This window comes from Thiohalophilus sp. (assembly GCF_034521165.1).
Taxonomy (GTDB): Bacteria; Pseudomonadota; Gammaproteobacteria; order UBA6429; family Thiohalophilaceae; genus Thiohalophilus.
This window is the reverse complement of the sequence record NZ_JAXHMV010000011.1, coordinates 110745-168119: the sequence shown is the minus strand read 5'-3', so window position 1 is coordinate 168119 and position 57375 is coordinate 110745. Positions and strand designations below refer to the sequence as shown.

Below are 57375 nucleotides of genomic sequence, written 5' to 3'. Positions count from 1 at the left end.
TACGAAAATCGGCCTTGCGACCGTTGTTGTCGGTCAGGGTGCCGTGATCCATCACCTGCAGCAGCAGGTTGAAGACGTCCGGATGGGCCTTTTCGATCTCATCCAGCAGCAGCACGGCATGGGGATGCTTGTTGATCTCCTCGGTCAGCAGTCCGCCCTGATCGTAACCGACATACCCCGGCGGCGCGCCGATCAGCCGGGAGACGGTGTGCCGTTCCATGTATTCGGACATGTCGAAGCGAATCAGCTCGATGCCGAGAATCCGGGACAACTGTTTGGTCACCTCGGTCTTGCCCACACCGGTGGGACCGGCGAACAGGAACGAACCGATCGGCCGGGTGTCATTGCCCAGCCCGGCGCGCGAGAGTTTGATTGCCGCCGACAGGCCATCGACCGCCTCGTCCTGCCCATAGATGACCAGCTTGAGATCCCGCTCCAGGTTGCGCAGGGTTTCCATGTCGCTGGAGGAGACCGTTTTGGGCGGAATGCGGGCGATCTTGGCGACAATGGCCTCGATTTCCTTCACCCCGATGGTTTTCTTGCGTTTGGACGGCGGCTGCATACGCTGGTTGGCGCCGGCCTCGTCGATCACATCGATGGCCTTGTCGGGCAGATGCCGATCATTGATGTACCGGTCCGACAGCTCCGCCGCCAGACGCAGGGCCTGATGGGTATAGCGCACGTTGTGGTGTTCCTCGAAGCGGGATTTGAGCCCCTCGAGAATCTGGATGCACTCGTCCACGGTCGGTTCAGGCACGTCAATCTTCTGGAAGCGGCGGGATAGCGCCCGATCTTTTTCGAAAATGCCGCGGTATTCCTGATAGGTGGTCGAGCCGATGCATTTGAGCTCGCCGGAGGCCAGCACCGGCTTGATCAGGTTGGAAGCGTCCATCGCCCCGCCGGAGGCGGCACCCGCCCCGATGATGGTGTGGATTTCATCGACGAACAGCACGGCCCCTTCCTGCTTGTGCAACTGGGCCAGCACGGCCTTGAGCCGTTTTTCGAAATCGCCCCGGTATTTGGTCCCGGCCAGCAGGGTGCCCAGATCGAGCGAATAGATCACGCTGTCGGCCAGAATTTCCGGTACTTCGCCATCGACGATCTTCTTGGCCAGCCCCTCGGCCAGCGCGGTCTTGCCCACCCCGGCCTCGCCGACAAACAGCGGGTTGTTCTTGCGCCGGCGGCACAGAACCTGAATGGTGCGTTCCAGTTCGTGCTTGCGGCCGATCAGCGGATCGATCCGGCCCTGGCGTGCCATCTCGTTGAGATTGCTGGTGAACTGCTTGAGCGGGTTGGCCGCACCCTCTTCGCCCTCTTCATCGGCCAGGTTCTCGGCATCCACCTGCTCCTCATCCTGCACCTTGCTGATGCCGTGGGAGAGAAAATTAACCACTTCAAGGCGGCTGACATCCTGTTTTTTCAGGAAGTAGACCGCCTGGGATTCCTGTTCACTGAAAATCGCGACCAGCACATTGGCGCCGCTGACCTCCTGTTTGCCGGAGGACTGGACATGAAACACGGCCCGTTGCAGCACGCGCTGAAAACCGAGAGTGGGCTGGGTCTCGCGATCGTCGTGGGGCGGCAACAGTGGTGTAGTTTCACTGAGGAACTTGTCCAGATCCTGGCGCAGGGCCTCCAGGTTGGCGCCACAGGCCTTGAGCACTTCAATGGCCGAAGGGTTGTCGAGCAGGGCCAGCAGCAGATGCTCGACCGTCATAAATTCATGATGCTGCTCGCGCGCCTGTCTGAAGGCCTCGTTCAGGGTTTTTTCCAGGTCTTTGTTCAACATGACGACCTCCTCGCCTACTGCTCATCGGCATCCGGCTCCAGGGTACAGAGTAACGGATGTTCGTTCTGCCTTGAATAATCGTTGACCTGTGCCACCTTGGTTTCGGCAACATCGCGCGGATAGATGCCGCAGATGCCTTTGCCCCTGGTATGAACATTCAACATGATATGGGTCGCCTTTTCACGATCCATGCCAAAAAAAGCCTGTAATACATGAACGACGAACTCCATGGGAGTGTAGTCGTCATTTATCAGCACAACTTTATACATGGGCGGGCGCTTGAGTTTCGGCTTCGCCTCCTCAAGGGCCAGCCCGTCATCCTGGTTTTCGCGGGTATGTTTCGGGTCACTCATAGGGCCGATTTTAGCTGATGCGGGCGGGAGATGCCCATCCCTGTTTTTGTACATCAGATCGGATGAAATTCATCCAATTTTGACTATAGTCTGGGGGGAAAGTTGCATCCGGCTTCGGACCGGGTGCGCTGCAATTCCATGGCAACACAAGGGGTAAGCCGCTTGCCCCGTCGATGGACAAGGAGGCTGAAAGATTATGTCGACAGGTACAGTAAAATGGTTCAGTAATGCCAAGGGATACGGGTTTATCGCCCCGGAAAACGGCGGAGATGACATTTTTACCCATTTCTCCGCCATCAGCATGGAGGGCTACAAGACCCTGAAAAAAGGCCAGCAAGTCGAATTCGAATACCAGCAGGGTCCCAAGGGGATGCACGCCACCACCGTCACCCCCCGCAATTCCGGCACCCACTAGCCGCCCGGGCGGTCAAGGCCGGCCGCAAGCGGCAATCCATTGGCCCATTCACCCACAAAAAAACCGCCCAAAGGGCGGTTTTTCTGTGCGCTAGTCCGCTTTGTCAGTCCATTTGCTCGATCATCGCGTCCCCGAAGCCCGAACAGCTGAGCAGGGTTGCCCCGTCCATCAGCCGTTCGAAGTCGTAGGTCACGGTCTTGTTGGCAATGGCGCGGGACATGGCCAGCACCACCCGATCCGCCGCCTCGGTCCAGCCCAGATGACGCAGCATCATCTCGGCCGAGAGGATCAATGAGCCGGGGTTGACCTTGTCCTGGCCGGCATACTTGGGCGCGGTGCCGTGCGTCGCCTCGAACAGGGCCACCGTATCGGACAGATTGGCACCCGGAGCAATGCCGATCCCGCCGACCTGGGCGGCCAGCGCATCGGAGACATAGTCGCCGTTGAGGTTGAGGGTGGCCACCACGTCATAATCTTCCGGGCGCAGCAGGATCTGCTGCAGGAAGGCATCGGCAATCACGTCCTTGACGACGATCTCGGTACCGGTTTGCGGGTTTTTGAAGCGGCACCAGGGACCGCCGTCGATTTCCTGCGCGCCGAATTCCCGCTGGGCCAGCTCATAGCCCCATTGCTTGAAAGCCCCTTCGGTGAATTTCATGATATTGCCCTTGTGCACCAGGGTCACCGAAGGCCGGTCATTGTCAATGGCGTACTGAATCGCCTTGCGTACCAGTCGTTCGGTCCCCTCGCGGGAGACCGGTTTGATACCGATGCCGGAGCTTTCCGGGAACCGGATCTTGTTGACTCCCATCTCCTGCTGCAGGAACTGAATGACTTTTTTAACTTCCGGGGTGCCTGCTTCCCATTCAATGCCAGCGTAGATGTCCTCGGAATTTTCCCGGAAGATCACCATGTCGGTTTTCTCGGGCTCTTTCAGCGGACTCGGCGTTCCGTCGTAATAGCGCACCGGGCGCAGACAGACGTACAGGTCCAGATCCTGGCGCAGGGCCACATTCAGAGAGCGAATGCCGCCACCGACCGGCGTGGTCAGCGGTCCCTTGATCGCCACGCTGAACTCGCGAATCGCGTCCAGGGTTTCATCCGGCAGCCAGACATCCGAACCGTAGAGCCGGGTGGATTTTTCCCCGGCGTAGATTTCCATCCAGTGCAGCTTGCGCTGGCCTCCGTAGGCTTTTTCCACCGCGGCATCGATGACTTTCTGCATGACCGGGGTGATGTCGATACCAATCCCGTCCCCTTCCAGGTACGGAATAACGGGATTATCGGGCACATACAGGGAATTGTCCGGATTAACCGCGATGGCCTGACCATCGGCGGGGACGGCGATCTTGTCGTAAGCCATACCTCTGTCCTGTAAATCGCAAATTAAAGGTCTATTATATCAGGATTAACGCGCCGGACAGAATACCCGACGCCAACCCGGCCGGATTCAGGCTCAGGGCAGGGAGCAAACGTTATGGCGAAGGGTAATGCGCCGTTTCTCGAAAGACGGAATTTCGGGCCGGCCAATATAATAGCCTTGCAGGTAATCGACGCCAATCAGCTCGAGAATGCGCATTCCGGCCTCGGTTTCCACGAATTCGGCCACGGTCAATTTACCCATGGCCTGGGCGACATCGTTCATGGATTTGACAATCGCCTTGTTCAGCTCGTTACTGTCGATGTCGCGGACAAAGGAACCGTCGATCTTGACATAATCCACCGGCAGGTCCTTGAGATACGCAAACGAGGAATAGCCTACCCCGAAATCATCCAGCGCTGTACGACAGCCGAGACTTCGAAGCTGTTCCAGAAACGTGGCGGTCAGCTCAAGATTGGCCATCGCGACCGTCTCGGTAATTTCGAAAGTTATTCGGGTCGGATCGATGCCTGTTTGCCCGATTTTATCGGTAATAAAATTGATCATCCCCTCATCATCAAACGACGTAGCTGACAGATTGATTGACAGGTTATAATGATCATCTGCATCGTTCGCCAGATAATCGATGGCGTGATTGACTACCCAGCGATCGATATCGGGCATCAGGCCGAATCGCTCGGCCGGCGGGATGAAACCACTTGGCATGATAAACCGACTCTCATCATCCAGCATACGCAATAGAATTTCACAGCGATTGATTTCATGTGTACCTGCCTGCATGATGGGCTGAACAACAAACATGAAGCGGTTATTGCGCAACGCATTCTTGATGCGACGTACCCAGCCCATGTCGTCGGAAATATTTTCCAGATTCTGCTTGTCGGCTTCGCTGTAAATGTGAACCTTGTTACGCCCCGAGCGCTTGGCGGCATTACAGGAGAGATCGGCGCGTGCCAGCAACTCATCCTTGCTGACGCCCTGCTCGACCATTGCCACGCCGATCGAGCACCCCACATCGGCAAGGACCCCTTCAAATGAAAAGTGATAATGTTCAAGCTTTTCTCGGAAAGCATCCGCGGCTTTCAATACATCATCCTGCCCCACATCATAGAGAATAACCGCGAACTCATCGCCGCCAATACGCGCAACCAGATCGGTTTCACGACTGCGTTTTTTCAGCATCCCGGCAACGTCAATTAACAACTTATCACCAGCCAGGTGACCCATGGTGTCGTTGACATATTTAAAGTTATCCATATCAATATACAGCAGAGCAACGTCGTCATGCATGCCGCGAGTCGCCCGTTGCACGACTCGCTCCAACTCCTGCAGAAAAGAATAGCGGTTGTGCAGTCCGGTCAGGGAATCATGTTCCGCCAGATGACGCAGATTACTGATCATGGTAATGCGCTCACTGACATCGTCGACCAGCGCGGTATACAGCAGTTTCCCGCCAACATTCATTTCGCTCACCTTGATTGAGACCGGAAAAGTCGTACCGTCTTTTTGCAACCCGACTGTCTCGATCTCTGAATCCGTAGGTCGAATATCGCCCTGAAAAAGGCGGTTTATATACGAACCATGGTGCCCCTGGGTTTCGCGGGGAAACAATTGATTAATATTTTGCCCAATAACTTCTTCGGCACTGTAGCCAAACAGATTCTCCGCTGCCTGATTGAAATTTTCGATCACGCCATTGACGTCCATTGTAATAACACCCTCGGCGGCATTGTCCAGAATCGATTCCAGCCTGGCCTGGCGTGAGTGCACCTGCTCCTGCATGTTATGAAACGCATCGACCAGCAGTCGGGTTTCCTCGATATTCGTGGGCATAATAGGATAAAAAGACTGACCGCTGGCTTCGGCGTTCATCGCATCGGCCACAATACGCACCGGGCGGCGAATCAAGCGCTCGAACATCAGGTAACCGGCCAGCGTCAGGCCAATAAAGATCATTCCCGACAGCCAGATTATCAGGTTGATTCGATCCGCCACATCATGCGTTTTATCGATAATTGTCGTGGAATGGTTTTTTATTTTCTCACTTATCTGGCTAATGAGTCGTGTTGTTGCGGTAAATTCCGGCTGTAACTCTTCATGCAGAAAAAGATGATCGATTCGCCATCTATCCGACATCAATGTCGGTTTGATCTCTGAAAAATATTTTGCATATTCAACATAAATATCACGCATTCTCTGCACGGCAAAGCTCGTCTCAAAGGGCAGTTTTTCCTGCTGATCAAGTTCGTGCAACTGTTCAAGAAATTCGCCAACAACACCCCAGAAAAGATTGCGATCATTGAGTGTCACCTCCATGGCCGAACGGGGTGTATCGAACATACCGCTACGTGACAGAACGAACATGCGAAAAATGCTGGTCTGTTGAATCCAGGCATAGCGCAGGTCAGTCAAAAGCCTGTTCAGCTTTTCATTATCCGATGTCTCGCCTGTCGAATCGACGCTCTGAATGGCAGTATTGATTGCCGTCACAAAATCATTGTTCAATGGTAACAATCGATCGTTGATTACTCGAGTAAAGGGAAAACGGAGCCGGGTATCGGCGGCTACCATGTTGTAGTAACCGATATAACGCTTGAGTCGTTGAACGTGCTTCTTTAACTCGACCGTCAGTGCGGCGAATGATTCCGGATCGTGCTTCGCCGCTTCCTGCCAGTTATTGTGGCGGGTTGATATCGTAAATAACGTATTGATTTGTCGGTCAAGCTGCTCAATGTATTGTTGAATTTGCTGCTCGACGCTTTCATCCCGGGTATAGGAGATCACCGTGCGCCGATAGACGCGTTGTTCGAGACCTTGCAGGCTGTTGCGAATCGTGTTGACCTGCCGTTCCAGCTGACGGACTTCCGCGACACTTTGAATCGCTTCCCGGGTTGTCTTGTCAACCTGGTTCTGACTATAGACAATCATCCCACCAAGTCCTACAAGGACCAGCAGGGCAAGAATGGCAAAACGCCGCTGTAGGGAAGACAGTAACATCAGGATAGACAATATTGTTTTTTATATATATTAAATATCTCTATCGGCGCCCGGCGGGCACGACTTTAATGTTCAATCAGCTTAAGTTGTTGATTTTTTGTCCGTAAATCTGAAAATGCTGATCGCACTCAACAAGCCGTATAACGTGGCAAGCCAGTTCAGCGGCGACAATGTTGAACAGACCCTCGCCCACTACCTTGCAAACCCCGGTGTTTATCCGGCCGGGCGCCTGGACAAGGACAGTGAAGGCCTGTTGCTGCTGACCGATGACGGACCACTGCAAAACCGGATCAGCGACCCGGCTTTCAAGCTCCCCAAGACGTATTGGGCTCAGGTTGAGGGAGTCCCCACCGAAGCGGCACTGGAACAATTACGCCAGGGTATTGAATTGAAAGACGGTTTGACCGCCCCGGCTGAAGTCACGCTGATGTCGGAGCCGCCCGGCTTGTGGCCCCGCCAGCCACCGGTCCGGTATCGGGCAGCGATTCCCACCGCCTGGTTCTCGCTGGTCCTGCGCGAGGGTCGCAACCGCCAGGTGCGACGCATGACTGCCGCTGTCGGCTACCCGACGCTGCGCCTGATCCGGTATGCTATCGGCCCCTGGACGCTGGACGGGCTGCCACCCGGACAGTGGCGGGAAATTGAGCAACCCTGGCCCACCCTGAAACAGTATTGCGAATCCCATGACATTTCAGCCCCACCTGACCGTCGCCGCGGTGATCGAACAAAACGGCCGCTTTCTCATGGTCGAGGAAGACGTCGAGGGCCGGATCGTCCTTAACCAGCCGGCCGGCCATGTGGAAGCCGGGGAAAGTTTCGTCGATGCCGTCATCCGCGAGACCCTCGAAGAGACCGCGCATCCGTTCGAGCCACAGGCCGTCACCGGCATCTATCGCTGGATGCACCCGGACAACGGTCTGACCTTCGTGCGCCACGCCTTCTGCGGCAGCGTCGGTGAAGCGGATACCCGCCTTGAACTGGACGACGGCATCCTGCGCGCCCTCTGGCTCAGCCCGGAGGAATTACTGGCACAAGCGGATAAACTGCGCAGCCCGCTGGTAATGCAAAGCATCGAGGATTACCTGCAGGGACAGCGTTTCGCTCTCGACCTGTATCGCGACATCGAGTAGCGGTCCATTGTTTAAACTCTCTGGGATATAACGCGGAGATCACAGAGGCGCAGAGAAAAATTGATCATCTCAGAATATTTACCTCGACGGTTACTGCTGTCACTGATCAATATCAAGCATTATCTTTCAGTGTATCCAGTGACTTCGGCGTTTCGGTGGTTTTATAAAACAACCAGCAAGTCATCAAAATTATGCCAGCAATGAACATCATCGTAGGTATGTCCGGCGGCGTGGATTCGTCGGTGGCGGCACTGTTGTTAAAACAGCAGGGCTATGCCGTGCACGGGGTGTTCATGAAAAACTGGGAAGGCGACGATGTCGATGATCACTGCGCCGCGGAAGACGATCTCAAGGACGCACAGCAGGTCTGCGAGGCACTGGACATCCCATTGCAGGGCGTCAATTTCGCCGACCAGTACTGGGATCGGGTATTCAGTTATTTTCTGCAGGAATACGGCGCCGGACGCACCCCTAACCCGGATATCCTCTGTAACCGGGAGATCAAGTTCCGCGCCTTCCTGGATTACGCCCTCGCCCGGGGAGCCGAAAAAATTGCCACCGGCCACTATGCCCGTATCCGGGAGCAGGATGGCCACTATCAACTCTTGCGTGGCAAGGATCACAACAAGGATCAGAGTTACTTTTTATATACCCTGAACCAGGAACAGTTGAGCCGAAGCCTGTTTCCCGTGGGCGAGCTGGACAAGCCACAAGTCCGCCGCCTTGCCGAACAGCAACAGCTTGTGACCTTTAACAAAAAAGACAGTACCGGCATCTGTTTTATCGGCGAGCGGGATTTTCGGGCGTTTCTCAAACACTACCTGCCCGCTCAACCCGGCGAGATTCAGACGCCCGACGGCGAGCGACTCGGCCGGCATGAAGGGTTGATGTATTACACCCTGGGACAACGCCAGGGTCTGGGCATCGGCGGGGTCAGAGGCCACGAAGGCGCCACCTGGTATGTGGCCGACAAGGATCTGCAGAGCAACATTCTGATCGTGGTCGACGGCCATGATCATCCCCTGCTCCATAGCCAGCAACTGACTGCCGGCGATCTCCACTGGATCAGCGCTGAATCCCCTGACGCGCCGTTTCGCTGCACGGCCCGAACCCGCTATCGCCAGGCCGATACAGCCTGTACCATCGACGCTTTACGCAATGGCATCTGCGAGGTCACTTTCGATGATCCGCAATGGGCCATTACCCCGGGACAATCGATCGTGTTCTATCAGGATGAGGTCTGCCTGGGGGGCGGTATTATTCAGGATTATCAACGGAGTCAGACATGAACCGGACAGAAGAACAGGTCCTGGCCCTGGCAGCCGTGTTTCAGGCCGCCCAGCTGGTGCACAACATCGCTTCCAGCGGTCGTTACGATGAAGACGATCTGCGTCTTTGCCTGCAGGGTATTCTGAATACCGATCCCGATTCTGTTCAGGACGTTTTTGGTCCGCCCGACACCCTGCGCACCGGCTTGCAGGCCCTGGTGAATCAGCTGGGGACGATGGCCAACCAGCGTCAGGTCGAAATTGCCCGCTACGTCATCGCGCTGTTGCACCTGCAGGGCAAGCTGAACAAAAACCCGGCCATGCTGGAGCAGATCGCCAACGGCATCGAACGGGTCCGTGGTCAGCTGGAACATTATGATCTGACCCATACCAACGTGCTGGCCAACCTGGCCGGTATCTACAGCGACACCATCAGCACCCTCACGCCCAAGATCATGGTCAACGGCGAACAGCAATACCTCTCCAACCCGGATACTGTCAGCCGTATCCGCGCCCTGCTGCTGGCCGGTATCCGCGCCGGCGTCCTCTGGCGCCAGCTCGGCGGCCGCCGCTGGCAGATCCTGTTCAAACGCAAACGCCTGATCGACACCGCCCAGCAGCTACTGCGACAATAGATAGATTGGTGACGGTAACGCAAAGGGCGCAAAGACGCAGAGAACGCAAAGATTTTAAATATTTTGTTCAGACACGATTGTAAATCTGATATATCAGCATGATATATCTCTAAACTCATCCACAGAACCAAAGGTTAGCAATGCGTCGTATCCAATCTGCCTGTAACGGCCTCAATCAATGAATTATTTCTTGGCGTCCTTTGCGTCTTTGCGTCCTTTGCGTTACTTCCAGAACCTCTGAAAAGAGTCGCGTTTGTTTCAGCAAGCCGGGCTTTGACGTATAATTGCGGGAATAATTCACCGGCAAAATCATCGCTTTCTCCGAAGGAGCCTGTTTCATGAGCAACAGTTTCAACGCCCGCGCCACGCTCTCCGTGAATGGCCAGGATCACGAAATCTACCGCCTGGATGCGGTCGAGGGCGCCGAGCGGCTGCCTTATTCCCTGAAGATTTTGCTGGAGAATCTGCTGCGCCACGAGGACGGCAAGGTGGTCAGCGCCGAGGATATCAAGGCGATGGCCAGCTGGGATCCGCAGGCCGAGCCGTGCCAGGAAATCGCCTATACCCCGGCGCGGGTGCTGATGCAGGACTTCACCGGGGTGCCGGCGGTGGTGGATCTGGCCGCGATGCGCGACGCCATGCAGAAGCTGGGCGGGGATCCGGAGCGAATTAACCCGCTGCAGCCGGCCGAGCTGGTCATCGACCATTCGGTCCAGATCGACGTGTTCGGCAACAAGGACGCGATCCGGCTCAACGCCGAGCTGGAGTACCGCCGCAACCAGGAGCGTTACAGTTTTCTCAAGTGGGGCCAGAAGGCCTTTTCCAACTTCAAGGTGGTGCCGCCGGACACCGGTATCGTGCACCAGGTGAATCTGGAATACCTGGCCCGGGTGGTGTTCTCGCGCGAGAACAACGGCGTGCTGCAGGCCTATCCCGATACCCTGGTCGGCACCGACTCGCACACCACCATGATCAACGGCCTGGGCGTACTGGGCTGGGGCGTCGGCGGGATCGAGGCCGAGGCGGCCATGCTCGGCCAGCCGGTCTCCATGCTGATTCCGCAGGTGGTCGGCTTCAAATTGACCGGCGCCCTGCCCGAAGGCGCCACCGCCACCGATCTGGTCCTGACCGTGGTCGAGATGCTGCGCCAGCACGGCGTGGTCGGCAAGTTTGTCGAATTCTTTGGCGAGGGGCTCGAACACCTGTCCCTGGCCGATCGTGCCACCATCGCCAACATGGCGCCGGAATACGGCGCCACCTGCGGTATCTTCCCCATCGATGGCGAAACGCTCAAATACCTGCGCCTGACCGGGCGCGATGCCCGGCAGATCGACCTGGTGGAAGCCTATGCCCGCGAACAGGGCCTGTTCCACGAGCCCGGCCAGCCCGACGCGGCCTACAGCAGCGTGGTGGAACTGGATATCTCCACCGTCGTGCCCAGTCTGGCCGGCCCCAAGCGGCCCCAGGATCGGGTCGCCCTGACCGACAGCAAGCGCGAATTCGAGACCGCACTCAAGGCGCTCACAGAAGAACGCAACATCAGCAGCAAGCCGGTTACCGCGCACCTCGATGGCGAGGAAGTCCCCATGCAGGATGGCAACGTGGTCATCGCCTCGATCACCTCCTGCACCAATACCTCCAATCCCTCGGTAATGATCGCCGCCGGCCTGGTGGCACGCAAGGCGCACGCACGCGGGCTCAAGGTCAAACCGTGGGTCAAGACCTCCCTGGCCCCCGGCTCACGGGTGGTGACCGAATACCTGCAGCAGGCCGAGCTGATGGACGATCTCGAATCGCTCGGCTTTCACGTCGTCGGCTACGGCTGCGCCACCTGTATCGGCAACTCGGGCCCGTTGCCCGAGCCGGTCTCCAAAGCCATTGCCGAAGGCGATCTGTCGGTCTGCTCGGTGCTCTCCGGCAACCGCAACTTCGAGGGCCGCGTGCATGCCGAGGTGCGCATGAACTACCTGGCCTCGCCGCCGCTGGTGGTGATCTATGCCCTCGCCGGGCGGATGGATATCGATGTGTATCACGAACCGCTGGGGCAGGACGCCGACGGCAACGATGTATTCCTGAAAGATGTCTGGCCGACACAACAAGAGATTCAGGATCTGATTCTCAAGAGCGTCAACAGCGAGGAATTCTCCAGCTCCTACAAGGAGGTCTATCGCGGGGAGCAGGAGTGGCGCGAACTCAGCTCGCCCGAAGGCCAGCTGTTCGACTGGCAGGCCGACTCCACCTACATCCAGAACCCGCCCTACTTCGAGGGCATGAGCCGCGAGCTGACCCCGATCGGCGCGATCGAGGGCGCCCGGGTGCTGGCCCTGCTGGGCGATTCGGTGACCACCGATCACATCTCGCCGGCCGGGGCCATCAAGGCCGACAGTCCGGCCGGCCAGTACCTGCAATCGAAAGGCGTGGCGCCCGGCGACTTCAACTCGCTGGGCTCGCGGCGCGGCAATCACGAGGTGATGATGCGCGGCACCTTCGCCAACATTCGCCTGCGCAACCTGCTGGCGCCGGACACCGAAGGCGGCGTAACACGCCATCTGCCCGATGGCGAGACCATGAGCATCTTCGACGCGGCGATGAAATACCATGACGAACAGGTGCCCCTGATCGTCATCGCCGGCAAGGAATACGGCTCCGGCTCCTCCCGCGACTGGGCCGCCAAGGGTCCGCGTCTGCTGGGCGTGCGCGCGGTGATCGCCGAAAGCTACGAGCGCATCCATCGCTCCAATCTGGTCGGGATGGGTATCCTGCCGTTACAGTTCAAAGAGGGTGACACCCCGCAATCGCTGGGGCTGACCGGTGAGGAAGAGTTCACCATTACCGGCCTGGGTGACGGTGCTGCGCGGCATGTCGAGGTGATTGCCCGCGATCCCGAACAGGGCAAAAGCGTGATGTTTACCGCCATCGTCCGTATCGATACCCCGCAGGAGATCGAATATTACCGCCACGGTGGCATCCTGCACTACGTCCTGCGCCAGCTGGCTGACTGAGCCGACCCGCCTACCCACATCATTAGCCCCCGACCCGGTTGAAACCGGGCCGGGGCGTCTACAGGTCAACATTAAAGCCCCGGCCAAACGCGCCGACAAGATCGAGACAGGGCTTGATATGTCGAACCAACCATCAATGTGGAGAGTGAGTGTCGTGAAACAGGTGCAATACGGACCCCGCATCGGTTCCCATCTGGGCAAACCGATTTACAAAACCATCGAACACAACGGCTATCGTTACGAATACGATCGCCTGGCCTGGTGTAACGAGGAAGGCTGCCCGCTGCACCAGCTGGCCGCCAACGAGGTGCTGTTCAAACCCGGGCTGATCTACCGCCTGGCGGGTTGAGAAAATTTATATTTACTCCTCCTTGCCCTGCAGGCACCCCCGGCTAAAACCCAATGATCCTGTGGGAGCCGAGCCCCTCGGCGATTCACCCATCAGGATCGCACCATCCCCAAACAATCGGCCAGGGGGCTGGCCTCCTACAGCGTATAGATAGATCCGTGCGGTCGTATGGTAACTCAGGCTGACAGCGGACAGCTCCCGCCAAATCGTGTAAAATCGGGTCTGTTTCCGAAGCCTGACAGGAGCCCGAATGGAGCTGACCAGCCTGACTGCCGTTTCCCCGATCGACGGTCGATATGCCGGCAAAACCCGTGACTTGCAGCCGATCTTCAGTGAATACGGCCTGATTCGCCATCGGGTACTGGTGGAGGTACGCTGGTTACAGCAACTGGCGGCCAGCGAGGCGATTGCCGAGGTGCCTGCCTTCTCCGACCATGCCCGCAAGGTTCTCGAGGGCATCATTGATGACTTTAGTGTCGAGGATGCGCAACGGGTCAAGAATATTGAGAAAACCACCAACCACGACGTCAAGGCAGTGGAGTATTTTCTCAAGGAAAAGATCGCCGGCAATGACGAGCTGGAAGCGGTCAGTGAATTCATCCATTTCGCCTGTACCTCCGAAGACATTAATAACCTCGCCTATGCCCTGATGCTGCGCGAGGCGCGCAATCAGGTCCTGCTGCCGCAACTGGATGAACTGATTGACACCTGTCGCGAACTGGCGCATCGCTTTGCCGCGATTCCCATGCTCTCGCACACGCACGGCCAACCGGCTTCACCGACGACAGTGGGCAAGGAACTGGCCAACTTCGTCGCCCGGCTCCAGCGCCAGCGCCAGCAAATCGCGGCCGTCCCCATGCTGGGCAAGATCAACGGCGCGGTGGGCAATTACAACGCGCACCTGGCCGCCTATCCGGAAGTGGACTGGCCGGCATTTGCCAAAGCATTTGTCACCTCGCTGGATCTCGACTGGAATCCCTACACCATTCAGATTGAACCGCACGACTATATCGCCGAGTTCTTCGATGCGACAGCCCGCTTCAATACCGTATTGCTGGATCTGGATCGCGATATCTGGGCCTATATTTCGCTGGGCTTTTTCAAACAAAAGACGGTGGCCGGTGAAGTGGGCTCCTCCACCATGCCGCATAAAGTGAACCCGATCGATTTCGAAAATTCCGAAGGCAACCTCGGCATTGCCAATGCCCTGTTCGATCACCTCGGCGCCAAGCTGCCGGTCTCCCGCCTGCAGCGCGATTTGACCGACTCCACCGTGCTGCGCAACCTGGGGGTCGGTATTGCCCATTCGTTAATTGCCTATCAATCGACCCTGCGTGGCCTGAGCAAGCTGGAAGTCAACGACGCTCGCCTGCAACAGGTGCTGGACGACAACTGGGAAGTGCTGGCCGAGGCGATTCAAACGGTCATGCGCCGTTACGGGATCGAAAAGCCCTATGAAAAACTCAAGGAGCTGACCCGCGGCCAGCGCATCACGGCCGAGGGCATGCGTGAGTTTATCCAGCGCCTGGAGATTCCCGAACACGCCAAACAGCCATTGCTCGAAATGACCCCGGCCAGCTACATCGGCAACGCGGTCAACCAGGCCAACGGCATCTGACCGCCATGGCCGCACGCGCTCCGCTCGGCCAACTCTCCGCTGCCGGTTTTTTACAGGATTACTGGCAACAACAACCGCGGCTCATCCGCCAGGCGCTGGATCCGGCGCCATTCAGCCTGTCTCCCGATGAACTGGCCGGCCTGGCCTGCGAGACCGATATCGAATCCCGCCTGATCCTGGAAAAAGACGGCCCGCATCCCTGGTACCTGGAAAACGGGCCGTTCGATGCCGAACGCTTTGCCAATCTGCCCGACTCGCACTGGACCCTGCTGGTTCAGGATGTCGACAAATACATTCCCCAGGTCAGTCAACTGCTGCACCATTTCCGGTTTGTTCCCGACTGGCGCATCGATGATGTGATGATCAGCTACGCGGCCGACCAGGGTTCGGTCGGCCCGCATGTCGATAATTACGATGTCTTTTTGCTGCAAACTCACGGCCGGCGTCGCTGGCGCATCAACACCCAGCCGGTCACGGATGACAATTTCATCGCGGATATTCCCCTGCATATCCTCAAACAGTTCGACACTGAACAGGAGTGGCTGCTCGAACCCGGTGACATGCTCTACCTGCCACCGGGCGTCGCCCACCATGGCATTGCCGAGGGCGAATGTATGACCGTCTCCGTCGGCTTTCGTGCTCCCGCCTATGCCCAGCTGATCGGCAGTTACGCGGATGATTATGTGGAAGCCCGGCAAAGTCAGCGGTTCTATACCGATCCCGGTCGTGACCTGCCCGATCATCCGGCTCACATTGACAGCCAATCGCTGGCCGGGCTGCGGGCGATCCTGCGCCTGGAAGCGATACCCGATGCAAAGCTGAATGAATGGCTGGGCTGTTTTTTGACCGAAGCCAAACAACATGATGCCGTACTGCCACTGGAGAGCCCGCTATCGCCCGACACGGTGAAGCAGACGCTCGCACAACAACCGGTACTGGTACGCAATCCCTGGGCGCGTTTGATTTACACACAGCAGGCGGGTCAACTGATCCTGTTTGCCGCCGGACACCTGTTGCGACTGGATCCGGGCCTGCTCGAACAGGTGCAATGGCTCTGCGATCACGATGTTTACGCGCTGGACAGCGTGCCGCAATGGCAGCAAAACACGACGTTTATCCAGCTGCTGACGGATCTGATCAATACCGGGGTGATACTCATCGATGAAGCCGACTGACTGGACGATCGAGACCGTCACGTTTGCCGAGGCCCGCACCGCCATCGAATCGATTCGCCGGCGGGTATTTATCGAGGAGCAACAGGTCCCGGAAGAACTTGAATGGGACGGGCTGGATGAGCCGGCCAGCCATCTGCTGGCCCGTGTCGACACGATGCCCGTGGCCACGGCCCGACTGCTGCCTGACGGCCATATCGGTCGCATGGCGGTGCTTCGCGCCTGGCGTCAGCACGGAATTGGCATGGCCCTGCTGCAACGTCTGCTGGAGCTTGCCCGTGAACGGGCCCTGCCACAGGTTTTTCTGAATGCCCAGCTTACGGCGATGGATTTTTATGCCAAAGCCGGTTTTCACGCCATTGGCAGCACCTTCATGGACGCCGGCATCCCGCACCGCAGAATGGTTCTGGAATTGGACCGGATCGACTAGAATTCAGACATGACAGACAGTGATGAGAACCCAACCCTGACCCGGGCCGATATCGGCGAGGAAACGGGGGAGCTGATCGTCAGCGACACCCGGGACAATTACCAGGCCCTGCTGAATATGATCGACAAGGGCCGGCGCTCCCTGGATATCTATACGTGGTATCTCGATGGCAAGCTTTACGATCGCCCGGAATTCAGCACGGCCGTACGCCGCCTGGCCAGCCGGCATCCCCAGTCGCGGGTGCGTATTCTGTTACGCGATATCGAACCCCTGGTCAAACACGGCCATCGGTTGATTGAACTGTCCCGCCATCTCAGCAGCTCGATGGAGATCCGGGTCATTCACAAGGATTACGCCGAATACAACGAAACTTTTTTTATTGTGGATCAGCGCGCCGTGCTGCAACGCAAACTCGCCGACCGTTATGAAGGTATCGTCAATTACAACGATCCCAAACTGGCCCGTTATCTGTTGCACCACTTTAACGAGGTATGGGAACAGAGCCAGGTACCAACCGACGCCCGACGGCTTTATTTGTAAATTTTTTTCACCGCAGAGACGCAGAGTACGCAAAGTGAATACGACTTCCTGTTTAATCAAGAAACTCAGCCTGATGCCAGTGCTATTGCTTGGTATGCTGGTTAGCCAACCGGCATTTTCCGACTCGATGGAACTGGAGGTGATCGATTTGCGCCACCGCCCGGCCGATGAGGTGGTGCCGCTGGTCAAACCGTTCGTGGTCGACGGCGGCAGTGTCACCGGCAAGGATTACCGCCTGATCATTCGTTCCACCGGGAAAAACATCGACGAGATCAAATCGCTGCTGTCGGAGCTGGATACGGCGTTGCGGCAACTGACCGTGTATGTTTCGACCGATACCGAGGCGGTCAGGGCCGAACAGGCGATTGCCGTGCAGGGGCGCATCGGCAATGATTCGGTCGAAGTGCGCGGCGGCACGCCCGGCGACGAACAGAGCATTGTGATCGACAGCGGCCAGCAGGTTGAAGGCGGCGCCAGCGGTGGCGGGCAGGTCTACAGCACGCGCTCCCGCAGCCGGGAGCCGGCGGCACAGACCATTCGCGTACAGGAAGGTCAGTGGGCCACGATCCGCACCGGTCAGGCGGTGCCGATCACCGAGCAGACCACCAACCCGGACGGCACCGTCACCCGCAGCACCCGTTACCAGAATGTGACCCGCGGTTTCCAGATCCGTCCGCAACTCAACGGGGAACAGGTCCAGCTGTATATTCGCCCGCAGCGGGCCTCGGTCAGTGAATCCGGTGGCGGGCGAATCAATCTCAGCGCGATGGAAACCACCATCCGCACCCGCCTGGGTGAATGGGTCGAACTAGGCGGCAGTCTGGAAACGCTGCGCAGCCGCCAGAGCGGTATCACCCGCTCCACCCGTCGCGAGGAGGAACAACGGCAACGGGTTTTTGTTAAAATCGAAGTTCAGCCGTAATCCGTTCGAGGTTGTTGTGAATCAGCGTTTCCCTGTCAGCTACACGGTCACTCCGCTCTCTCTGGAGGCCCACCTGTTTCGTGTGCAATGCACCATCGAACAGCCGGATCCCGCCGGCCAACGCCTGAGCATGCCCAGCTGGATCCCCGGCAGTTACATGATTCGGGATTTTGCCAAAAGTGTGGTCCGGCTTCGCGCGAGCGACGACCAGGGCCATCCGCTGACCGTCGTCAAACACGACAAGGCCACCTGGGAAGTGGCCGCCTGCGACACGCCGCTCTATATAGAATATGAAGTCTATGCCTGGGATCTGTCGGTCCGCGGTGCCCACCTGGATACCACGCATGCCTATTTCAACGGCACCACGGTGTTTGTTGCCATCGAGGGTCAGACCGATCAACCCTGCCAGGTGACCCTCCAGCGTCCCGAGGGTGAGGCGTATCAAAACTGGCGCGTCGCCACGACCCTGCCGCGCCGTGATGCACCGCTGTACGACTTCGGCCGTTATCAGGCGGCCAACTACGATGAATTGATCGATCACCCGGTGGAGATGGGCTGTTTTGATCTGGCCAGTTTCGAGGTGGCCGGCGTAGCGCACGATATCGCGATCACCGGCAAGCATCGCGCCGATCTGCCCCGCCTCTGTCGGAATCTGGAAAAGATCTGCCACACGCATGTGGCCATGTTTGGCGAGCTGCCGAAGATGGAACGTTATCTGTTTATGGTGACGGCGGTCGGTGAAGGCTACGGGGGGCTCGAACACCGCAGTTCCACCAGCCTGCTGTGCAGTCGCAACGATCTGCCGCTGCCCGGCCAGGACACGATCACGGATAACTATCGCAACTTCCTCGGCCTGTGTAGCCACGAATACTTTCATCTGTGGAACGTCAAGCGGATCAAACCGGCGACCTTTATGCCCTATGATCTGAGCCGCGAAACGCCGACCCGTCAGTTATGGGCCTTCGAAGGCATTACCTCTTATTACGACGAGCTGGCGCTGGTGCGCAGCGGGGTCATCAATACCGAAAGTTATCTGCAATTGCTCGGACAGACCGCGACCCGGGTCTGGCGCGGCGCGGGACGTTTCAAACAGAGCGTGGCCGACAGCAGCTTCGATGCCTGGAGCAAGTTCTACAAACAGGACGAAAGCGCACCGAACAATATCGTCAGTTACTATACCAAGGGCGCCCTGATCGCCCTGGCGCTGGATCTGACCCTGCGCCAGTATACCGACGATGCCCGATCGCTGGATGATCTGATGCGCCGGCTGTGGCAGGACTATGGCAAACCGGGGATCGGCGTGCCCGAAGGCGAGATCGAACGCCTGGCCGCGGCAATCGCCGGGACCGATCTGAGTGATTTCTTTACCCGCTATGTACACGGCACGGAAGATCCGCCTTTGCAAAGCCTGCTGGAACACACCGGCATCAATTTCTGCCTGCGTCCCGCACGCAATGCCGATGACAAGGGCGGCAACGCCGATACCCAACTGGCCGAACAACGCACGCCGATCTGGCTCGGGGCGCGCATGGTCAATGATCCCCTCGGTGCCCGCCTGAGTCAGGTGTTTGACAATGGCCCCGCGCAAAAGGCGGGCCTGTCGGCCGGGGATGTAATCATCGCCTGTGACAATATCAAGGTGGATAAAAACAACCTGGAAACGCTGCTGGCCGATTACCCACCAGCTTCGACAGTGACATTGCACGCTTTTCGGCGCGATGAATTGTTCGCAACCCCACTGGAACTGGAACCTGCACCGGCGGATACGGTCTATTTGACCATCAAGACCCAGTCGAGCACCCGGCAATCCCTGGCCCGCGAACGCTGGCTGGGACAGAACCGGGACACCCAGGCCACCAGCGCGGCCATCAACCAGTAACAATAACAACATTCGCCCCATGCAACCGACTTACGATCCATACCGTGATCCGCTCGATAACCTGATCAAGCTGACGCACATCGTTTATTTGCTGCAGGCATTGACCTATATCACGGCCATCACCTATGTGATCGCCGTGATTATCAATTATGTCAAACTGGAAGACGTGCGCGGCACCTGGCTGGAATCCCACTTTCGCTGGCAGATACGCACCTTCTGGATCAGCCTGCTCGGCCTCGTTATCGGCGCCATCGGCGTGTATATTCTGATCGGCTGGCTGATCCTGGCCGCCACCTTTTTCTGGGTCGTCTATCGCATTATCAAAGGCTGGTTGTATCTGTATGAAAAACGACCAATGAACGCCCCGGCCATACCGCCGCATACAGGCACATGAGTGGCGCTTGTGGTATTGTGCGATGCATTGCGCCACAACAACCCTAGACCGTTATGTTCAGCGGGTTAAAAACCCGTTGTCTGTAAAAGGATAAAACGCGCCCCATGAGTCTGCTGGGACTGGTACTCACAATCTTTGTCGGCGCAGTGCTGGCAGCCGGCATCGCCCGCCTGGGGCGTCTGCATTCGGCCTGGCTCTCCGGGGTGGTGGTAATCGTTGCCCTGTTCCAGCTGTGGCCCATGATGGCGCCCGGTCGCCGACGGCGCCATCATCATCCAGCGTCTGGGCTGGATGCCGGCGATCGGTCTGGACCTGGTCTTTCGCCTCGACGGGCTGGGTCTGCTGTTTGCCCTGCTGATCCTCGGCATTGGCCTGCTGATCATTCTCTATGCCCGGTATTACCTGTCCGAACGGGATTGCATGGGTCGTTTCTACGCCTACCTGCTGCTGTTCATGGGTGCCATGCTCGGCATCGTGCTGTCGGAAAACATCATCCAGTTGTTGATCTTCTGGGAACTGACCAGCCTCTCCTCCTTTCTGTTAATCAGCTACTGGCAGGAGCGCAGCGATGCGCGCAGCGGGGCACGCATGGCACTGGCGATCACCGGCGCCGGTGGGCTGGCCATGCTCGGGGGGTTTGTACTGCTCGGCGAGATCGTCGGCAGTTACGAGTTGTCGGTCATTCTCAAGTCCGGACACATCATTCAGGATCATCCCCAGCATCTGACAGTATTGATCCTGATTCTGCTCGGCGCCTTTACCAAGTCCGCCCAGTTTCCGTTCCATTTCTGGTTGCCCAATGCCATGTCGGCGCCCACGCCCGTATCGGCCTATCTGCATTCGGCGACCATGGTCAAGGCCGGCGTGTTTTTGCTGGCGCGGTTCTTCCCGGCCCTGTCGCAAACGCCCGAATGGTCCTGGCTGGTGGGCGGCGTGGGCCTGGCCACCCTGCTGGTCGGCGCCATCTTTGCGCTGTTCAAACATGATCTCAAAGGGCTGCTGGCCTATTCCACCATCAGCCATCTGGGGCTGATTACCCTGCTGTTCGGCATCGGCACGCCACTGGCGGCGGTGGCCGGGGTGTTTCACATCATTAATCACGCCATCTTCAAGGCGTCGCTGTTCATGGCGGCCGGCATCATCGATCACGAAACCGGCTCACGCGATATGCGTCAGCTCAACGGCATGTGGAAATACATGCCGCATACCGCCCTGCTGGCAATGGTCGCCGCCGGCGCCATGGCCGGGGTACCATTGCTGAACGGTTTCCTGTCCAAGGAAATGTTTTTCGCCGAAGCGGTCAGCGCCGCAACCTATTTCCAACTGGGCTGGTGGCTGCCGGCGCTGGTCACCCTGTCGGGGATCTTCGCCTTCGCCTATTCGTTCCGGTTTATCCACGATGTCTTTTTCAACGGCGAACCACTCGAACTGCCCAAAACACCGCACGAGCCGCCACGCTGGATGAAAGTGCCGGTGGAAATGCTGGTCGCCCTGTGTCTGCTGGTCGGCATTGTGCCGACGCTGACGGTGGAACCGCTGCTGCGCATCGCCGCCCAGGGCGTGCTGCAAACCCCGCTGCCGCACTTTAATCTGGCGATCTGGCACGGTTTCAGTCCGGCCTTGTGGATGAGCATCATTGCCCTGCTGGGCGGCGGGCTGGTCTATAGCGTGCGCTATCCCCTGTTTCGCTTTCACGATCGGGTGTTGCTGCCCTACCTGCAGGCCAGCAAGGTTTTCGATTTTGTGCTGGGCACCCTCAACGCCCTGGCCCGAACGGTGACCGGGCTGACCGATATCGGTTCGCTGCAACGCATGCTGGCGTGGTTCGTCGCCGCCGCCCTGGTACTGGGCATCGCGGGCTTTGTGGCCGGGGGGGCGGCCCTGCGTGGCAGCGCCGAAATTCTGCCGCTGGACGGGGTCAGCCTGGTGGCGGCGCTGGTCTTGATCGCCGCGGCGATTGGCACGGTAGTACTGCATCGGCGGCGCCTGATCAGTCTGACGGTGATGGGCGCGGTCGGCCTGATCGTGGCGCTGATCTTCATCAAGTTTTCCGCGCCGGATCTGGCTCTGACCCAGTTGTCAGTGGAAATCGTCACCATCGTGCTGTTGTTGCTGGCCCTCTTTTACCTGCCCCAGCAACAGGCGCCGGAATCGAGCTGGCTGCGCCGCGGGCGCGATCTGGTGCTGGCGCTGACCGCCGGCGGTGGCGCCACGTTGCTGAGCTGGGCCGTGCTGACCCGCCCGTTTGACAGTATCTCCGACTATTTCCTGGCCAACAGTGTCAGCGGTGGCGGCGGCACCAATGTGGTCAATGTCATTCTGGTCGACTTCCGTGGTTTTGACACACTCGGCGAAATTACCGTGCTGGCACTGGCGGCGCTGGGGATTTATACGATGCTCCAACGATTGCAGCTGGCCGGCCCCGACAGGGATCGGCGCGGCCGCCCCTGGAACCCGGATGTTCACCCGGCGATCATGGCGTCCCTGACCCGCGTGCTGTTGCCACTGGCGCTGCTGGTCTCCCTGTTTATCCTGTTGCGCGGCCATAACCTGCCCGGCGGCGGCTTTATCGCCGGCCTGGTCACGGCCGTGGCGTTGATTACCCAGTACCTGGCCAACGGGGTCCGCTGGACCCGGGCCCGTCTGCCGGCCAACATGCATCCGGTGATCGCCGCCGGCCTGCTGCTGGCGACCCTGACCGGGCTGGGCAGCGGGCTGTTCGGTTATCCGTTTTTGACCTCGACCTTCACCCATGTCCACTGGCCCGTGGTCGGCGACTTCGAGCTGGCCTCGGCCATGCTGTTCGACCTGGGGGTTTATCTGACGGTGGTGGGTGCCACACTGCTGATTCTGATTTTCATCGGCCTGTTGCACAGTGATGATGAAAGTGCAAATTCCCGGCACGAGGAGGCGCACTGATGGAAGCCCTGTTGTCCCTGTTGATTGGCATAATCACCGCCTGCGGCGTTTATATGATGCTGCGCGGACGGACCTTCCCGGTGGTACTCGGGCTGACCCTGCTCTCCTACGCGGTCAATGTCTTCCTGTTTGCCATGGGGCGGCTGACCATTGGCCGCCCGCCGGTAATCGACGAGGCCGTCAGCCAGTACGCCGATCCGCTGCCCCAGGCGCTGGTGCTGACGGCCATCGTCATCAGCTTCGGCATGACCGCCTTTGTCATCGTGCTGGCGCTCAAGGCCCGGGCGGAACTGGGTAACGACCACGTGGACGGAGAGCGCGAATGAATCATCTGGTCATCGCGCCAATTCTCCTGCCGCTTGTGGCTGGCATCGTGCTGTTACTGCTGCGCCGCACGGCGTTTCACTGGCAACGCAGCCTGAGCCTGATCGCGGTACTGGCCCAGGTGGGCGTGGCCCTGCTGCTGTTGCAGAGCGTGCTCGGGGGGCCATTGCGGGTTTATGCGCTGGGCAACTGGCAGGCCCCCTTCGGCATCGTGCTGGTGGCCGATCCGTTGGCCGCCTGGATGGTGTTGATTACCGCCCTGCTGGCGCTGTTCGCCCTGCTCTATGCCCTGCGCGGCGGCGATCAGGCCGGGCGGCATTTTCATGTGCTGTTTCAACTGCAACTGTTTGGTCTGCAGGGCGCCTTTTTGACCGGCGATCTGTTCAACCTGTTCGTGTTTTTCGAAATTCTGCTGCTCGCCTCCTACGGGTTGCTGTTGTACGGCAGCGGTCCGCGCCGCAGCCGCGCCGGCCTGCACTTTGTGGTCCTCAACCTGGCCGGTTCCAGCCTGTTTCTGTTCGCCGTCGGCACCCTCTACGGCACCTTCGGCACGCTCAATATGGCCGACCTGGCGGTCCAGATCAGCCGGGCCAGCGCCGATCAGCAGAGCCTGGCGCGCCTGGCCGGACTGCTGCTGTTCGGGGTCTTTGCCCTCAAGGCGGCACTGGTCCCCCTGCACCTGTGGCTGCCCGCCGCCTACTCGGCCGCCACCGCCCCGGTCGCCGCCCTGTTTGTCATCATGACCAAGGTCGGCGCCTACGGCATCCTGCGTCTGGATGTGCTGCTGTACGGCAACGGCGCCATGTCGGATTTGCTCGACGCCTGGCTGTTACCGCTGGCGCTGTTGACCCTGGTGCTGGGCACGCTGGGCGTCATGGCCAGCACCGAATTGCGCCGCCAGGTCGCCTGGCTGGTGGTCATCTCGGTGGGCACCCTGCTGACCGCGTTTGCCCTGGGCGGCGTTAACGGCATCGCGGCCGGGCTCTATTACCTGCCGCACACCACCTTTGCCGGGGCGGCCTTTTTCCTGCTGGCGGACAGCCTGGCCCGCCGCCGCGGCGAGCATGACGACCATATCGTGCCCCACGCCCGGCTGGCCGATCGACGCCTGCTGGGCGGACTCTTCTTTATTGTGGCCATCCTGGTCGCCGGACTGCCGCCACTGTCGGGCTTTGTTGGCAAGTTTTTGATCCTGCGCGCCGCGCTCGATACGCCGGCCGCCACGGCCTGGGTCCTGGCCATTGTCCTGGGTGGCAGCCTGTTGACCATTATCGCCCTGGCCCGTTCCGGCAGCGTGATTCTCTATCGTTCGCATCCGGCCGAACACGGGACCGCCACCGGCCAGCTCTGGCCGGAACTGATCCCGGCGCTGGGGCTGATGCTCCTGTGTCTCGGGCTGATGATCGCCGCCGGGCCGGTCGATGCCATCACCCGCGTTATCGCTGAACAATTACTGCAACCGGAGATTTATATCCAGGCGGTACTGGGAGGCGGCGGCACATGAAGCAACACTGGCTACCCCACCCGGTCCTGACCCTGTCGCTGGCGCTGATCTGGATGCTGCTGGTGAACAGCTTCGCGCCCGGCCACCTGCTGCTGGGACTGCTGTTCGGCTGGGCGATTCCGCTGTTTACCCGTCACTTCTGGCCGGAGCCGGTACGCATTGCCCGGCCGCTGGTACTGCTGCGGTTTATCGTTATCGTGTTGTTCGATATCGTGGTGGCCAACCTGACCGTGGCGCGACTGATACTGGGTCAGCCGAAACACCTGCAGCCGCACTTTGTCGAGCTGCCCCTGGATTTACGCACCGATCTGGCCATCAGCCTGCTGGCCAACACCATCAGCCTGACCCCCGGTACCGTCTCGGCGAAGCTCAGCGAGGATCGACGTTGTCTGATCGTGCATGCGCTGCACGAAACCGATACCGACGCGATGGTCAACAGAATCAAGCAGCGTTATGAAGCGCCCATCAAGGAGGTGTTCGAATCATGATTGAAACCGTCATCCCGATTGCGTTTGCACTGGTTTCCATCGCCGTTTTGCTGAACCTGTGGCGATTACTCTTCGGACCGGATATGCCGGATCGCATTCTGGCCCTGGACACCCTGTACGTGAACACCATCGCACTGCTGGTCCTGTTCGGCATCTACTCAGCCAGCAATATCTATTTCGAAGCGGCACTGTTGATTGCCCTGATGGGCTTTGTCGGCACCGTGGCGCTGTGCAAATACCTGCTACGCGGCGACATCATCGAGTAACTATCATGGTCGAAACGATTATTTCCGCATTGATCCTCATCGGCGCCGCCTTCACCTTCATCGGCTCGCTCGGGCTGGCGCGCCTGAAGGATTTCTATACCCGCCTGCACGGCCCCACCAAGGCCACCACGCTGGGCGTCGGCAGCCTCCTGTTCGCCTCGGCACTCTACTTCAGTCGTGGCGACGAACTCAGCCTGCACGAAATCCTGGTCACCCTGTTCCTGTTCATCACCGCCCCGGTCAGCGCCCACCTGCTCTCCAAAGCCGCCCTGCACCTGCAACTGCGCTCCCTCGCCAAACCGCCACAAAGCGAAGACAAAAGAGACTAACGCAGAGGCGCGACGATATAATTTTGAATGCTGAATTTTAAATTACTGATTTGCATTTAATTCAAAATTCAACATTCAGAATTCAAAATTATTCAGTCTCCAACGTCAAAATAGTGCAGACTGAATAAATTGTCAGGGTCGGTCCAGACCTGGCGGCTGGTGAAACCCGCGCGTCCCGCCAGGTCGATGAATTCCTCGACGGTGTATTTGTAGGAACTTTCGGTATGGATGGTTTCGTCCTTGTCGAACTCGAACAGCTGGCCATCGATCTTCAGTTGCTGGGCCTGCTGGCTGACCAGGTGCATTTCAACCCGGCCCAACGTGTCGTTGTACCAGGCATCGTGTTCGAACAGGCCGGGATCGAGCTCGGCATCCAGTTCACGCCGGATGCGGTGCAATAAATTCAGGTTGAACGCCGCGGTCACGCCGGCACGGTCGTTATAGGCGGCATTGAGAATCGCCGGATCTTTTTTCAGATCCACGCCGATCAACAGACTGCCCTGTGCTCCGGCGACGGAAGTCAGGTTACGTAAAAAGACTTCGGCCTGCTCGGGCTCGAAGTTGCCGATGCTGGAGCCGGGAAAAAAGATCAATTTACGGGTAGCCGGTGGACAATACGGCAGGCTCAGCGGCGCGGTAAAATCGACGCAGGCCGCGTGCACTTCCAGCCAGGGGTATTCCTGTGCCACCTGATCGGCCGCCTGATAGAGAAAATCACGCGAGATATCCATCGGCAGATAGGCGCTTGGGTGCAGGACATCCAGCAGCAGCCGCACTTTTTCGCTGTTGCCGCTGCCCGGCTCGATCAACAGGCAGCGTTCGCCGATCAGCCCGGCGATCTCGCCGGCATGCTGTTGCAACAGCGCCTGTTCGGTGCGGGTGGGATAATATTCCTCGGTACGACAGATGGCGTCGAACAGTTCAGAGCCGCGTTCGTCGTAAAAAAACTTCGGCGAAATCCGCCGCGGCCGATGCTTGAGACCGTCGATCACCTCGGCATAAAAATCCGCTTCCGGCGGGTGTTCGTCATAATAATAAACTGCAGGCATCTTCGACATCAGATGTCCTCCGCCAGGCGTATCCCGGAAAACTGCCATTGATCGCCGGGATAGAAAAAGTTGCGATAGGTGCGACGGATATGGTCGGCCGGTGTGACACAGGAGCCGCCGCGCAGCACATACTGGCCGCACATGAATTTACCATTGTATTCGCCCAGCGCGCCGTCGACCGGTTGGTATTTGGGATACGGGCCGTAAGCACTCCGGGTCCATTCCCAGACATCGCCATACAGCTTGATCACGCCTTGCTCGTTTCCCTCGCCAGCAACCGGTTGCAGATAACCGCGACTGCGCAGGTTGCCTTTGACCGGCAGGTTCTCGGCCGCGGTTTCCCACTCGGCCTCGGTCGGCAGGCGCTTGCCGGCCCAGCTGGCATAGGCGTTGGCTTCGAAATAATTGACATGCGCCACCGGGGCATGGAGATCGACCGGCTGCATGCCGCCCAGCGTATAGTACCACCACTGACCGTCACGATTCTCCCAGTACAGCGGGGTATGAAATTGTCCTTTCTTGATGGCGTCCCAGCCGTCGGCCAACCATAACTCGGGGCGCAGATAACCGCCATCCTCGATGAAGTCGATGTATTCGCCGTTGGTGATCGGACGCGAGGCGATGCGAAACGGCGGTTGCCAGATATCGTGCTGGGGCCGCTCGTTATCATACGCAAAATCGCCCTCGTCGGCGCCGAGTTTTTTCAGGCCGCCGGTAAAGCGAACAAATTCGAGCGGTTGTTCGCTCCCCGCCGGCGTCTCAATTTCCCGATAGGCGGGACGCAGGGGATTCATACCGAGAATGTGTTTGATATCGGTGAGCAGCAATTCCTGGTGTTGCTGTTCGTGATTGAGGCCCGTGAGTAAACGCCCCTGAATTTGCGGCTCACTCATCCGTGGCGATTCAATCAGACGCAACATCGCTTCATCGACGTGGGTGCGGTAAGAGTAGACTTCCTCGACTGTAGGTCGGGATAACAGGCCGCGTTGCGGGCGCGGATGACAGGCGCTGACCTGTTCGTAATAGGAGTTGAACAGGCGTGCGTAATCGGGATGAAACTCCCGGTAACCGTCCAGGTACGGCTTGAGCAGGAAGGTTTCGAAAAACCAGCTTGCGTGTGCCAGATGCCACTTGGGCGGGCTGACATTCGCCATGGTCTGCACACCATAATCCTCGATCATCAACGGCTCACAGATCAGCTCACTGGCCTTGCGTACCCGTTGATAGGCCGAACGCCAATCGGTGTTGTTCTGAGGCTCTGTGTCGGGCTCGATCCGGAGCTCGGTGGATTTTGGCGTCACGGCCATGCTAATCCCCTGCAATCTTTATCTGTTTATCGATTCATCGTATCGCAAAACATTACCATTGAATCATGACAAACGACAGACAAAGGTCAAGGTTTGACCTTTTTCCCCACGAGTTTCTGCAACTGGCCGCGTTTATCCAGTCTGGCCAGTTCATCATAGCCACCGATGTGGTGATCGTTAATAAAGATCTGCGGGACGGTATCGCGCCGGCTGCGTTTGAGCATTTCACGCAATTTACCTTTGGCCAAATCGACACGGATCTTTTCAAACCGGATACCGCGTTTGCGCAACAGCTGTTCGGCACGCTGGCAGTAGGGACAGGCTTTGGTGCAGTACATCTGAACCCGGCTCATGAGTTCGAGTCGTCCTCGTCCGGTGGCAGATAACGGGTATGGGTGATTTCGATCTTCTCGAAGTGTTCATGCAACCAGCGCCAGATCATCCGTTCGGCCATTTTCACCGCGGTTTCCGGGGTATCGCGATGGCGAATGGACGTGGCAACGATGGCCACCTTGACCCGATCGGGCGTGAAGTGTTCGCCCAGACGCAGCAAGGTATTGTTCTGCCCGGGGCGCACGCTCGGCATGGTATAGGCGAGCGTCTGAATCGATTCGAAGCGGATATTGGAAAACACCGGTCGCAGACGGGTCTTGATCTCTTCGCGCACCAGACCGGTGACCAGCCAGGTCATGCTTTCGACGGCATTGAGCAGTTCGGCATCGACACCACCATGTTCGAGGAAATAGTCCAGTGCCGGATAGTAGCCCAGGCTGTTTTGCTGGGCATACAGGGCCACCTGCCGGGCCAGTTCCTCTCCCACCACCTCGGGGCTGGCCACCATGTGTTGTTCCAGCACCGGTCGGGAAACCTGGACAACGAACGAGGCGGCCACTCGGGAAAACTGAAGCCCCATGAGTCTCAGGACTGGCCGAGCAGCCGGCTGGCGTGTTCGAAAAACGGTTGGCTGACCGGCTCGATCTTGCGCCGCATCACCGAGCCGATGGCATCGGTCACGGCAAAAATCGGATTGATCACCGGCACCCCCAGTTGCGAGAGCACCAGTGCCGATTCGAGCAACGGCTGATGCGCGTCGGGCAACGCGTCGTGCACCTCGCGCGCCGGCGCGGGTAACTGGCGGGGATCCTCGCAACACTGACGGGCGTTGGCCAGCACGCGGTCGACCTCGCGACACGGCGCGCAGCCGGGATGCAAATCGGCAAAATAGTCTTCAATCGCCTCCAGCAGGGCCACCACCACGTCCTGGTTGGCCGGCTTTTTCATCACCTGGCTGGCGGTCTTGAGAAACGCCTGGCCGGGCGCATCCAGGGTGCGCTGCAGCTGGCGGGCTGCCGGGTTGCCTTCTTCAATCAGCGGCGTCAGGGCGGCGCACGCCGCCTCCAGCTGTGGATGCGGCGCGGCCGACTCGGGCAAGGCATCCGGCAGGGTTTTCAAAAACCCGACCAGGTAGGCGTTCTTGCGCTGCCCTTTGGCCCACAGATCCTGTCGGGTGGTCTCGTCCACCAGGCCCGGTTGCAATACCAGCCGCACCGACTCGACGATATCCCGCGGTTCTTCCTCGAACGGCAGAAACTCGAGCAGAAAATCGGCCAGCACCGGACCCATCTCGCCCTCCACCACCTGCTCGCGACGCAGCATGCAGCGCGCATTTTCCGAGTTGGGCATGGCCCACCAGGCGCGCCGGGCCAGATCGTCGCTCAGCCCCTCGGCATGCACCACCGCCACCACGGCCTCGGACTCGCCCAGCTGCAGCAGCTTGTCCAGGCTTTTGTCTTTGGTCTGACCCATGCGGGTCCAGCGGCGCAGAAACACCGGATAGCCGCCCGGCGAGCCCAGCACGTGGGTGGAGATCAACTCCTTGACCCGCTTGATGTACTGCTCGTCACGGCAATTGGGATTGAGTGGAATCGTCGCCTCGCCCTTGTCGGACAGGCCATAGACGATCATCTTCGACTCATCGATGCGGATCGCCTGTAGATCCTGGTTGAGCAGCACATTCAGGCGCAGTGCGTCTTCGTTGGACAGTTCCATGCGTCTATTATATCAGTTCAGCTGGATACGCTGGCCAAAGGGCACCGGCGTCTTGCCCTTGACCAGCCAGATCACCGGGAAGCCCGGCTCGGTTTTGGGGAACTGTCCCTCGGCATCGGTAAAGTAGATCAGCAGTTCCGGATAGCGATCCTGGCGCTCGGCCCATTCGAACACCGGCACGAACGAGGTCCCGCCGCCGCCTTTGATCGACACCGGTTTGGTGAATTCATCCCATGGCTCATACACCCAGGGGCCCTCTTCGGCCAGTTCGGAATCACAGGCGACCAGCGTGATGCGGGCGCGCATCTGGCCCTTGATGGCATCGATTTCCGAGATGAACGCCTGGATCTCGCCATCGGAGACGGAGCCGCTGGTGTCGATCGCCACCACGATATCCACCTGCTGACTGCGCAGGCTCGGATACACCGCCGGATCGCCGCGCCGCGGGTTGGGTCGGGTATAACTGTAATCGTCGCGGGCCACGGAACTCATGTAACGCGCCAGCAGCGAACGCCAGGGCAGCTCCGGCTGCAATAAGAAATCCACCAGGCGCGCCATGTCATCGCCCAGCTTGCCGGCCTGCATGGCTGACTGGGCCGCCCCGGCCAGGCGTTGTTTCCACTGGACACTGAGCGCCTCGCGTTCGCTGTGTGACAGTGGCGCGGGCTGTGGGGCCCCTTCGGGCGAGTCGGATTCATCCGGCTCCGGACTCGAACCACCGCCCTTGATTTCGTCTTCGTCGAGCTGCGGGCTCGTCCCGTTGCCGTCGGATTCGCTGTTGCTATCGTCATCCGTGTCACTGTTCCCGCCCTGGCCCTCGTTGGGCTGTGAATCGGGTTCCTGCTCGTCGTTATCGCCACCCTGTTCGCTCGGCTGGTCCTGCGGGGACGAAGGGGTTTCGGTCGGCGGTTCCATGTCACCCTGCGGATCCTCGCCGTCCGCGTCGGACTCGTCGTAAACGTGCTGATCCTGCGGCGTCTCGTTCTCGAAATCATCCAGCATGGGATAGATCTCTTCGGCGGTCATGCCGTCGAACATCGGCTGGTAAAGCGCATTGGGGGGCGGCGTCAAACCGTCCTTGATCAGTAACGGGTTGATCGCAAAGTCACAGGCCAGATCCCAGCGATGGCGCACCCGGTGCTGGCGCCGGGCGAAATGGGACAGCGCGCAGTGCAGCGCCTCATGCGCGAGAACGAACTGGGTCTGGGCCAGACTCAGATCGTTGATGTATTCGGCGTTGTAGTAGAACTTGCGCGCATCAGTGGCCGTGGTCTTGCACCAGGCGGGATCGCCCTTGACCATCGGCAGACGCAAGACCAGCGCGCCGAGAAATGGCTTGTCGATGATCAGCCTGGTCCGCGCGGCGGCCAGCTTGGTGTCCAGATCCTGCTCGCTCATAAACGTCTTGACGATCAGTCTCAGTTATACAGCATTACATCGGCGACTTCGTTGGACCATCGGGCGAATTGTGGCACGCTGAAGAGCTCCTGGCCGATGGCCCGGTGCATGTCGGAGACCAGCATCACGCCCATCTCCTTTTGCGGGAAGGCACTGGCATACTCGATGATGTTGCCATGAACCTGCTGCGCCGTCTCGCTCTCCTTCGCCTTGATCGCCCGGCCGACTAATGAGGCGGCCACCGCGTACTGCAGATCGATCTCTTTGGGCGCCGAGACCGGCTCACCGCGCACGATGGCGTCGATATCCGGCAGCTGATCCAGATTGTTGATAAAGGCGTTCAGCTCGATGCCGGCGGCCGGGCCGACACAGGCCTGCAAGGTCCCCAGGCGAATGTCATTGTGATGTTCGAACTTGTGCAGGGCACGGCTGGCGAACTCCCAGGAACGCGGCGAGGGAAATGCCATCGGGTTGTGGGCCGGATCGAATTCAAACAGCAGTTCGGGGCGAAAACGGACGAAGGCGATGACCCGTTCATCCACACCGTGCTGATAGGCCCAGGCCACCCAGTCGTCCAGGTTGACCTCGAACTCGAAATGCGAAAAACGGTTGGCCAGCGGCGCCGGCATGGTATAGGTGACGCCGCGATCGCCCTGGCGGTTGCCGGCGGCGAAGATCGCCCAGCCATCGGGGATCTCGTATTCCCCCAGACGCCGATCCAGAATCAACTGATAGGCCGCCGCCGAGACACTCGGCGTGGCCGAGGTAATCTCGTCCAGAAACAGAATACCCTGGGGACCGTGACGTTCGGCATCGGGCAAAATCGCCGGCACCGCCCACTCCACCGTCTCGCCGTTGCGAAACGGAATCCCGCGCAGATCGCTGGGTTCCATCTGTGACAGACGAATATCGATCAACGGCACCTGATGTTTTTCCGCGATCTGGGCGATGATCTGCGACTTGCCCACCCCGGGCGGCCCCCAGATCATCACCGGCGTGTGTTGCCCCTCGCGGGCGCTGAGAAATTCCTTATCGAGTACGGATACCAAATGTGCAGGACGCATAAACTTACTACCATCTCAATTAGATACAAACTTAATTAACGCAAAGGACGCAAAGACGCAGAGAACGCAAAGATAAAATAATTTTTAATGTTGAATTTTAACTGTGGGCTTCTCTGTAATTCAAAATTCAACATTACATTAAGTCCTTTGCGTCCTCTGCGTCTTTGCGTTCTCCGCGTTACATTTACAACTCTCTCAGAATCCGGCTTTGGCGTACCATTGTTTGGCCTGTTCGGCGTCCTGCGGGACGCCCTTGCCTTCTTCGTACATCATCGCCAGGGTGGTCATGGAGCCGGCCAGGCCCTGTTCGGCGGCCTTGCGGAACCACTCCACGGCCTGGGCCTCGTCCTTGTCGACGCACTCGCCTTCCAGGTACATGAAGCCCATGCCGTGCTGGGCCAGGGCGTGGCCCTGCTCGGCGGCGGCGCGCATCCATTTGAGCGCCTGTTCGTCGCTGCGCACCACACCCAGTCCGTTCTGATACATGATCGCCACCCGGTGCTGCGCCTCGGCGTCGCCCTTTTCGGCGAACGGCATCAGCATCGGCATGGCGCGCGAGAAGTGCTTGGCCTCGAAGGCCGACATCGCGCTGGAAAATTCCACTTCTTCGGTGCTGTTAAAGTCGGACATGTGCAATGCTCTCCAATCCGGTTCGGTGTACGTGAACCTGCGAGTATATCCTGATTTACTTAACCTAGTCACGTACTGGGTTATTATTCCCTTTGATACCAGGGCCTCCCTCTATGGGGATATACGTGATAAATCAGGGTTTTTGTACACTACTGCCACGCTGGCGTCTGCCGGGTTGTCACTGGCAATCCGGGGTGGCGAAAATGAGCGCGAATCGGCGGAAAAACGGGATTTACGCGCCAGACTCTGGTATATTCCGCGGCCATTGTGCACGGTCAGGCGCAGCGCGCGACAGGGTGTCGCTGATTGAATTTCGCTCTGGCCCTCGACGGTTGAAAGCCCCGTGGGCTGGAAGCTACTACTTGATATTACTGAACTTGCGTTAATCTGCTGAACATAGAGGAGACTCTCATGAACCAAGACTATTATGACACCGTCACCAAAATGGAAGAAATGGGCGTTGACCCCGAGTACATCCAGGGCTGGCAAGGAGGCTACCTGCACAACCCCGGGCGGGAAGAACAGCGGGTGACCGAAGCCTACAGTGCCGGTTTTGAAGACGGCAAGGCCAAGAACACCGATAACTTTTCCAAGTGGGTCAAAAAGTAAGACGCTCTTTGAAAAGTAACAATAAAAAAGCGGGCTTCGGCCCGCTTTTTTTTGTGCCCGGCTTTTTCAGGCGGTGATTCAACGCAAAGACGCAGAGATCATAATTCTGAATGTTGAATTATGAATTTTGAATGGCGAAATCCCGGCTAACTCAGCACTCAGCACTTAGAACTCAACTATGTAAAGAGATTCGGCATTGCCCGGCGCAGGTGTTTGACGATTTCGGGCACTTCGGCGTCGATGATCTGCTGGCCGATCCACTGTTTGTCTTTCTCGTTGAGGATCTCCTTGATGAAGTCGCTGAAGATGCGCTTCATCCCGAAGCTCGGCCCATTTTCGTCGGAGTAGTCACACTCGGCGTATTCGGCCATGCGGTGATTAACCCGATCGATGAATTCCTTGCGATAGTCGCCGCCACCCATGATATCGCGCATGTTGTCTTCATAATGCTTGGCGCATTTGCTCACCAGTTCGGTCATGAACGCCTGGCGCTCGTTCTCGTCGAACTGCTCGTAGGTCATGCGATCGGCCAGGTGGACGCTGAAGGCCAGATACTCGGCGATGATTTCCATCCGGTGCTTCAGGGTGTTGGTTTCGAAATCGGCCTTTTCCAGGTTCAGGACGCCGTTCATGGCGATTTTCCAGATGTTGTAGGCCAGGGCCCCGGCGATCTGATCGAAACTGTGGGTCGCTTCCTTGTTGTGCCAGCGGGTCTTTAAACGCACCATGATTGCCTTACCTTCTGTTGTCGGCGGCGCCTGGGCGCCGGGTTTGCTCAGTAACCGGATGAAGAACCCATTATAACTAATTGATTATTAATGGGTAGCACCATTGATTTCAACGTGCTAATCTGTATACCATAGTATTTTACTAAGTTACTTACCGGAAAAACAAGATTATACTCCGGTTTGACCGATAATGAGGAACGCATTCGATGAGTCGTGAGATGCAACAGCTGCAGGAGACGGTGCAGCGCAACTGCCATATTGCCGATGCCAGTCATGCCGGGGATTACACCCTCTGCATCTATTTGATGAAAATGCGTGAATTCTTCCGCTGGGAAGCCGGCGAGACCTATTCCGCCTCGCTGGATAATAAACAGGTAGGCAGCTGGCTGCGCGAACGGGAAGCCCTGTGGGACAGCCTGCAGACCGAGCACTTCAATCCTATGCAGATTGGCGACGCGCAATATGACCCGTTCGAGTCCGGCCCCATCAATGAAGAGTTACGGGACACCGGGCTGGTCTACAGCGGCGGGCTGGGCGTTAACAACAAACCCCATTTTTTCCTCGCGCGGCTGGAACGTCGTGATCAGTACAACGGTTACAGCCTGTATGTGGCCGACAAGGAGCTGGCCCGGGATCTCACCTCGCCACCCGCCATGGCCCAGGGCAATAACATCTATATCCGCCGCGAATCCCTCAAGCGGATGTTATGGGAGAAGCTGGAAAGCTGGAACTGGAACCAGCCCGACAACGCCATGGGCAAGGCCCTGGCCTATTACGACTTCAAGTCGGATGTCGATCGCGCCCTGGAAGCGATGACCGACAACGAGCTGGAAACCATCCTGCTGCATGAAATCGGCGAGATCCGCGCCGGTGAGCGCCTCGGCCAGAAATGGGAAGAGCTGCTGATCACCCTGCCCTATACCAGGGCCGAACTGATGCTACGGGCGGTACGCGATCATCTGGCCGATGCTATCTCCACCCTGCCCGCGTTGCTGGAAAAGGAGAACGAACCGTCCCTGCATTTTTATTTCGGCAACCTGACCCACATGCGCAAACACCTGTCGCCGTCGCTGATGGACGCCTACCGACACTGGCAGGAAACCGACAACCGCGGCCGGCTGGAGGAACTGGCCGATCGCAACGAGGCGCACTGGTCGCAGCTGACCGACGAAATCCTCAAAATCGAGCCCGATCCCGAACGCCAGTACGTGACAGCCATCCAGGACCTGATCGAAAATAACCGACTCTGAAAGTGATAATGTTTAATTTTGAATGTTGAATGTTGAATGTTGAATGTTGAATTGCGGTTCGCACTTAATTCAGTATTGATTTAACATTCAACATTAAGCATTCAACATTACAAGGTTTGTGATGTCCGCCAAGATGGAATTCACCCCGCCGCCGCTGAAGACGATTCGCGAGCTGCAACCCGGCAGTTTTATTTTCGAGCAGCAAAATGCGCTGTCGGCCGGGCTGTGTCGGGAGATGATTGCGCGCTTCGAACAGCATACCGAGGAGCAGTATCCGGGGCGTATCGGCCAGACGGTGGATGAGAACAGCGGGGTGAAAAAAACCACCGATCTGGTGGTCAGCGGCAAGGAACACTGGAAGGATATCGATCAGGCCCTGTTTCAGTCGCTGAAAACCGCCCTGCTCGAGTTTCGCGAAACTTTTCCCTATTTCAAGGGCCCGTTCAAGGATATGGGCTACGGTCTGCAGCGCTATCAGCCCGGCGAGTATTATCACTGGCATATCGACGGCGGCAGTCACGACTTTGCCATGCGCCAGCTGGTGGCCCTGTGGTATCTGAACGATGTCGACGCCGGCGGCGAAACCGAATTTTTATATCAGAACCTCAAGGTCAAACCCGAAACCGGCAAGCTCGTTCTGTTCCCGCCCTTCTGGACTCATGAACACCGCGCCTGCGTCCTCGAGGAAGGTATCAAGTACATCGCCACCACCTGGGTGGTATTTGCCTGACATCCCTGGCAACCATGCAGATTGTCACACCGCAAACCCCGGCGCAGTTCGACGCCTATTACGAACTACGCTGGCGCACTCTGCGCGCACCGTGGCACCAGCCACGCGGTAGTGAGCGGGACGAACACGAGGCCAACGCCACTCATCGCATGATTATTGATGATGCACAGCAGGTTCGCGCCGTCGGTCGCCTGCATGCCCTCGAGGCCGGGACCGGCCAGTTACGTTATATGGCCGTCGATCCCGATTACCGGGGACAGGGACTGGGAAAACAGATCCTGTCGGCGTTGGAGGAGGCGGCCCGCGCCCAGGGACTGCAACAGCTGATATTGCACGCGCGCGAGCCGGTCGTGGACTTTTATCGCCGCCAGGGTTATGCCTTACTGGACCAGAGTCACACCCTGTTCGGCGAGATCGTCCATTATGAGATGTCTAAAACTCTCGGGCCGTCGTATAAAGACTCACCACCAAGACACGAAGACACGAAGAATCCTTGATAAAATTTTAGCTTTTATCCTTCGTGTCTTGGTGTCTTCGTGGTTAACGGGTTTTGATCTTCCTCGTCCCTCGTAACTCGCCCCTCGGCCCTGTTAGTGCCAGATTGCCGGACACCGCTATCGCTTTGTCCGGCCTACCTGCTGAAGCTTACCACGAAGACACGAAGGATAAGCCCTGAAATTTCAATTAAGGATGCTTCGTGTCTTCGCGTCTTCGTGGTTGCCCGGTTTTGATCTTCCTCGTCCCTCGTAACTCGTCCCTCGGCCCTGTTATTTCCCTCGTCCCTGTCCTTATTCCTTGGCCCAGAACTGTTCCACCAGCGATTCCATGTTTTTGGCCGTTTGCAGTAATACCTGACAGGATTCCTGCATCTGCTGCATGCTGGTGCTGTTGTCGTTGGCCAGATCATTGATATTGACCATGTTGTGGTTGATTTCCTCAATCACACTGGATTGCTCTTCAACCGCCTTGGCGATCTGGCTGTTCATGTCGTTAATCGAGCGCACCGAATCGTCGATCTCGCTCAGGGCCTCGCCCGCCTCGCCGGTCTGTTCGACACTGCGTTCGGTCTCGGCCTGGCTTTTGTCCATGACCTCGACGGCCTGACGGGAACGGCCCTGTAGCTGTTCGATCATGCCCTGGATTTCCTGGGTCGCTTCCTGACTGCGCTGGGCCAGCATGCGCACCTCGTCGGCCACGACGGCAAAGCCGCGCCCCTGCTCTCCGGCCCGGGCCGCTTCGATCGCGGCATTGAGCGCCAGCAGGTTGGTCTGTTCCGCCACGCCGTTAATCATGTCAATGATTTTGCTGATATTATCCGTGTCGCTGCCGAGCGCCCGCACGATCTCGCTGGCATTGTTCAGTTCCTGCGATAAACCGCGGATAGTGACGATGTTTTGCTCCACCACCTCCTTGCCGCGTGTCACCGCGGTTGCCGCCTGACTGGCGGCCTCTTCAGCCTGGCTGGCGCTGCTGGCCACCTCCTGGGAGGAGGCGTTGAGTTCATTGATGGCGGTGGCGATCTGTTCGGTCTCGGCCGATTGCTGCTCCACGGCGCCGGAACTCTGCTGCATGGCGCAGGTCACGTTGCCGGACATATCATGCAGGCGATTGGTGGAATCGGCGATTCGGCCGACCATGCCCACCACTTCCTGTTGCAGGAATTTGAACGCCAGTTGCAGCGCGCCGGCCTCGTCCCGGCGTCCGGTATAGATCGCCTGCATCAGGGGCTTGTCGATAATCTCCCGGGCCTGACGGACTGCCCGGCGCAGCGGTGCGGTTACGAACTGATTAAGCGCGGCCGCGATGATCAGCGCCAGCAGCAGGGACCCCAGCTGCCAGGCCAGTGAGTCGCTCCAGAGCAGGGCCGCCAGCACCGGTAGCAGCGACACACCGCTCACGGCCAGTAATCGACTGCGCAAACCAAAACGCGTGCGGGTCGCCTGGCGCGGCATTTTGCCTTTGCTCAATGCCGCATAATGGCGCTCGGCGCGGCGGACCTGATCGCGCCCGGGTTTGACACGCACGGACTGGTATTCGACCACCTCGCCGTCGCGCGTAATCGGTGTCACGTAGGCATCGACCCAGTAGTGATCGCCGTTTTTGCAGCGGTTTTTCACCAGCCCCATCCAGCGCTGGCCCGATTTGATGGTTTGCCACAAATCCTCGAACGCCGCGGGTGGCATCTCCGGATGGCGTACCATATTGTGGTTTTTTTTCAGCAGCTCCTCGGAAGTGAATCCACTGACGTCACAAAAGTCGGGATTCACATAGGTGATAATGCCTTTTGAATTGGTGGTGGACAGGATATTCAGACTGGCCGGATAATCGCGCTCCTGGCCGGTAATCGGATAGTTCTTTTTCATGACGCCGGGCTCCCCTGTGTCGTGCAAACACGTTGTTTCACTATCGCGCCGAGACCTCGCACCTTCCACACGACGCCGTTGTTATACCTTAGCGTTTATACCACTATAATCTTTAGGTTAATAGACAAAAAGTCATGAGATTTCAAGGAGATGCAATAGAGTGGTTTCGGGGTTTTCCCGGGTCTTACTAAGGGTTTACCCTGATAACAGAGCGAGGGAACAGGAAAAAGAGGGTGGAAAAACCGGATCGGCGGGCGCGCGATCCGGCGAACAATTACATGAAATGGGTTTCGGTCATTTCACCGTTGGTGTCGATCACCACGGTTTCAACATGGGGGGCCTTGCTGAGGATGTAGGCGGCCATCATTTGCGCCATGTTCCGATTGTCCGTCTCCAGGGCGGTAAGCAATTTATCGGCGGCGATCTGACAGCGTTGTTCCGGACCCGGGTTGTCCAGCCAGTCCCGGCCCATCTGCCAACCGTTATCCATGTCGGCATCCATCTTGTCGAACATCGGCCTGGCCTCGTTGAGCATGTTGTCCGGCACTTCCAGCGGAATACTTTGTCCATCCGCCATTACAGTCAGTATCATCGCGTGCTCCTGTTTGCCGGCGCGTCGACCGGCATGAATTTGATACTATTGTAACGAATCCCTTCCACAGAGACACCACGTAATGCTTGTGACAATCCCCGATGTGCTCGATCAACAGCGTCTGGACTATATCCGTTCCGTGCTGGACAACGCCCCGTTTGTCGACGGCAAACTCTCCGCCGGGATGGCGGCCAAACGGGTCAAACAGAACGAGGAGCTGGCCGCCGATGCCCAGCAACTCGAGCAACTGAATAATCTGGTGATGGGGAATCTGGTACAACATCCCCGCTATCAGGCCGCTGCCCTGCCGGCAAAAATCGCCGCGCCCTATTACGCCCGTTATCAACCGGGCATGGCCTATGGCGATCATGTGGACGACGCGATTATGGGACCGGCCCAGGGGCGCTATCGATCGGATGTCTCGGTCACGGTATTTCTCAACCCGCCAGAAGAGTACGAGGGCGGGGAGCTGGTGATTCGCACCAGTTTCGGCAGCCAGTCGATCAAACTGCCGGCCGGAGAGGCCGTGGTCTACCCCTCCTCCAGCCTGCATCATGTGGCCGAAGTCACCCGCGGCAGCCGACTGGTGGCCGTCTCCTGGGCCCAGAGCATGATCCGCGACCCCGCCCGGCGCGAACTGCTGTACGGCCTCAACCAGGCCCGCGAGAGCCTGCTGCAACAGCGCCCCGACGACGACGAAACCCGACAGGTGGATATCGCCTATTCAAACCTGTTTCGCATGTGGGCCGAGATCTAGTAGTCAGCTCGGTGGAAGGAACGCAAAGGACGCCAAGACGCAAAGGGCGCAAAGAAAGAAAACATTTGAGCGATTAGCGGGTACCTACAGAAAGCGGGGGTGACCGGTACAACACCTGCACATAATTCGAATAGGGGCTTGATAAGTTCAGACTTTGCGAACTTTGCGCCTCCGCGCAACGTACAGGGAAGTACTAGTGTCGCGGGAGTCAGGACGACGGGAGCGACCCTTTGCGTTATTTACAGTGAACTTTAACAGTGGCACAAGTCTAGAGTTCAAATGAAAAACGGGGCGCAAGGCCCCGTTTTTATTAGCTATTTCGCGTTAAGGCGATTAGCTGAAGGCCTTGGAACCCACGGTCTTGTGGGCTTCTTCCAGCACTTCCATAGCCAGATCGCGGTACTGCTGACGGTAGCCGTCCAGCGGGTGGCCGGATTCCGGCGCATAGTAATCCCTGGGCTCAACGCCATGGGTCTGTTCGTATTCCATGAATTGCTTCTGCATTTCGATCAATTTGGCGATTTTTTCTGCCTTCGAGCTCATAGCGGGTACCTCGCTCTCTTCTATATAAATAGTCGGGTCTGAATTCGTGGTTATGGCTCAATGTAGCAGGCCGAACCTGCCGCGCCTATATCACTTTTGGTCTATGCCGGAATTAATACCCGCCCTTGCGGCGGCTTTCCGGCAGACCGGCAACCTTGCCACCCTGCTTGGAGGGCATTTTCGGAAACAGCGAGAAAGTGTCCTTCTGACCGATTTTGGCACCCCACTTTTCGCCCATCGCCTTGAGGATGGTCCGCTCGTTGGGCTGGCTACCGGCGTTATTGATATATTCATCCCGCAGGTAATGGATGATATCCCAATGCTTGTCGGTCAGTTCGCCGAGGCCTTCCTCGTTGGCGATGGTCTGGGCCAGCTCCTCGTTCCAGTCGTTATGATCGAGCAGGTAGCCATTTTCGTTGGTCTCAATGGTCTTGCCGTTCAGTTCGTAAGCCATTTTTACTTGTCCCCTGTAATATCAAGTCAGTATCAATAAACCGTATCGAAAATTACAATTGCCGAATATTAAAGGGCGCTTATTAAACCAAAAAAAGCGTGCAGGGTGAATACTTTTCGTGAATTTTCGACCAGATTGGCCGCGATTCAGACCGCCTTGATGCCTTTTTGCGGCACCAACAGGCCACAACCCAGCTTGCGGTGCGGTCCCAGCCCGGTTTCCTGCAGGCGCACCGAATCCTCCGGCCTGAGATCGGCCAGCATCAGGCCGCGGGTATGCAGCGGGCCGTCGGGCGTGCGGATATCGCGCTCGATACTGGCCATCATTTTCTTGACCTGGACATCCAGCTCACGCAGCTCCTCGGCAACCCGGGCCAGAAAGTCGTCCTCGCTCAATCCCGGTTCGGTGGCCACATTACGGGCAAACAGGGTCGGCAAATCACTTAACGGGCGGGTTTTGGCCTCCCCCACCGTCAGGCTGTAGCCGTCGATCTCGAGGGTTTGTCCGGATAACTGCAGGGCGTCATCGACCCGTTCGCGCGGGACGCGCAGGGTCATCTTCTGCCGACGGGAGAGATAAATCGGCGCCTCGGGATCCTCCGGCCGTTGCCAGCCATTGCCACTTTCCGCGCCATAAATCGGATGCACGCCGACCTGCTCCTCGTCGTACAGCCAGGGCAGCGCGTCATGCAGGGCTTGCGACAGGGAATAGGCGTGCTCGGCCGGCAGACAGGGGCAGTCCTTCACGGCAAAGACCACATCCAGCACATTCTCCGGGATGACAAATTGTTCCTGTTCGTCGTTTTCTTCACTCCAGAACACGTCTTACACCTCGCGTCTCATTCAGGTCCGGGCGGTAAATACCGCTTCCAGACGTTCTTCCCAGTTTTCCGGGGTATCCTGGAACGGCGGCTTCACGTCCATCCGGAAAAACATTTCCCCTTCCCGGGCTTTTTCCACGATCACTTTTTCAAGCTGTTCAAAACTTTCCAGATCGTGGTTCTGCAGTAACACTTCACTTAACCAGAGCATAATCCTGTCCTGTTGCGGTGAATTTATTGGTCTCTCGCCAAGGCGCAGAGAACGCAAAGTAATACCTTTTATCCCTTGCTTTCCGTTGCGAGCTCCGCGCCTCTGCGAGAGCAAGTATTCTCATGTCTCGCTGATGCGATCATAATAGCGCGCCCGGTACAGCAACCGTGGCTGCGCCGGATCGTCGTCGAAGCCGCTGCGGCTGTGCAGCACATTGTTACACACCACACCTTCTCCCGGGGCCAGGCGATAGCGGACGATATACGGCGAATCGCTGGCCAGAAATTCACGTAAACAGGCGACCGCCTCACGGGTCAGACTGTCGGCTTTCCACTCGATGTTGCGCTGGCGGTGGGTATAGCGCATATGCAAGGCCCCGGTTGGTCCGTCGATGGAAAATACCGGCCCGCTTACCGCACCGCGAATCTCGACCCCCTGCTCCACATTGGGCGGAATGGTCATCGCATCGGCCGCCATCAGAGCCGAGATATAGGCGGGATCGGTATCTCTCAAGTGGATATAGGCCATTTCATGGTCCAGCAGGGCATTCTCGCCGCCGCTGGCGGCCGGGCGCACGCAATGCAGCAGCATGGCCCGAATCATTTGATCGCCCTTATTATAGTATCCATCCGTATGCCAGCTCAGCGGCAGGTTGCTATAGGGGATATAGCCCCGCTGGCGCCCGTCGGGGATCACCTGCAGGGCGGTAATACTGTCCTCGTCGGCGCACAGGTTCCCGTCCAGGCGTTCGAGTCCCAGCTGTCGCCCCAGCGCCCGGACCGCCTCGCGGTCGGTCGCCGGATCGGCCTGATAGATCGCCATATTGCAGCGGCGCACCTGCTCGCGCAGGTTGCGCTGTTCGCGCTCGCTCAGGCTGGCGGGATCGGCCAGCGGCACGCGCAATGACGCGGCACCGGCCGGATAGTTGGCCAGACGCTGATCCCGCCACTGCCGATAGGCGCGATCGTTGTTCAGGTCAAAGGCGGCAACCGCCGCGGCCCTGTTTTTTATCGGTGCATTAATGATTTGCATTCTGGTCATTCATCAGTAGAATACGCCCACATTTTACGGGGCATCCCCGACTCTTTTAGTCAGGTATTGTTCGCCGGCAAATCGGTGAGCCTCTTATATATAGTGACGCTTTCGCGGAATCGGGAGGTCACGGCGCGGACCATCAAACAGATTAGAGCATACCGCGCCAGACAGACGAATACCCAGCTGGTAATACGCCCCAAGCGGCAAACCGGCCGGTTTTATCAGGGAGTGAGTGACGTTTGTGTATCGGGTGGACGAGAGCCCCTACATGTAGTGGCCCGGTGGTATACCCCATTAGGGATAACCCGGGGGCCCCAATTCACCCCATCAGTATGATACTCGTCACAAAAGTTGCGGCATAGACTTCGGGCAACTTGTAAAAGATGTGTTTAATCCCACGGCTTGGTGGGGTTTAAAGGTAAAACGTACAACGGCTTATTTGGGTAACCCCTTAAGGAGAACACCATGGCTGCAAAGAAACTATATGACACTCCGATGCTGGATGAGCTGGAAAAAGGCCCCTGGCCCAGCTTTATTTCCGGTTTTAAGCGTCTGCGCGACGATCATCCCGACGAACGAATCAATGAAATGGCCAGTTCCCTGCTGGGGCAGCTGGAGCACTCTTACGAAACTCGCAAGGGTTACTGGAAAGGCGGTACGGTTTCCGTATTCGGTTATGGCGGCGGTATCATTCCGCGCTTCTCCGAAGTTGGCGACGCCTTCCCCGCTTCTCGCGAATTCCACACCCTGCGCGTTCAGCCGCCGGCAGGTAACTACTACACCACTGACATGCTGAACCAGCTCGGCGACAGCTGGGAAAAACACGGTTCAGGCCTGGTCACCTTCCACGGTCAGACCGGTAACATCATGTTCATCGGCACCAACACCGCCGGTACCCAGCACTTCTTCGACGAAATCAACGAATACGGCTGGGACCTCGGTGGTGCCGGTCCGTGCGTACGTACCGCCATGTCCTGTGTCGGTTCCGCGCGTTGCGAACAGTCCTGCGCCAACGAGCACGGTATTCAGCGCTGGCTGGTCAACAACTTCACCGACGACGTGCATCGTCCGGCCCTGCCCTACAAGTTCAAGTTCAAGGTCTCCGGCTGCCCGAACGATTGCGTGAACGCCATCGAGCGTGCTGACTTTCGCCATCATCGGTACCTGGCGCGACGATATGAAAGTCGACCAGGAAGAAGTCAAGAACTTCGTCAAGGCCAAGGGTCGTGAATACGTGATCGACAACGTCATCACCCGTTGCCCGACCCAGGCACTGAGCCTGAAAGACGACGACACGCTGGAAGTGGACAACCACAACTGCGTACGCTGCATGCACTGCCTGAACGTCATGAACAAGGCGCTGTCTCCCGGCGACGACCGCGGTATCACCCTGCTGATCGGTGGTAAGCGTACGCTGAAGATCGGTGACCTGATGGGTACCGTTATCGTTCCGTTCATGAAGCTGGAAACCGAAGAAGATTACGAGCGCCTGGTGGAAATCGCCGAGGAAACCATCGACTTCTTCGCCGAGAACGCGCTGGAACATGAGCGTACCGGTGAAATGATCGAACGTATCGGCCTGGTGAACTTCCTGGAAGGCGTCGGCATCGACGTTGATCCGCACATGGTCAACAACCCGCGTCAGTCTTCTTATGTACGGACTGATGGCTGGGACGAGGAAGCCGAAAAATGGTTTGCCCGCAAAGCTGAAGAAGCTTCCGCGTAAACCATCAAGGTTGACAGATTAAGTAAGATTAACTCAATCAGGAGAGAATGATGGCATACGAAGACATGCGTCAACCTATTGAATCTGGTTGCCCCGACGGCTTCCAGTACATGCATCCGGTAATGCGCAAAAACTTCGGCCTGTGGAAATTCCACGAACACCCGAAACCGGGTGTTCTGCGCCACGTCGCCCACAGCGGTGATGAAATCTGGACCGTCAAGGCCGGTACCCAGCGTATTCTGGACGTCTACTCACTGCGCAAGCTGACTGAAATCGGCGAGAAGTTTGGTGATGGCTATGTTCGGTTTACCATTCGTTCCAACATCGAATACATGGTTTCCGATGCGGCCAAGGTTGATCCGTTGATCACTGCCCTGACCGACGCCGGCTTTATCGTTGGCGGTACCGGTAACTCGGTATCGATGATTTCGCACACCCAGGGCTGGTTGCACTGCGACATCCCGGGTACCGACGCCTCTGGCGTGGTCAAGGCGATGATGGATGAGCTGGTCGACGAGTTCAAGAACTGCAACATGCCCAACCGGGTGCATATGACGACGTCCTGCTGCCAGATCAACTGTGGCGGCCAGGGTGATATCGCCATCAACGTTCAGCACACCAAGCCGCCGCGCATCAACCACGACCTGGTTGCCAATGTGTGCGAACGTCCCTCGGTTGTTGCCCGTTGCCCGGTTGCCGCGATTCGTCCGGCCATGGTTAACGGCAAGGCTTCTTTGGAAGTGGACGAGAAGAAATGCATCTGCTGTGGTGCCTGCTTCCCGCCCTGCCCGCCGATGCAGATCAACGATCCGGAACACACCAAGCTGGCTATCTGGGTGGGTGGTAACCACTCCAACGCCCGTAGCAAGCCGACCTTCCAGAAGCTGGTTGCCTCCGGTATTCCGAATAATCCGCCGCGTTGGCCTGAAGCAACCGCCATCGTCAAGCGCATTCTCAAGGAATACAAGGAAGGAGCGAAAGACTGGGAGCGTATCAACGACTGGATCGAGCGTATCGGTTGGCCGCGTTTCTTTGAAGTAACCGGTCTGCCGTTCACCAAGTATCACATCGATAACTGGCGTGGTGCCCGCAGCAGTCTGAACGCTTCAACCCACATCCGCTTCTAAACCAGGGGGACGTTAATCAGATGAAGTTTGTTATTCAGGTTAACGAAGGCCCTTACAATCATGAAGCTTCTACGTCGGCCCTGAACTTTGTCAGGGCCGCGCTGGATGCGGGTCATGAGGTCTTTCGTGTATTTTTCTATCATGATGGCGTAAATAACGGTACGCGTTACACCACTCCACCGCAGGATGATCTGAACATCGTGAAGACCTGGTCTGAACTGGCCAGCAAACACGATATGGATCTGGTGGTTTGCGTTGCCGCCGCGCAGCGTCGTGGTATTGTTGACGAAGGCGAACAGGAGCGAAACGGTAAGGACGGCAATAACATTGCCCCCGGTTTTCGTATCTCCGGTCTGGGACAGCTGATCGAAGGCTGTGTCCAGGCGGATCGTCTGATGGTATTTGGTGACTGATTAGGGGTGCCTCTTATGTCTGATATTAAGAATTTTTTATATCTGAACCGCCGGGCGCCCTACGGTACGGTCTATGCCTGGGAATCCCTGGAAGTCGTACTGATCGGTGCCGCATTCGAACAGGACGTTTCACTGGCATTCATTGATGATGGTGTTTACCAGATCATGAAAGGTCAGGATACCTCCGAGCTCGGCATCAAGAATTTCTCGCCGACCTACTCGGCCCTGGGCGATTATGACGTTCAGAAAATTTATGTCGAAAAAGAATCTCTCGACGCACGCGGTCTGAGCGTCGACGATTTGCTCGATCTGAAATATGAAGACGAAGACGACGACTGGGCGGAAAAAGACTCCATCAAGGTCGTCTCTGCCGAGGAACTCGCCAAGATTATTGACGGTTCCGACGTCGTTTTGAGCTTCTAAGTATTAGGTGGGAAAAATGCCGATTATACACACTGTAAATAAATCACCTTATGAGCGTAACTCTCTCGATAGCGCTATAAGTCACGCTCTCAAGGGTAGCTCCGTTATTATGTATGAAGACGGGGTTTATGGTGCGATGAAGGGTACAGCACATGCTGACAAGGTATCAGGCGCGATGAAAGATATTTCTTTCTATGTTCTGGGCCCTGATCTTAAAGCCCGAGGCATCGACGAAAGCAAGCTGATCGACGGCGTCAAGGTTGTCGACTACAGCGGTTTCGTTCAGCTGACTGTCGATAACGACAAAGTCAGCGCATGGACTTAATGAGTAAATCCACACACAGTATCTTACTGAGGAGATAAACGATGGGTACTATCAACGTAGGCGGCAAAGAGCTGGAAGTCGACGAAGAAGGTTATCTGACAAACCTCGCAGAATGGACTCCGGAAGTTGCAGAGTATATGGCCAAAGACGAAGGCCAGGACCTGAATGAAAACCATTGGGAAGTCATCAACTTCCTGCGCGAATACTATGAAGAGTATCAGATCGCGCCGGCAGTTCGTGTACTGACCAAGGCTATCGGCAAGAAACTGGGCAAGGAAAAAGGTAACAGCAAGTACCTGTACGAACTGTTCCCCTATGGCCCCGGCAAGCAGGCATGTAAATATGCCGGTCTGCCCAAGCCGACTGGCTGCGTCTGAACACCGACGCTGCGGGATTCGAGGGGAGTGTTACTCCCCTCCTTTCCACCTAAATATGATCTAAACCGATAATTACAACGAGTTAACGTAGAGGGAACAGTAGCATGTCGGCGCTGTCCGTGACTTACGCAATTTTATTTTATGCGGCAACCTTGCTGCTGGTTGTTGGTTTGGTGCGCAAGATTGCCTTGTACGCACGTACGCCGGCACCATTAAAGATTCCCACGACACCGGCTCCCGTGAGTCGCTCCGGTGTTGTAATGCGAATGGTACACGAAGTAGTACTGTTCACCAGCCTGTTCAAGGCGACCAAATGGACCTGGCTGTTTGGCTGGTTGTTCCATCTGGGCCTGTTACTCGTATTGCTGCGACATCTGCGGTATTTCCAGGCGGACACCTGGTTCTGGGTTGATCTGATTCAACCGTTTGGTAAATACGCCTCTTTTGCCATGATCATCGGCCTGCTCGGCCTGTTTGCCCGGCGGATTTTCGTCGATCGGGTGCGTTACATTTCCTCACCCTCCGACTATCTTATGCTGTTACTGCTGATTGCCATCGGCGTCAGCGGCATGATGATGACCTTTGTCGCGCATACCGACATTGTCATGGTTAAAGCCTTTTTCCTTGGCCTGTTGCGCTTCACGATCGAACCGCTGCCAGGTGACGCATTTTTACTGGTTCATCTGACACTGGTCGCCCTGCTGATGATCATCTTCCCCATCAGCAAGCTGCTGCACGCACCGGGTGTGTTCTTCAGCCCGAGCCGCAACCAGGTCGACAACCCGCGGGAAAAACGCCATCTGGCACCGTGGGCCGCCGAACTCGAAAAGTAAATACACTGGAAAGTCGCTAGAGGATTATTAACGTGGCAGACTTCGACACACCGGAATTGCACGAATACCCGCTCATCCCCAAGCTCAAAGAAGGGGTAATGGCGCATAGCAAGCCCTATGTGGCCAAGCCTCAGTTTCAGGAAGCCCTGGGTTTCCCCGGCGAGCTGGTCGACAACTGGGAAGAAAAGGCGCTGGAAAAACTCGATGACCTGCGCGGTCGTTATCGCTCGCTGCAGGTTTATCTCGATTCCTGCGTCAAATGCGGCGCCTGTACCGACAAGTGCCACTACTACCTGGGTACCAGCGATCCGAAGAACATGCCGGTGGCCCGTCAGGATCTGTTGCGTCAGGTCTATCGCCGCTATCGCACCTTTGCCGGGAAATATTTCCCCAAGCTGGTCGGCGCGAAGGATCTGACCAGGGACGTCCTCGACGACTGGTACAGCTACTTCCATCAGTGCTCCCAGTGCCGACGTTGTTCCGTGTACTGCCCCTACGGCATCGACACTGCCGAAATCTCCATGGCCGCCCGCGAAATCATGGACAGCATCGGTGTCGGGCAGAAATACTGCAACGAAATTATCGGCAAGGCCGGGACAATCGGTAACAACCTGGGGCTGCCCGAACCGGCCCTGGCCGATACCCTGGAAGGTCTTGAAGAAGAAGTCGAGGAAGATACCGGTGTCCCGGTCAAGTTCCCGCTGGATCAAAAAGGCGCGGAAATCCTGCTGGTCACCCCGTCCGCCGACTTCTTCGCCGAGCCGCATGTGGATGGCCTGATCGGTTACGCCAAGGTCTTCCATGAAGCCGGGGTGAGCTGGACGATGAGTTCCTACGCGTCCGAGGCCGCCAACTTTGGCATGTTCATCGGCAGTTACGAAAACATGCGTGACCTTTCCATGCGGGTTCGCAAGGCCGCGCTGGATCTTGGCGTCAAGCGTATTGTATTCGGCGAATGCGGCCATGCCTGGCGTGTTGCCTACAGCTTCCTGAACACGCTGGCCGGTCCGTTCGATTTTCTGGATCCCAATTATCCGGTACCGCAGCACATCTGCGAATTCACCTATGATCTGATCCAGAAGAACAAACTGAAATTCGACAAGTCCGAAAACGATCACATGACGCTCACCTTCCACGATTCCTGTAACGTGGCACGTGCCTCGCGCATGGGTGACAAGCCCGGTGGTCAGTTCGATATTCCCCGCGCGATCATTCGGGCGGTCTGTAACAATTACGTCGACATGCCCGCCGACTACATCAAGGAAGCGACTTTCTGCTGCGGTGGCGGTGGCGGTCTGTTGACCGACGATCTCATGGAGTTGCGCGTCAAAGGCGCCCAGCCCCGCATGGAAGCTTACAAACGCGTCGTGGACGATAACGGCGTAACCAACGTGGCGGCGATTTGCGCGATTTGCAAAAGCCAGTTTACCAAGGTCCTACCCTACTACGGGTTCGGTATGACTGACATTGTCAGCGTCCATCAGCTGGTCAGCGAGGCACTCATTTTAAGTGATGCCCCGAGTGACGAAGAAGATGAAGCAACTGAAACTGAATCAGAAGCTTAAACTTTTACGATTTGACGGTATTAACCGACATCGCATAGGAGAACAGGCATGGCTACTTCCCAAGACGACATGAACACCAAACTAACCTTCCGTCTATACAAGGACGGTGAAACTAATGAGGACTGGGCTTCCTGGTCGGATAAGATCTTCAACGAGGACACTTCCCACAAGTGCCCGACCTACGTCCATCGTACCCCGCCATGCCAGGGTAGCTGCCCGTCCGGTGAGGACATTCGTGGCTGGCTGGATATCGTTCGTGGTATCGAAAATCCGCCCGAAGGCATGGATTGGGAAGAATATGCGTTCCGCCGTTCCACCGACGCCAACCCGTTCCCCTCCGTGATGGGCCGTGTCTGTCCCGCGCCTTGCCAGGACGGTTGCAACCGTAACGAAGTGGAAGACTATGTCGGCATCAATGCGGTAGAGCAGTTCATTGGTGATACCGCGCTGTCCAACAAGTACAAATTCGAAGCCGCCAAAGAGGATAATGGCAAGAAAATCGCCATCGTTGGCGGCGGCCCCGCCGGCCTGGCCGCGGCTTTCCAGCTGCGCCGCAAGGGCTATGGCGCCACCATTTTTGAGAACCACGCCACACTCGGCGGGATGATGAAATACGGCATCCCCGGTTATCGTACGCCGCGTGACGTACTGGACGGTGAAATCAATCGTATTCTCGACATGGGTGTCGAAGTCAAACTCAACACCTGGGTTGGCAAGGACATCACCGTTGATCAGCTGGAAAAAGACTACGATGCCATTCTCTGGGCCGTGGGTACCTGGACAGGCCGCAAGCTGCCGATCCCCGGTGCCGACAAGGCCCAGAACGTACTGACCGGTGTCGACTTCCTGGAAGCCTACAACGACGGTCGTCTGCAACTGGTTTCTGAAAAAGTCGTGGTCGTCGGTGGTGGTGATACCTCCATCGACGTGGCCTCCGTTGCCCGTCGTCTGGGTCACATCACTGAAATTAACGAAAGTGACCGTCCGGAAAACATTGTTCTGGGCCATACGGCGCACGATGTCGCCTCTTCCGCCACCCGTCAGGGCGCGCAGGTTATGCTGCTGTCCCGTTCACCGGTCAAGGACATGGCTGCCGCCGAGCACGAAGTCAACGATGCCCTGCGTGAAGGTGTCGATATTGTCGACCGTGTTAACCCGATGGAAGTGATTCACGATGACAAGGGCCGTGCCAGAGCACTGCGTGTACAAAAACTGGAAGATGACGGCAAGACCCCGATCGAAGGTTCCGAATACGATATCGAGCTGGACCTGCTGGTTTCGGCCATCGGTCAGGGCGGCAAGCTGGAAGGCTTTGAAGATCTGGGCAACGATCATGGCTTCATCGATGCCGACCAGCATTACCAGGTGCCGGGCAAGCCGGGGCACTTCGTTGCCGGCGATATCGTTCGCCCGCACCTGCTGACCACCGCCATCGGTCAGGCCTCGATTGCCGTCGAAAGTATCGACCACTATCTGAAGGCCGAGAACCTGGGCAAACGTCCCAAGGTCGACAAGCATCACTTCAACCTGCTGAACAAGCTGCGTGAAACCGGTCTGGAACCCAAAGATTATACCCATGAATCTGAATGGGGCACCGCCGCCGCGGAATGGGCCGTGCATAACTATGAAGACCGCTCGGCACATGAAATTATCCCCGCGGATGAGCTGTTCCTCGGCCACTTCAACTACACACCGCGGCTCAAGCGCCATGAAGATGTACCCTCCGCCGATGATGTACTGGGTCACTTCCAGGAGCGCATGAAAGGCCTGTCGACTGAACAGGCCCGTGAGGAAGCCGATCGCTGCATGAGCTGCGGTATGTGCTTCGAGTGTGATAACTGTGTTATCTACTGCCCGCAGGATGCGGTTTATCGTGTGCCGAAAAACCAGCATACCATGGGCCGTTATGTTGCCACCGATTACGCACGTTGTATCGGTTGCCACATCTGCGCCGATGTTTGCCCGACCGGCTACATCGACATGGCAATGGGTGAATAATAACGAATAGAGGTAGTAACGGTGTCACTACGACAGTTGATACAAACAACAATACTGGCAGGGCTTATCGCCCTGCCCTTTACTGTGCAGGCAGGGGATGCACCAACCCCTGAAATTCCCAAAGCCAAAGAAAAGGCAACGGAAGAATATGGTTGTGTTGCGCCGACAGACTATATGCGCAAAAACCATATGGATGAACTCATGCACAAGCGTGACAAGACCTTGCGCAAAGGCATCCGCACCCGGAAGTTCAGCCTGGCGGAATGTATCAACTGTCATGTGACTCCCGATGAAGACGGCCAATTTGCCAGCTTTGGTGAGGATGAGCATTTTTGCAGCAGTTGCCACAATTATGCTTCGGTCAGTGTGGATTGCTTCAGCTGTCACCGCGATACGCCGGAACAGACTGATTACCAGCATACCTTCAACACCGGCGACAATCCGCACCATGGCAAGATTGCCCTTGAAGGAAACAAACTCTCCGTCGAAACCTTGCAGGTATTGACTGAAGGAGATCAGCAATAATGACCAACAAGACTTATAACGCAGACCTGTCGCGCCGGCATTTTTTCAGTAAAGCCGCCGCCGCGGCGGGGATGGCGGTTGCACCGGGTGTTTTCCTGCGCCAGGTCCATGCCCGCCCGGCGGAACAGGCCGCCACCAGCGAACAGCGCTGGGGCATCCTGATCGATACCAACAAATGCGCCAAAGGTTGTGACAGTTGCGTCACCGCCTGCATGGATGAAAACGGCTGGGGTCGGGCCGATGCCAGTGAAGACAAGTCCGGTCCGCACCAGAAGGCTCAGTGGATCCGCAAGGTAACCATCAAGGACAAACAGACCGGCCATGTCCAGTCCCTGCCCCTGATGTGCCAGCATTGTGAAAATCCGCCCTGTGTCGATGTTTGCCCCACCGGTGCTTCCATGAAACGGGCCGACGGCATCGTACTGGTCGACAAGCACATTTGTATCGGCTGTCGCTATTGCATGATGGCCTGTCCCTACAAGGCTCGTTCGTTCGTCCACGAAGACCTGGAAGACCAGAAAGTCGTTGCCCCGCGCGGCAAGGGGACTGTCGAATCCTGCACCATGTGCGTACACCGGGTCGACAAAGACGGTACCCCCGCCTGTGTCGAGGCCTGCAATGCCGACAATCACAACGCCATGTACTTCGGTGATCTGAAAGATCCGAACAGTGAGATTTCCCGTCAGCTGAAAGACTACGGTGGCGAGCAATTACGCGCTGATCTTGGCCTGAACACCGGCGTTCGCTATCAGGGTCTATAACAAATATATCAATCAGGTTGTCAGTCGAAATGAAAAACGTACAGTTCATGGAAATTGAAGGCCGAAGCTTCGGCTACCTTGCCCTTCTCGGCATCCTCGGCGCGATCATTCTGGTCGGGCTGGGTGCCTGGTATGTCATGGAACATCACGGCCATTATGTCACCGGCATGAATAACGCCGTTGTCTGGGGCACGCCGCATATTTTCGCGATCTTTCTGATCGTCGCGGCTTCCGGCGCGCTCAACGTCGCATCAATCTCATCCGTATTTAATAAAACGGCGTACAAGCCACTGGCCAGACTCTCCGGATTGCTGGCCATCGCCCTGCTCGCCGGCGGCCTGATGATTCTGGTGCTCGATCTGGGTCGTCCCGATCGGCTGATCATCGCCATGACTTACTATAACTTCAAATCAATCTTTGCCTGGAACATTATCCTCTATAACGGCTTCTTCGCGATTGTCGCCGTTTACCTGTGGATGATGATGCAGCAGAGCATGAACAAATACAGCAAGCCGGTCGGTGTTGCCGCGTTCCTCTGGCGTCTGATCCTGACCACCGGTACCGGCTCCATCTTCGGTTTCCTGGTCGCCCGCCAGGGCTACGATGCCGCCATCATGGCGCCACTGTTCATTGCCATGTCCTTCTCTTTCGGTCTGGCGATCTTCCTGCTGGTCCTGATGGCCGCCTACAAATGGACCGGTCGGCCACTGGGCGATGCCATTTTCCGGCGTCTGAAAAACCTGCTGGGTGTTTTCGTGGCCGGCGTGCTCTATTTTGTTCTGGCCTACCATCTGACCAACCTGTATGCCACCGAACATCACGGGATTGAGGCCTTCATTCTGCGCGATGGCGGCATTTACACCCAGCTGTTCTGGATTGGCCAGATCGTGATCGGCTCCCTGCTGCCGCTGCTGCTGTTCTATCACCCGAGCACCGGCAAAAACCGGACCCTGGTCGGACTGGGTGCCCTGCTGGTCATCATTGGTGGCATAATCCAGCTGTATGTGCTGATTATCGGCGGCCAGGCCTATCCGCTGGAAATCTTCCCCGGCAAGGAAGTGATCGAAAGCAGCTTCTTCGATGGTCAGGTGGCCCAGTATGCCCCGAGCCTCTGGGAGGTTCTGCTGGGACTGGCTGGCGTGGCCGTGGCCCTGATCATGGTGGCCCTCGCGGTCAAGATCCTGCGCTTCATGCCCACCAGCCTGGCCGATGAGGATGTCGATCCACACCACACAGCCTGATTTTCATCACCAGCGCCCTGTGTAACAGGACGCTGGTAAAATCAGGCAGGTCCGAGGGGCGAGTGACGAGGTACGAGGAGTCCTCCGATAGTCCCGGACATTATTCAATCACTGAAGAACTCTCCTCGTTGTTCACTCGCCACGTTTCGGGACAACATGCGCGTGGTATGCTAATTCCTTTCAAAGGTCCCGCCCTGTCATGAACCGATTGCTCATTTCCGCTGCGCACAAATCCTCCGGCAAGACGACGTTGTCGATCGGGCTGTGCGCGGCGTTTCGGCAACAGGGTTCGGTGGTGCAGCCGTTCAAGAAAGGCCCGGACTATATCGACCCCATGTGGCTGGGTCAGGCCGCCGGGCGCCCCTGCCATAACCTCGATTTCTATACCATGGCGCACGAGGAGATCCTGCGCACGCTCCACCAGCAGGCTTCAGGCGCCGATCTGGCCCTGATCGAAGGTAACAAGGGGTTGTATGACGGCCTGGATATCGAGGGCAGCAACAGCAATGCGGCGCTGGCGCGGCTCACCTCAACCCCGGTGATTCTGGTCATCGATGTACAGGGCATGACCCGCGGCATCGCGCCCCTGATTCTGGGCTACCAGGCCTTCGATCCGAAGCTGCATATTGCCGGCGTCATATTCAATCAGATCCGCGGCGATCGGCACGAGGCCAAACTGCGCGCCGTGGTCGAGCATTATACCGACGTCCCGGTCGTGGGCGCGGTGCATCACGAAGCCTCTCTGGCGATCACCGAGCGCCACCTGGGGCTGATCCCCAGCAACGAGAATCGCGAGGCCGTCGACAAGATCGACGCCATCGGTCAGCGGATTGCCGAGCAGGTGGATCTGGAACGGCTGCGGGACATCGCCCGGCAGGCGCCGGCTCTCACAGGCGGCGAGACGCTGGCGCCGACCACGGCCCCCGCCCCGGACGTGCGTATCGGTATTGCCCGCGACGAAGCCTTCGGCTTTTATTACCCGGGCGACCTTGACGCCCTGCAGGCCGCCGGCGCCGAGCTGGTGCCTTTCGACACGCTGCACGACCGGCAGCTACCGCCGGTCGACGGGGTATTTATCGGCGGCGGCTTCCCCGAATCGCGCCTGGCCGAACTGGCTGCCAATGCGCCCCTGCGGGAGGCCATTCAGACGGCCATCGAGGCTGGTCTACCGACCTATGCCGAATGTGGCGGCCTGATGTATCTGTGCCGGCAGATCACCTGGCAAAACGAGACTCAGCCCATGGTTGGCGTGATCGAGGCCGATGTGGTGATGCACCCTCGCCCGCAGGGGCGCGGCTATGTCCGCCTGCGTGAAACGCCCGACAGCCCGTGGCCCGCGGACGATCGCCCCGCCGGTGACGAATTCCCCGCCCACGAGTTCCACTATTCGTCCCTGGAGAATCTGGCCGGAGCGCAGCGCTTCGCCTACGACGTCCTGCGCGGCACCGGCATTGATGGCAAACACGACGGGCTGGTCTACAAGAACCTGCTGGCCTGCTATGCCCATCTGCGCGACACCGATTACCACCACTGGGCACGCCGGTTCGTGGCCCTGATCCGGCATCACAAGGCGAACGGAATTGCGGTATAATTGACTAATTGAGTAAGATATTAGACCCTGCTCGCCCCGATTGACATCAGCCACGAACAACCAGCGCGAAACAAAGGAGTTCTTATGATTACCGTGACGCCCAAAGCCGCGGAGCAAATCAAACAGTCGGCCAAGCAGAACCAGATGGAAGGCATGCCCCTGCGCATTGCCGCCAAGCGCGACGAAAACGGCACGATCCAGTACGCCATGGGATTTGCCGACCAGCAGGATGACAATGACGTGACCTACAGCTCTGAAGGCGTTTCCGTGATGGTGCCACCGGACAGCGTGGAGCTGTTAAAAGGGGCCACGCTGGACTTTGTCGAGCTGGAACCCGGCCAGCACAATTTCATTTTCCTCAACCCCAATGATCCGGACTATGTCCCTCCCAAAGAGGAAGGGGACGGCACACATCACTTTTAAATCAATTAGTTAGATGATTTTCGGCGATTTGTTCGCCGCAGTGACGTAGTCCTGCCCGTGAGGTCTGCCGTATACTATGACCATGCATAACCCATCCGCCAACGCCGAACAAAACGCGTCGGCGCCCCGTGTCGATAGCGAGACAGGCGCCGGCCCCGAACTGCCGCCGCGCGAAGGTGTCTGGCGCAGCCGGCTGTGTGGCGCTATTTTCGGCATTGGCGCCGTCCTGATCGTGCAGGGCATAGCCAGTGCCTGGCTGCTGTATACCAATCATGCCGGCTCAACCCTGGTCGGTATCATCCTGGCGCTGTTACTCGGCGGTCTGGGACTGATCGGCATTCTCATTATTATGGT

At 57.7% G+C, this 57375-nt stretch carries 58 protein-coding genes and 2 pseudogenes (2 of these 60 running past the window's edge); 40 read left to right on the top strand and 20 right to left on the bottom strand.

Going from position 1 to position 57375, the window contains the following annotated elements; translation table 11 throughout:
- Positions 1-1789: the 5' portion of an ATP-dependent Clp protease ATP-binding subunit ClpA gene (gene clpA, locus U5K34_RS11060; RefSeq protein ID WP_322568447.1), read on the bottom strand. It extends 470 nt beyond the left edge of the window; 1789 of the gene's 2259 nt are visible here — the first part of the coding sequence; it begins with the start codon at positions 1787-1789; the stop codon falls past the left edge of the window.
- 14 nt (positions 1790-1803) lie between these two features.
- Positions 1804-2142: an ATP-dependent Clp protease adapter ClpS gene (clpS, locus tag U5K34_RS11055; protein WP_322568446.1), complete on the bottom strand. Its 339-nt coding sequence runs from the start codon at positions 2140-2142 to the stop codon at positions 1804-1806.
- A 196-nt stretch (positions 2143-2338) separates the two neighbouring features.
- Between clpS and U5K34_RS11050 the strand changes: the two genes are divergently transcribed.
- Positions 2339-2557: a cold-shock protein gene (locus U5K34_RS11050; protein ID WP_322568445.1), complete on the top strand. Its 219-nt coding sequence runs from the start codon at positions 2339-2341 to the stop codon at positions 2555-2557.
- Positions 2558-2660: 103 nt separating this feature from the next.
- Here U5K34_RS11050 and icd read toward each other — a convergent pair whose 3' ends face one another.
- Together icd and U5K34_RS11040 are read right to left on the bottom strand one after the other, a co-directional pair.
- Positions 2661-3920 (bottom strand): NADP-dependent isocitrate dehydrogenase, encoded by a 1260-nt coding sequence (gene icd / locus U5K34_RS11045; protein ID WP_322568444.1) that lies wholly within the window; start codon positions 3918-3920, stop codon positions 2661-2663.
- Between the two features lie 93 nt (positions 3921-4013).
- A complete protein-coding gene (locus tag U5K34_RS11040) occupies positions 4014-6866 on the bottom strand; it encodes a putative bifunctional diguanylate cyclase/phosphodiesterase (protein WP_322568443.1) in 2853 nt (950 codons plus the stop codon).
- A gap of 184 nt (positions 6867-7050) precedes the next feature.
- On the opposite strand from U5K34_RS11040, the gene U5K34_RS11035 reads away from it, so the two are divergent.
- The 19 genes and pseudogenes from U5K34_RS11035 to U5K34_RS10945 all read left to right on the top strand — a co-directional run bounded on the left by U5K34_RS11035 (position 7051) and on the right by U5K34_RS10945 (position 26104).
- A complete protein-coding gene (locus U5K34_RS11035) occupies positions 7051-7716 on the top strand; it encodes a pseudouridine synthase (RefSeq protein ID WP_322568442.1) in 666 nt (221 codons plus the stop codon).
- Positions 7619-8065, top strand: coding sequence for an NUDIX hydrolase (locus tag U5K34_RS11030; RefSeq protein ID WP_416224079.1), 447 nt, complete (start codon positions 7619-7621; stop codon positions 8063-8065). The genes U5K34_RS11035 and U5K34_RS11030 overlap by 98 nt, the downstream gene beginning before the upstream one ends.
- 188 nt (positions 8066-8253) lie before the next feature.
- Positions 8254-9354 (top strand): tRNA 2-thiouridine(34) synthase MnmA, encoded by a 1101-nt coding sequence (gene mnmA, locus U5K34_RS11025; protein WP_416224087.1) that lies wholly within the window; start codon positions 8254-8256, stop codon positions 9352-9354.
- A complete protein-coding gene (gene hflD / locus U5K34_RS11020) occupies positions 9351-9968 on the top strand; it encodes a high frequency lysogenization protein HflD (RefSeq protein WP_322568440.1) in 618 nt (205 codons plus the stop codon). Before mnmA ends, hflD begins: the two co-directional genes overlap by 4 nt.
- 338 nt (positions 9969-10306) lie before the next feature.
- On the top strand, positions 10307-12970 hold the full coding sequence (gene acnA / locus U5K34_RS11015) for an aconitate hydratase AcnA (protein WP_322568439.1): 2664 nt from the start codon (positions 10307-10309) through the stop codon (positions 12968-12970).
- Positions 12971-13124: 154 nt separating this feature from the next.
- Positions 13125-13319 (top strand): hypothetical protein, encoded by a 195-nt coding sequence (locus tag U5K34_RS11010; protein ID WP_322568438.1) that lies wholly within the window; start codon positions 13125-13127, stop codon positions 13317-13319.
- 250 nt (positions 13320-13569) lie between these two features.
- Positions 13570-14937, top strand: a complete 1368-nt coding sequence (purB, locus tag U5K34_RS11005; protein ID WP_322568437.1) for an adenylosuccinate lyase — start codon at positions 13570-13572, stop codon at positions 14935-14937.
- A gap of 5 nt (positions 14938-14942) precedes the next feature.
- Positions 14943-16112 carry a cupin domain-containing protein gene (locus U5K34_RS11000; protein WP_322568436.1) on the top strand — a complete coding sequence of 390 codons (1170 nt, stop codon included), beginning with the start codon at positions 14943-14945 and terminating at the stop codon, positions 16110-16112.
- Positions 16099-16539, top strand: coding sequence for a GNAT family N-acetyltransferase (locus tag U5K34_RS10995; RefSeq protein ID WP_322568435.1), 441 nt, complete (start codon positions 16099-16101; stop codon positions 16537-16539). Before U5K34_RS11000 ends, U5K34_RS10995 begins: the two co-directional genes overlap by 14 nt.
- A 9-nt stretch (positions 16540-16548) precedes the next feature.
- Positions 16549-17079, top strand: a complete 531-nt coding sequence (locus U5K34_RS10990; protein WP_322568434.1) for a hypothetical protein — start codon at positions 16549-16551, stop codon at positions 17077-17079.
- Between the two features lie 73 nt (positions 17080-17152).
- On the top strand, positions 17153-18001 hold the full coding sequence (locus tag U5K34_RS10985) for a hypothetical protein (RefSeq protein WP_322568433.1): 849 nt from the start codon (positions 17153-17155) through the stop codon (positions 17999-18001).
- 16 nt (positions 18002-18017) lie between these two features.
- Positions 18018-19880: a M61 family metallopeptidase gene (locus U5K34_RS10980; RefSeq protein WP_322568432.1), complete on the top strand. Its 1863-nt coding sequence runs from the start codon at positions 18018-18020 to the stop codon at positions 19878-19880.
- A 19-nt stretch (positions 19881-19899) separates the two neighbouring features.
- A complete protein-coding gene (locus tag U5K34_RS10975; protein ID WP_322568431.1) occupies positions 19900-20274 on the top strand; it encodes a hypothetical protein in 375 nt (124 codons plus the stop codon).
- A 104-nt stretch (positions 20275-20378) separates the two neighbouring features.
- Positions 20379-23193 (top strand): annotated as a pseudogene (locus U5K34_RS10970) (monovalent cation/H+ antiporter subunit A).
- Positions 23193-23519 (top strand): Na+/H+ antiporter subunit C, encoded by a 327-nt coding sequence (locus U5K34_RS10965; protein WP_322568430.1) that lies wholly within the window; start codon positions 23193-23195, stop codon positions 23517-23519. The pseudogene U5K34_RS10970 and the gene U5K34_RS10965 overlap by 1 nt, the downstream one beginning before the upstream one ends.
- Entirely contained in the window at positions 23516-25021 is a 1506-nt protein-coding gene (locus U5K34_RS10960; protein WP_322568429.1) for a monovalent cation/H+ antiporter subunit D, read from the top strand. Before U5K34_RS10965 ends, U5K34_RS10960 begins: the two co-directional genes overlap by 4 nt.
- The gene (locus U5K34_RS10955; protein ID WP_322568428.1) at positions 25018-25509 is read left to right on the top strand and encodes a Na+/H+ antiporter subunit E; all 492 of its coding nucleotides are present in this window, start codon (positions 25018-25020) and stop codon (positions 25507-25509) included. The genes U5K34_RS10960 and U5K34_RS10955 overlap by 4 nt, the downstream gene beginning before the upstream one ends.
- The gene (locus U5K34_RS10950; RefSeq protein ID WP_322568427.1) at positions 25506-25775 is read left to right on the top strand and encodes a K+/H+ antiporter subunit F; all 270 of its coding nucleotides are present in this window, start codon (positions 25506-25508) and stop codon (positions 25773-25775) included. Before U5K34_RS10955 ends, U5K34_RS10950 begins: the two co-directional genes overlap by 4 nt.
- A 5-nt stretch (positions 25776-25780) precedes the next feature.
- Complete coding sequence (locus U5K34_RS10945) at positions 25781-26104, top strand: Na+/H+ antiporter subunit G (RefSeq protein ID WP_322568426.1); 324 nt, start codon at positions 25781-25783, stop codon at positions 26102-26104.
- Positions 26105-26196: 92 nt separating this feature from the next.
- Here the strand turns inward: U5K34_RS10945 and egtD are convergent, their stop codons facing one another.
- The 8 genes from egtD to U5K34_RS10905 all read right to left on the bottom strand — a co-directional run bounded on the left by egtD (position 26197) and on the right by U5K34_RS10905 (position 33601).
- Complete coding sequence (egtD, locus tag U5K34_RS10940; RefSeq protein ID WP_322568425.1) at positions 26197-27162, bottom strand: L-histidine N(alpha)-methyltransferase; 966 nt, start codon at positions 27160-27162, stop codon at positions 26197-26199.
- Positions 27162-28460 carry an ergothioneine biosynthesis protein EgtB gene (egtB, locus tag U5K34_RS10935; protein WP_322568424.1) on the bottom strand — a complete coding sequence of 433 codons (1299 nt, stop codon included), beginning with the start codon at positions 28458-28460 and terminating at the stop codon, positions 27162-27164. The genes egtD and egtB overlap by 1 nt, the downstream gene beginning before the upstream one ends.
- 86 nt (positions 28461-28546) lie before the next feature.
- Complete coding sequence (grxC, locus tag U5K34_RS10930) at positions 28547-28813, bottom strand: glutaredoxin 3 (RefSeq protein ID WP_322568423.1); 267 nt, start codon at positions 28811-28813, stop codon at positions 28547-28549.
- On the bottom strand, positions 28810-29373 hold the full coding sequence (locus U5K34_RS10925) for a hypothetical protein (RefSeq protein WP_322568422.1): 564 nt from the start codon (positions 29371-29373) through the stop codon (positions 28810-28812). Before U5K34_RS10925 ends, grxC begins: the two co-directional genes overlap by 4 nt.
- 5 nt (positions 29374-29378) lie before the next feature.
- Positions 29379-30509, bottom strand: a complete 1131-nt coding sequence (locus tag U5K34_RS10920; protein ID WP_322568421.1) for a hypothetical protein — start codon at positions 30507-30509, stop codon at positions 29379-29381.
- A 12-nt stretch (positions 30510-30521) separates the two neighbouring features.
- Positions 30522-31907: a DUF2201 family putative metallopeptidase gene (locus U5K34_RS10915; protein ID WP_322568420.1), complete on the bottom strand. Its 1386-nt coding sequence runs from the start codon at positions 31905-31907 to the stop codon at positions 30522-30524.
- Between the two features lie 20 nt (positions 31908-31927).
- Positions 31928-32971: an AAA family ATPase gene (locus U5K34_RS10910; protein ID WP_322568419.1), complete on the bottom strand. Its 1044-nt coding sequence runs from the start codon at positions 32969-32971 to the stop codon at positions 31928-31930.
- Between the two features lie 195 nt (positions 32972-33166).
- Positions 33167-33601, bottom strand: coding sequence for a tetratricopeptide repeat protein (locus tag U5K34_RS10905; protein ID WP_322568418.1), 435 nt, complete (start codon positions 33599-33601; stop codon positions 33167-33169).
- Positions 33602-34012: 411 nt separating this feature from the next.
- On the opposite strand from U5K34_RS10905, the gene U5K34_RS10900 reads away from it, so the two are divergent.
- Positions 34013-34210: an Alvin_2107 family globule sulfur oxidation protein gene (locus tag U5K34_RS10900; protein WP_322568417.1), complete on the top strand. Its 198-nt coding sequence runs from the start codon at positions 34013-34015 to the stop codon at positions 34208-34210.
- Positions 34211-34386: 176 nt separating this feature from the next.
- Here U5K34_RS10900 and U5K34_RS10895 read toward each other — a convergent pair whose 3' ends face one another.
- Entirely contained in the window at positions 34387-34938 is a 552-nt protein-coding gene (locus U5K34_RS10895) for a hypothetical protein (protein WP_322568416.1), read from the bottom strand.
- A 206-nt stretch (positions 34939-35144) separates the two neighbouring features.
- Between U5K34_RS10895 and U5K34_RS10890 the strand changes: the two genes are divergently transcribed.
- The 3 genes from U5K34_RS10890 (at position 35145) to U5K34_RS10880 (ending at position 37415) form a co-directional block, all read left to right on the top strand.
- Positions 35145-36188 carry an Sfum_1244 family protein gene (locus U5K34_RS10890; RefSeq protein ID WP_322568415.1) on the top strand — a complete coding sequence of 348 codons (1044 nt, stop codon included), beginning with the start codon at positions 35145-35147 and terminating at the stop codon, positions 36186-36188.
- Positions 36189-36309: 121 nt separating this feature from the next.
- On the top strand, positions 36310-36918 hold the full coding sequence (locus U5K34_RS10885) for a 2OG-Fe(II) oxygenase (protein WP_322568414.1): 609 nt from the start codon (positions 36310-36312) through the stop codon (positions 36916-36918).
- 14 nt (positions 36919-36932) lie between these two features.
- Positions 36933-37415: a GNAT family N-acetyltransferase gene (locus tag U5K34_RS10880; protein WP_322568413.1), complete on the top strand. Its 483-nt coding sequence runs from the start codon at positions 36933-36935 to the stop codon at positions 37413-37415.
- 291 nt (positions 37416-37706) lie between these two features.
- On the opposite strand, the gene U5K34_RS10875 is transcribed toward U5K34_RS10880, so the two are convergent.
- Both U5K34_RS10875 and U5K34_RS10870 read right to left on the bottom strand, forming a co-directional pair.
- Entirely contained in the window at positions 37707-39281 is a 1575-nt protein-coding gene (locus U5K34_RS10875) for a PAS domain-containing methyl-accepting chemotaxis protein (RefSeq protein WP_322568412.1), read from the bottom strand.
- Between the two features lie 274 nt (positions 39282-39555).
- Positions 39556-39873 (bottom strand): hypothetical protein, encoded by a 318-nt coding sequence (locus U5K34_RS10870; RefSeq protein ID WP_322568411.1) that lies wholly within the window; start codon positions 39871-39873, stop codon positions 39556-39558.
- An 82-nt stretch (positions 39874-39955) separates the two neighbouring features.
- Between U5K34_RS10870 and U5K34_RS10865 the strand changes: the two genes are divergently transcribed.
- Positions 39956-40630 carry a Fe2+-dependent dioxygenase gene (locus U5K34_RS10865; RefSeq protein ID WP_322568410.1) on the top strand — a complete coding sequence of 225 codons (675 nt, stop codon included), beginning with the start codon at positions 39956-39958 and terminating at the stop codon, positions 40628-40630.
- A gap of 333 nt (positions 40631-40963) precedes the next feature.
- On the opposite strand, the gene U5K34_RS10860 is transcribed toward U5K34_RS10865, so the two are convergent.
- The 5 genes from U5K34_RS10860 to U5K34_RS10840 all read right to left on the bottom strand — a co-directional run bounded on the left by U5K34_RS10860 (position 40964) and on the right by U5K34_RS10840 (position 43690).
- Positions 40964-41173 carry a hypothetical protein gene (locus U5K34_RS10860; protein ID WP_322568409.1) on the bottom strand — a complete coding sequence of 70 codons (210 nt, stop codon included), beginning with the start codon at positions 41171-41173 and terminating at the stop codon, positions 40964-40966.
- A gap of 112 nt (positions 41174-41285) precedes the next feature.
- Positions 41286-41627, bottom strand: coding sequence for a TusE/DsrC/DsvC family sulfur relay protein (locus U5K34_RS10855; RefSeq protein ID WP_322568408.1), 342 nt, complete (start codon positions 41625-41627; stop codon positions 41286-41288).
- Between the two features lie 146 nt (positions 41628-41773).
- Positions 41774-42448, bottom strand: coding sequence for a type I-MYXAN CRISPR-associated protein Cas6/Cmx6 (cas6, locus tag U5K34_RS10850; protein WP_322568407.1), 675 nt, complete (start codon positions 42446-42448; stop codon positions 41774-41776).
- A 21-nt stretch (positions 42449-42469) separates the two neighbouring features.
- Complete coding sequence (locus U5K34_RS10845; protein WP_322568406.1) at positions 42470-42658, bottom strand: hypothetical protein; 189 nt, start codon at positions 42656-42658, stop codon at positions 42470-42472.
- Between the two features lie 120 nt (positions 42659-42778).
- Positions 42779-43690 (bottom strand): TauD/TfdA family dioxygenase, encoded by a 912-nt coding sequence (locus tag U5K34_RS10840; protein ID WP_322568405.1) that lies wholly within the window; start codon positions 43688-43690, stop codon positions 42779-42781.
- A 468-nt stretch (positions 43691-44158) separates the two neighbouring features.
- Between U5K34_RS10840 and dsrA the strand changes: the two are divergent.
- From dsrA to U5K34_RS10760, 15 genes and pseudogenes are all read left to right on the top strand, one after another.
- A pseudogene (gene dsrA / locus U5K34_RS16190) lies at positions 44159-45419 on the top strand (dissimilatory-type sulfite reductase subunit alpha).
- A gap of 50 nt (positions 45420-45469) precedes the next feature.
- On the top strand, positions 45470-46546 hold the full coding sequence (gene dsrB / locus U5K34_RS10825) for a dissimilatory-type sulfite reductase subunit beta (protein WP_416224086.1): 1077 nt from the start codon (positions 45470-45472) through the stop codon (positions 46544-46546).
- A gap of 20 nt (positions 46547-46566) precedes the next feature.
- Entirely contained in the window at positions 46567-46959 is a 393-nt protein-coding gene (tusD, locus tag U5K34_RS10820) for a sulfurtransferase complex subunit TusD (protein ID WP_322568401.1), read from the top strand.
- Between the two features lie 15 nt (positions 46960-46974).
- The gene (gene tusC, locus U5K34_RS10815; protein WP_322568400.1) at positions 46975-47382 is read left to right on the top strand and encodes a sulfurtransferase complex subunit TusC; all 408 of its coding nucleotides are present in this window, start codon (positions 46975-46977) and stop codon (positions 47380-47382) included.
- Positions 47383-47398: 16 nt separating this feature from the next.
- Positions 47399-47707: a sulfurtransferase complex subunit TusB gene (gene tusB / locus U5K34_RS10810; protein WP_322568399.1), complete on the top strand. Its 309-nt coding sequence runs from the start codon at positions 47399-47401 to the stop codon at positions 47705-47707.
- Positions 47708-47748: 41 nt separating this feature from the next.
- A complete protein-coding gene (locus U5K34_RS10805) occupies positions 47749-48084 on the top strand; it encodes a TusE/DsrC/DsvC family sulfur relay protein (RefSeq protein ID WP_322568398.1) in 336 nt (111 codons plus the stop codon).
- Positions 48085-48188: 104 nt separating this feature from the next.
- On the top strand, positions 48189-48917 hold the full coding sequence (locus tag U5K34_RS10800; RefSeq protein WP_416224078.1) for a respiratory nitrate reductase subunit gamma: 729 nt from the start codon (positions 48189-48191) through the stop codon (positions 48915-48917).
- 26 nt (positions 48918-48943) lie between these two features.
- Entirely contained in the window at positions 48944-50482 is a 1539-nt protein-coding gene (gene dsrK, locus U5K34_RS10795) for a sulfate reduction electron transfer complex DsrMKJOP subunit DsrK (RefSeq protein ID WP_416224085.1), read from the top strand.
- Positions 50483-50530: 48 nt separating this feature from the next.
- The gene (locus U5K34_RS10790) at positions 50531-52480 is read left to right on the top strand and encodes an NAD(P)-binding protein (protein ID WP_322568395.1); all 1950 of its coding nucleotides are present in this window, start codon (positions 50531-50533) and stop codon (positions 52478-52480) included.
- 21 nt (positions 52481-52501) lie between these two features.
- Positions 52502-53005 (top strand): hypothetical protein, encoded by a 504-nt coding sequence (locus U5K34_RS10785; protein WP_322568394.1) that lies wholly within the window; start codon positions 52502-52504, stop codon positions 53003-53005.
- A complete protein-coding gene (gene dsrO / locus U5K34_RS10780; protein WP_322568393.1) occupies positions 53005-53766 on the top strand; it encodes a sulfate reduction electron transfer complex DsrMKJOP subunit DsrO in 762 nt (253 codons plus the stop codon). The genes U5K34_RS10785 and dsrO overlap by 1 nt, the downstream gene beginning before the upstream one ends.
- 29 nt (positions 53767-53795) lie before the next feature.
- Positions 53796-55007, top strand: coding sequence for an NrfD/PsrC family molybdoenzyme membrane anchor subunit (nrfD, locus tag U5K34_RS10775; RefSeq protein ID WP_322568392.1), 1212 nt, complete (start codon positions 53796-53798; stop codon positions 55005-55007).
- 199 nt (positions 55008-55206) lie between these two features.
- Positions 55207-56598, top strand: coding sequence for a cobyrinate a,c-diamide synthase (locus U5K34_RS10770; RefSeq protein WP_322568391.1), 1392 nt, complete (start codon positions 55207-55209; stop codon positions 56596-56598).
- A gap of 84 nt (positions 56599-56682) precedes the next feature.
- Positions 56683-57021, top strand: coding sequence for an iron-sulfur cluster assembly accessory protein (locus U5K34_RS10765; RefSeq protein WP_322568390.1), 339 nt, complete (start codon positions 56683-56685; stop codon positions 57019-57021).
- 82 nt (positions 57022-57103) lie between these two features.
- Positions 57104-57375, top strand: partial view of a histidine kinase gene (locus U5K34_RS10760; RefSeq protein WP_322568389.1) — the beginning only. It continues 1378 nt past the right edge of the window; 272 of the gene's 1650 nt are visible here — the first part of the coding sequence; the start codon lies at positions 57104-57106; its stop codon lies beyond the right edge, outside the window.

Coding starts and splice junctions, on each gene's coding strand:
- clpS (WP_322568446.1), bottom strand. CDS start 2,142: ATGAGTGACCCGAAACATACCCGCGAAAACCAGGATGACGGGCTGGCC.
- U5K34_RS11050 (WP_322568445.1), top strand. CDS start 2,339: ATGTCGACAGGTACAGTAAAATGGTTCAGTAATGCCAAGGGATACGGG.
- icd (WP_322568444.1), bottom strand. CDS start 3,920: ATGGCTTACGACAAGATCGCCGTCCCCGCCGATGGTCAGGCCATCGCG.
- U5K34_RS11040 (WP_322568443.1), bottom strand. CDS start 6,866: ATGATTGTCTATAGTCAGAACCAGGTTGACAAGACAACCCGGGAAGCG.
- U5K34_RS11035 (WP_322568442.1), top strand. CDS start 7,051: ATGCTGATCGCACTCAACAAGCCGTATAACGTGGCAAGCCAGTTCAGC.
- U5K34_RS11030 (WP_416224079.1), top strand. CDS start 7,619: ATGACATTTCAGCCCCACCTGACCGTCGCCGCGGTGATCGAACAAAAC.
- hflD (WP_322568440.1), top strand. CDS start 9,351: ATGAACCGGACAGAAGAACAGGTCCTGGCCCTGGCAGCCGTGTTTCAG.
- acnA (WP_322568439.1), top strand. CDS start 10,307: ATGAGCAACAGTTTCAACGCCCGCGCCACGCTCTCCGTGAATGGCCAG.
- purB (WP_322568437.1), top strand. CDS start 13,570: ATGGAGCTGACCAGCCTGACTGCCGTTTCCCCGATCGACGGTCGATAT.
- U5K34_RS11000 (WP_322568436.1), top strand. CDS start 14,943: ATGGCCGCACGCGCTCCGCTCGGCCAACTCTCCGCTGCCGGTTTTTTA.
- U5K34_RS10995 (WP_322568435.1), top strand. CDS start 16,099: ATGAAGCCGACTGACTGGACGATCGAGACCGTCACGTTTGCCGAGGCC.
- U5K34_RS10990 (WP_322568434.1), top strand. CDS start 16,549: ATGACAGACAGTGATGAGAACCCAACCCTGACCCGGGCCGATATCGGC.
- U5K34_RS10985 (WP_322568433.1), top strand. CDS start 17,153: ATGCCAGTGCTATTGCTTGGTATGCTGGTTAGCCAACCGGCATTTTCC.
- U5K34_RS10975 (WP_322568431.1), top strand. CDS start 19,900: ATGCAACCGACTTACGATCCATACCGTGATCCGCTCGATAACCTGATC.
- U5K34_RS10965 (WP_322568430.1), top strand. CDS start 23,193: ATGGAAGCCCTGTTGTCCCTGTTGATTGGCATAATCACCGCCTGCGGC.
- U5K34_RS10960 (WP_322568429.1), top strand. CDS start 23,516: ATGAATCATCTGGTCATCGCGCCAATTCTCCTGCCGCTTGTGGCTGGC.
- U5K34_RS10955 (WP_322568428.1), top strand. CDS start 25,018: ATGAAGCAACACTGGCTACCCCACCCGGTCCTGACCCTGTCGCTGGCG.
- U5K34_RS10950 (WP_322568427.1), top strand. CDS start 25,506: ATGATTGAAACCGTCATCCCGATTGCGTTTGCACTGGTTTCCATCGCC.
- U5K34_RS10945 (WP_322568426.1), top strand. CDS start 25,781: ATGGTCGAAACGATTATTTCCGCATTGATCCTCATCGGCGCCGCCTTC.
- egtD (WP_322568425.1), bottom strand. CDS start 27,162: ATGTCGAAGATGCCTGCAGTTTATTATTATGACGAACACCCGCCGGAA.
- egtB (WP_322568424.1), bottom strand. CDS start 28,460: ATGGCCGTGACGCCAAAATCCACCGAGCTCCGGATCGAGCCCGACACA.
- grxC (WP_322568423.1), bottom strand. CDS start 28,813: ATGAGCCGGGTTCAGATGTACTGCACCAAAGCCTGTCCCTACTGCCAG.
- U5K34_RS10925 (WP_322568422.1), bottom strand. CDS start 29,373: ATGGGGCTTCAGTTTTCCCGAGTGGCCGCCTCGTTCGTTGTCCAGGTT.
- U5K34_RS10920 (WP_322568421.1), bottom strand. CDS start 30,509: ATGGAACTGTCCAACGAAGACGCACTGCGCCTGAATGTGCTGCTCAAC.
- U5K34_RS10915 (WP_322568420.1), bottom strand. CDS start 31,907: ATGAGCGAGCAGGATCTGGACACCAAGCTGGCCGCCGCGCGGACCAGG.
- U5K34_RS10910 (WP_322568419.1), bottom strand. CDS start 32,971: ATGCGTCCTGCACATTTGGTATCCGTACTCGATAAGGAATTTCTCAGC.
- U5K34_RS10905 (WP_322568418.1), bottom strand. CDS start 33,601: ATGTCCGACTTTAACAGCACCGAAGAAGTGGAATTTTCCAGCGCGATG.
- U5K34_RS10900 (WP_322568417.1), top strand. CDS start 34,013: ATGAACCAAGACTATTATGACACCGTCACCAAAATGGAAGAAATGGGC.
- U5K34_RS10895 (WP_322568416.1), bottom strand. CDS start 34,938: ATGGTGCGTTTAAAGACCCGCTGGCACAACAAGGAAGCGACCCACAGT.
- U5K34_RS10890 (WP_322568415.1), top strand. CDS start 35,145: ATGAGTCGTGAGATGCAACAGCTGCAGGAGACGGTGCAGCGCAACTGC.
- U5K34_RS10885 (WP_322568414.1), top strand. CDS start 36,310: ATGTCCGCCAAGATGGAATTCACCCCGCCGCCGCTGAAGACGATTCGC.
- U5K34_RS10880 (WP_322568413.1), top strand. CDS start 36,933: ATGCAGATTGTCACACCGCAAACCCCGGCGCAGTTCGACGCCTATTAC.
- U5K34_RS10875 (WP_322568412.1), bottom strand. CDS start 39,281: ATGAAAAAGAACTATCCGATTACCGGCCAGGAGCGCGATTATCCGGCC.
- U5K34_RS10870 (WP_322568411.1), bottom strand. CDS start 39,873: ATGATACTGACTGTAATGGCGGATGGACAAAGTATTCCGCTGGAAGTG.
- U5K34_RS10865 (WP_322568410.1), top strand. CDS start 39,956: ATGCTTGTGACAATCCCCGATGTGCTCGATCAACAGCGTCTGGACTAT.
- U5K34_RS10860 (WP_322568409.1), bottom strand. CDS start 41,173: ATGAGCTCGAAGGCAGAAAAAATCGCCAAATTGATCGAAATGCAGAAG.
- U5K34_RS10855 (WP_322568408.1), bottom strand. CDS start 41,627: ATGGCTTACGAACTGAACGGCAAGACCATTGAGACCAACGAAAATGGC.
- U5K34_RS10845 (WP_322568406.1), bottom strand. CDS start 42,658: ATGCTCTGGTTAAGTGAAGTGTTACTGCAGAACCACGATCTGGAAAGT.
- U5K34_RS10840 (WP_322568405.1), bottom strand. CDS start 43,690: ATGCAAATCATTAATGCACCGATAAAAAACAGGGCCGCGGCGGTTGCC.
- dsrB (WP_416224086.1), top strand. CDS start 45,470: ATGGCATACGAAGACATGCGTCAACCTATTGAATCTGGTTGCCCCGAC.
- tusD (WP_322568401.1), top strand. CDS start 46,567: ATGAAGTTTGTTATTCAGGTTAACGAAGGCCCTTACAATCATGAAGCT.
- tusC (WP_322568400.1), top strand. CDS start 46,975: ATGTCTGATATTAAGAATTTTTTATATCTGAACCGCCGGGCGCCCTAC.
- tusB (WP_322568399.1), top strand. CDS start 47,399: ATGCCGATTATACACACTGTAAATAAATCACCTTATGAGCGTAACTCT.
- U5K34_RS10805 (WP_322568398.1), top strand. CDS start 47,749: ATGGGTACTATCAACGTAGGCGGCAAAGAGCTGGAAGTCGACGAAGAA.
- U5K34_RS10800 (WP_416224078.1), top strand. CDS start 48,189: ATGTCGGCGCTGTCCGTGACTTACGCAATTTTATTTTATGCGGCAACC.
- U5K34_RS10790 (WP_322568395.1), top strand. CDS start 50,531: ATGGCTACTTCCCAAGACGACATGAACACCAAACTAACCTTCCGTCTA.
- dsrO (WP_322568393.1), top strand. CDS start 53,005: ATGACCAACAAGACTTATAACGCAGACCTGTCGCGCCGGCATTTTTTC.
- nrfD (WP_322568392.1), top strand. CDS start 53,796: ATGAAAAACGTACAGTTCATGGAAATTGAAGGCCGAAGCTTCGGCTAC.
- U5K34_RS10770 (WP_322568391.1), top strand. CDS start 55,207: ATGAACCGATTGCTCATTTCCGCTGCGCACAAATCCTCCGGCAAGACG.
- U5K34_RS10765 (WP_322568390.1), top strand. CDS start 56,683: ATGATTACCGTGACGCCCAAAGCCGCGGAGCAAATCAAACAGTCGGCC.